The sequence below is a fragment of the Ilumatobacter sp. genome, from assembly GCF_030065885.1.
GTDB lineage: Bacteria > Actinomycetota > Acidimicrobiia > Acidimicrobiales > Ilumatobacteraceae > Ilumatobacter.
On the sequence record NZ_JASJCS010000003.1, the window covers coordinates 1 to 56,032 of the forward strand.

Below are 56,032 nucleotides of genomic sequence, written 5' to 3' on the forward strand. Positions count from 1 at the left end.
CACGGCCGGCCTCATCGACCTGACTTGAGTCGCGAGATGTGCCTGGCACATCTCGCGACGGGAGGAGACTCATGAGCGACCGCAAGCCCATCATCAGCGGCAACTGGAAGATGAACCTCAACCACTTCGAGGCCATCCAGACGGTGCAGAAGCTGCACTACTCGCTGCCGAAGGAGGTCTACGACTCGGTCGACGTGAGCGTGCACCCGCCGTTCACCGACATCCGCAGCGTGCAGACGGTCATCGAGGCCGACGACCTCGACATCCTGCTCGGCGCCCAGCACTGCCACTGGGAGGAGACGGGGGCGTTCACCGGCGAGGTGTCGCCGGCGTTCCTCGCCAAGCTCGACGTGCAACTCGTGGTGTGCGGGCACAGCGAGCGGCGTGACCTGTTCGGTGAGACCGACGAGATGGTCAACCAGAAGGTCCACGCCATCTTCAAGCACGCGATGACGCCGATCATGTGCTGCGGCGAGTCGCTGGACGAGCGTGAGGCCGGCGAGACCGAGGCCAAGGTGCTGTCCCAGGTCGCCGCAGGTCTCGATCGCCTGAAGGCCGACCAGGTGGCGTCGATGGTGATCGCCTACGAGCCGATCTGGGCGATCGGCACCGGCAAGACCGCCACCGCCGATGATGCACAGACGGTGTGCAACGCGATACGCAACGCGGTCGCAGCCCAGTTCGGTGCCGATGCGGCCGCCGCGGTGCGGATCCAGTACGGCGGTTCGGTCAAGGCCGGCACGACCGAGGAGCTGATGGCCCAGCCCGACGTCGACGGTGCGCTGGTCGGCGGGGCCAGCCTCGATCCGGACGAGTTCGCCCGGATCGTTCAGTTCGCGATCGCCTGAGCTCCGGAACATCCGCGCCGAGATTTTGCGGAGCCGTAACGGGGATGGCTACCGCACGGTAGGCGGACTTGGTATGGTTGCTGCGCTCGACATGATCGGGGAGGACCAGTCGGGCGCCCGGAATTCACAACTCAGCAGACGTGCAGCGTGAACAAGCGCTCTGGACGATCCCCCGAGTTGCCGGGTTTCTCCCACCCAAACCACGAGGAGGACCCACGTGACGAAGAAGAGGCGCACGACGCGTTTTCTTGCTGTCGCTGTCGGCCTGTCGCTGGTCGCCGCCGCTTGCGGTGACGATGACGACGACGACGCGACGACCGACACCGAAGCAGACGCCGACGCCGATGCCGATGCCGACGCCGACGCCGATGCCGACGCCGATGAGGGCGACGACATGGCCGAGGACGAAGGCGACGACATGGCCGAGGACGAAGGCGACGACATGGCCGAGGACGAAGGCGACGACATGGCCGAGGACGAAGGCCTCGACACGTCCGCCGCGGCCATGATCATCACGGTCGACCTGAACCCCGACGCGGTCTGGGACGACGGCACGCCGATCACGGTGACCGACCTCCAGTGCACCCTGGACGCCAACCTCAACACGCCGGGCTCGCTGAGCACCACCGGTTTCGATCAGATGATCGGCATCGAGGCGGGCGAGTCCGACAAGCAGGCGATCATGTACTTCTCGACGGTGTACGCGCCCTACAAGACGCTGTTCAACCCGATCCTGAAGGCCGATCGCCACGCCGACTGCAACGACGTGTCGCTCGACTTCGAGGACGCACCGCCGGACTCCGGCCGCCCGTTCAAGTTCCAGGACTGGACCACGGGTCAGTCGATCCTCGTCCCGAACGAGAACTACTGGGGCGACGCCCCGGCTGCGCCGCAGATCGTGATGGTGCCGTTCGCCGATCAGGACACCGAGAAGGCGGCCATCGCCTCCGGTGAGGTCGACTACATCTACCCGCAGTGGGACCCCGGCTTCCGTGAGGTCGGCGAGGACGCGGCGGTCGACATCGACCTCCAGTTCGGCGCCAACTACGAGGGCTTCTACTTCCAGCAGTCCGACGACCCGCAGCACATCGGTCCGTTCTCGGATCCGGTCTACCGCGAGGCGTTCTGGATGTCGATCGACCGTGCGTCGGTGTTCCAGCAGATCTACGTGCCGATCGGCGGCGAGACCGCCGAGCTGCTCAACTGCGGCCCGATCACGCCCGGCCCGTACTGCGAGGACAACGCGGCCGCTCCGTTCGCCGACAGCTACGACCCCGACGGCGCCGCGGCGCTGCTCGAGGAGGCCGGCTGGTCGCTGAACGGCGACGGCTTCTGGCAGAACCCCGACGGTGAGGTGCCCGAGGTCCGCTGGATCATCAACACCGGCAACACCCGTCGTGAGAGCACCCAGGCCTTCCTGATCCCGCTCCTCGCCGAGCAGGGCTTCAACGTCGTGCCGAGCAACTGCGACGCCGCCTGCTACTTCCAGCAGCGTCTGCCAGCGCTCGACTACGACATGGCCATGTACATCTCGACGGCTCCGCCGGACCCGGCGTACCTGACCTCGTCGTTCACCTGTGACCAGATCCCGGTCGAGGCCAACGACTACGTCGGTCAGAACTCGGGTGGTTGGTGCAACGAGGCGGCTTCGGACGCCCTGCTGCAGGCCGACCAGACGGTCGACGAGGCCGAGCGCGCCGACCTGATCGTCGGTGCCCTCGAGGCCATGGCTGCCGACCACCACATGCTGCCGCTGTTCCAGTTCCCGAACTCGGGTCTCTGGCGCAACGACAAGGTGGGCCCGCCCGAGGTCATGGGTGCCAACTCGAACAACTACATGGCATTCGCCCGCAGCCTCGACGCGATGGAGGACCTGGACGGTGACGGCCAGATCGTCATCGGTGCCGAGCAGTGGCCCGAGTGCCTCAACCCGATCACCGAGTGCGCGAACTCGTCCTGGTACGTGTGGACGGTTTCGTTCGCCGTGATGCCGGGTCTGTGGGACACCACGAACGATCAGCGTTTCGTGCCCACCGACCTGCTCGCGAGCGAGCCGGTGGTCGAGGTCCTCTGATCCGCAAGGATCGCGAGGGCGATACTCGAGACGTGGCGTCAGGTCGTGAGGCCTGACGCCACGCAACACCGACAAGGGGGGCCGACCGGCAATCGGTCGGCCCCCCTTTCGTTCATCTGTTCGACTAGGTTTGCGCCATGGGGCGCATCAGCGGGATGCTGGCCGCACACTTCGGCCGTCTGACTCGGGTTGTCTCGGGTGGTCGACGATCCGTTGACAACTCGAGGTCATCAGTCTGGGCCGACTCGATCCGGGCCATGGAGGAGGACGCATGACGCGTTTCATCTTGAGGCGATTGCTCTGGGCAATCCCGACGCTCTTACTCGTGACATTCATGGTCTATGTCGCGATCCGTCTCGGCACGAATCCGTCCGAGGCGTACCAACGTTCGAATCCGCGGGCCAACGCCGCGAAGATCCGTGAGTACGAAGAGCTCAACAACCTCACGGGCAACTACTTCCAGGGCTATTGGGGCTGGTTCAGCGGCTTCCTCGAGGGCCTCACCAACGGCGGCGAGTCCTGGCAGCGCAGCATCAAGGGTCGCCGCGAGGTGTGGCCCGAGCTGCGTGACGCGATGGCGAACTCGTTGCGGCTGGGTGCCGCCGCCTCGTTCGTCGGCATCACGATCGGTCTCTCGCTCGGCGTGTTCGCGGCGCTCCGCCCCGGCAGCCTGCGCGACGCCACCGTCAACACCGGCGCCTTCGTCGCCTTCAGCATCCCGCCGTACGTCTCGGCGGTGCTGCTGCAGCTGCTCTTCGCCGTGATGTGGAGCAAGTGGTTCGGCGAGACGCTGCTGCCGACGTCGGGTGTCTACCCGGCCGGCCAGCAGGGCTTCGACCTGTGGCTGATGCTCAAGCACATGATCCTGCCGGTCTCGGTGGTGGCCATCCAGATCATCGCCGTCTACGCCCGCTACATGCGTGCCTCGCTGCTCGAGGTGCTCAACAGCGACTACATGCGCACGGCACGGTCGAAGGGCATCAGCGAGCGCCGTGTGCTGGTGAGCCACGCCGTGCGCAACTCGATGATCCCGGTCGTCACGGTCGCCGCGATCGACATCGGCGGCATCCTCGGCGGGCTGATCATCACCGAGCGGGTGTTCTCCTACCCGGGCATGGGCGACTTCTTCCTCACGGCGTTCGACAACGGCGACTTCCCGCAGTTGATGCCGTTCATGGTGATCATCGTCACCGCCGTCATCATGTTCAACCTGCTGGCGGACGTGTCGTACGCCTGGCTCGACCCGAGGATCCGTCTTGACTGAGCTCGTCGAACCCACCACTCCGCACGAGTTGCCCGACGAGGCCGACGCGTTCATCGAAGGTTCCGCCGAGGGCCTGACCGACAAGTCGTTGTCGCCGCGCCAGATGGCGGTGCGCCGCTACTTCAAGCACAAGGGCGCCTTCATGGCCACCATCATCATGGCGATCATGGTGCTGTTCGTGTTGCTGTCGCCGCTGACGACGCGGTACGGCGTCAACGAGGCGATCTTCAAGGCCGAGCCCGGCCAACCGAACTCGTACCTGTCGCCGCGCGGCGACGCGTGGTTCGGCACCGACGACATCGGCCGCGACATCTACAGCCGCATGATCTACGGGCTCCGGGTGTCGCTGATCATCGGCATCTCGGCGGCGATCTTCGCCACGATCGTCGGCGTGACCGTCGGTTCGTTCGCCGGGCTGCACGGCGGCCGCTTCGACGACCTGCTGATGCGGGTGACCGACATCTTCCTGGCGTTCCCGTTCCTCGTGGCGCTGCTGGTGGTGCGCAACTTCCTCGGCGAGCTCGAGTGGTTGACGCCGATCGTCGGCGACCGAACATCGATCAGATTCATCATCCTGCTGTTCGTGATCTTCGGATGGATGGGAGTGGCGCGCCTCGTCAGAGGCTCGGTGCTCGCCTTGAAGGAGCGAGAATTCGTGGAGGCGGCGCGTGCGCTCGGCGCCTCCAACTTCCGGATCGTGTTCCGCCACCTGCTGCCCAACTCGATCGGGCCGATCCTGGTGGCGCTCACCAACACCGTGGTCGCCGCGATCATCGGCGAGGCGACGCTGTCGTTCTTCGGCTTCGGCCCCGACGCCGGCTCGGGCCAGACGTCGCTCGGCCTGCTGGTGTCCGCCGCCAAGGGCGGCGTGACCGCCGGCTTCTGGTGGATGGTGGTGTTCCCCTGTACGTTGCTCGTGCTCGTGGCACTGTGCATCAACTTCATCGGCGACGGCCTGCGTGACGCAACCGATCCCAAGCTGGTCCACGGAGGCTGAACATGAGTGAATCGGTACTGCAGCTGCGGGACTTCCGCGTCTCGTTCCCGACGATGAACGGCACGGTGCAGGCCGTGCGCGGCGTCGACCTCGACGTCGGCGAGGGCGAGATGGTCGGCGTGGTCGGCGAGTCGGGCTCCGGCAAGTCGGTGACGTTCCTCGGCCTGATGGGGCTGCTGCCGAAGACCACGGTCATCGAGGGCTCGGCCACGGTCGGCGGCGACGAGCTCGTCGGACGCACCTCCAAGCAGATGCGGTCGGTGCGCGGCAAGCGGATCGCGATGATCTTCCAGGACCCGCTGTCGGCGCTCAACCCGGTGCACAAGATCGGTCGCCAGATCGTCGAGATGCTGCAGGCGCACCAGACGATCTCCAAGCAGGACGCCCACAACCGGGCGGTCGAGCTGCTCGACATCGTCGGCATCCCGCAGCCCGACCAGCGGGCGATGCAGTACCCGCACGAGTTCTCGGGCGGCATGCGCCAGCGCGTGATGATCGCGATGGCGATCGCCAACGAGCCCGAGGTGCTGATCGCCGACGAGCCGACCACCGCGCTCGACGTGACGGTGCAGGCACAGATCCTCGAGGTGATGCAGCGGATCCAGCACGAGCTGCGCACGGCGATCGTGCTGATCACCCACGACCTCGGCGTGGTGGCGCGCGTCGTCGACCGGGTGCAGGTGATGTACGCAGGTCGCGCGGTCGAGCGCGGCTCGGTCGACGATCTGTTCTCCGAGCAGTCGCACCCGTATACGCGGGGTCTGCTCGAGTCGCTGCCGGCGCTCGGCAAGGATCGGCTGGTGCCGATCCCCGGGTCGCCGCCGAACATGCTGCAGCCGCCACCGGGGTGCGCGTTCGCGCCGCGGTGCCCGCACGCCCGGCCGGTGTGCACGTTGGAGATGCCCGAGCTGCGACCGTTCGGTAACGGCGAGACGGCATGTGTGCGGGCCGAGGAGCTCGTCGAGGAGGGCGTGGTCAGTGTCTGAGTCGGTGCTCGAGGTTCGCGACCTCGTCAAGACGTTCCAGGTTCGCCGCGCGCGTGGCATCCGGGTCGAGAAGGCCACGGTGCAGGCCGTGTCGGGGGTGTCGTTCGAGGTCGGTGCCGGCGACACGCTCGGTCTGGTGGGGGAGTCGGGGTCCGGCAAGACCACCGTCGGGCGCTGCGTGCTGCGGCTGCTCGAGCCGACCGACGGCTCGGTTCGGTTCAAGGGCCAGGAGCTGATCGGTATGGAGCGTCACGAGCTGCGCAGCCTCCGCAAGCACATGCAGATCGTGTTCCAGGACCCGTACGCGTCGCTCGACCCGAAGCGCACGGTCGGCGCGGCGATCGCCGAGCCGTTCGAGATCCAGGGCATCGACGGTGATCATCGCAAGATGGTCGGCGACCTGCTCGAGCTCGTCGGTCTGGCGCCCGACCACTCGCGGCGCTTCCCGCACGAGTTCTCCGGCGGTCAGCGGCAGCGCATCGGCATCGCCCGTGCGCTCGCGCTCAACCCCGAGCTGATCGTGCTCGACGAGCCGGTGTCGGCGCTCGACGTGTCGATCCAGGCCGGTGTCGTCAACCTGCTCGAGGACCTCCAGAAGGAGCTCGGGGTGGCGTACATCTTCATCGCCCATGACCTGTCGGTGGTGCGCCACATCTCGGACACGGTGGCGGTGATGTACCTCGGCAAGCTGGTCGAGATGGCGTCGGCGACGGCGATCTACGAGCGGCCGGCGCACCCGTACACGCAGGCGTTGCTGTCGGCCGTGCCCGAGCCCGACCCAGAGGGCGAGCGTCATCGTCGCCGGATCGTGCTCGAGGGTGACGTGCCGTCGCCGATCGACCCGCCGTCGGGCTGCCGGTTCCGCACCCGCTGCCCGAAGGCCGAGGAGATCTGCGCGGTGGAGGAGCCGGCGCTGATCGACCGCGGCCAGGGTCACCCGGTGGCATGCCACTTCGCCGATGCGGTGCCGGTGACGGTGTGGCAGGACGGCTCGTCGTTCGAGCGCCCCGAGGCCGCCCCGGCCGAGAGCTGACCGAGCTGACCTCCTGGCGTGCGGGCCGTTCGCCCGGTCGCGCCGATAGGATCGTTGCCCGTGCGTGACGTGATGTTGTACATCGTGCTGGTCATCAACGTGGTGTCCATGTTCGCCCTGATCGCCGGGATCCTGCTGCACAGCGGGCGCGGCGGCGGCCTGTCGGACATGTTCGGCGGTGGTGGCGGCGCGGCCCTCGGTTCCACTGCGGCCGAGCGCAACCTGAACCGCATCACGTTCGTGTTCGCCCTGGTCTGGATCCTCACGGTCGTCGCCCTGAGTTTCCTGTTCGTGCGAACCTGATTCGGGCGGTAGCCTGGTCACCCGCACAAGTCACGTCGGAGTGGCGGAATTGGCAGACGCGCTAGCTTGAGGTGCTAGTGCCCTACTTAATGGGCGTGGGGGTTCAAGTCCCCCCTCCGACACCACACTTCCCGTACCAGCCGGCCGCAAGCCCACCTCATCGAGGGTGACGAGGAGCGGAGGTGCCCCGGTCACGGTGACTTCCAGCCTGTCGGCGTAGATCACCACGGTTTCGATCAGCTCTTCAACGAGGACCCGTCGCTCCCGGTCGTTGGCGTGCTCCCAGATGGCGTCGAAGTAGAAGGCAGGATCGCGGAGGAGTGCAGCAGCTTCCTCGAACGCTTCCGCCAGTGCGTTCGGGACTGCCGCGCGATGAGGTGACATCTGAGCTGGCTTGCTCTGGCAGGTCTAGGCGACGAGCACGATCGATCGAGATCGCAGGGCAGTGTCAGTTGGTTGCTGGACGACCTGCTGCGACCCACTTGCGCATGGCGTCGAGCAGTTCAGGGGTGCGGCGTTCGCGGATGTCGGTCTCGTCCCAGCCCTTGCCCAGGAGGCGTTCGTAGTCCCACTCCTGGAATCCGATGTAGTGCCCGATGATGGTCGAAGCCGACGGAGTCGAGGTGTGATGGCTCGCGAGCCAGGTTCGAACACATCGGATCGCCTTGTCGTACGCGCCGCCGTGGGAATCGATGTCCCACCCGGCGATGTCGGACAGTGCGATCCGATGCTTGTGCCGGTCTTCGGCGACAACAAGCAGACGCTTGGAGCGGAGCCTCGCGTCCCCTCCTTGGGCGAGTCCATGGTCGATGCCGAGCTCGAAGGGCATGTTGAGCCGGGCGTACTCACCTCGCGCCGATGCTTGGACGCGGCTGAGATCGTGGATCGAGTATCGACTCGCCGTCATCAACTCAACGATCTTGGCGAGTCTGGCCTCGCCGCTGTCGAGCCGTTCAGTGGAGACCCGAGGAGCGAGTCCACAGTCGACGACGCAGAAGGCGATTGCCTCGAGTATTGGCCGGTAGTCGTCGTCGAACGGGCAGTTGATGAAGACGCTTGCGTCGAAGTCGCCGGCGGGGTGTTCTTGCACTCAGCCCTTCGGTGGGTGAGGATCGTTGCCGTACGAGTCGCGCTCTCGAATCTTGCCGTCGCGGCCGTGGATGTACAGCTCGGTCTTCTGCTTCTTGGCGATGCTGCGGGCGTGGTTGATCGCATCGCGCTGTGTCGAGAACGTCTTCGAGGCCCGTGACGAGCCGGACTTCCGCGTCGCCCATTTCTCCCCGGCGGGCACTACGTGTTGTCCTGGCTTCCCCATCGATATTGCCTTTCGTGAGGTTCGGCCTGTCATCGTACCAGGCCGGCTCTCGTCCACGCCGGGCCTCGAGCCACCCGGACGGAATCTGCGCCTCCCTACTGCGACGACCGGCGAGCCCACTCCAACCGCCGGCGATCGGCTGGTGGAAGCAATCGCTCGGCGTGACCGACGCTAGCTGGCGCTCACGAACTGGTCGGCGAGCAACTCGCCCTTCGTCACTGGCTCGCCGTCGGCGACGTAGTTCGAGAAGGCAATCGGGATGCCGATCGCGCCCGCTCCGAACGTCGGCTGATCCTGCACGTGGATGTGGATGTGCGGCTCGGTCGTATTGCCGGAGTTGCCGACCAGGCCGATCAGCTGACCGCTGGTGACCGCGTCGCCTTCGGCCACGGCGATGCTGCCGGGCTGCATGTGGGCGATCAGCACGTACTCACCGTTCGCCACCTCGATGACCACGTGATTCCCAGCCGGATTCGACGGGTCGCGCTCGATCTGCGGCGTCTGGTCGGGCAGGCCGTCGACAACGGTCACCACGGTGCCGTCCGCGGGGGCAATAACCGTTTGGCCGTAGGCCCAGTAATCCTCGTTGGCCGTCCCGTCGCCGGTGTGGGTTGCTCCGTCCTTCCAGATGAGAAGGTCGACTGCATGCCGCTGGTCGGGAGCGGGCACGTGGTAGTTCTGGAGCTCTGTCCTGCCACCCCAGGCGACGAACCACACGCCTTCGAACGGCACCCGGTACTCGATCGAGCTCGCGTGATCGCCATATGGATCCTCCGGAAGCGGCGTTCGCGGCTTGAGGAAGAATCCGGCGATCAGCCCGGCGTCGTCGAACGACGTCGAGGCCGAGACGATTCCGTCTCCCCACGCGAGATCCGCCTGGTAGACGCGCTGTCCGGCGACGAGCACGGAGACACGTTCGGTGATCGGGGCGCCAAGCGGGGCCTGGGCGTCGAGGTCGCTCCAACCAGCTTGGAGGTCCTCGACCGAGACAGCCGCCGTCATCGTCTCGTCGAACTGGTCGACGACCGACTGGAAGTCGCCGGCGAGCATGTCGTCGGCGACCGCTCGGCCCGCCGCCAGAATCCCTGCGGTCGAGGCCTCGAAGTCAGCCTGAACCTCGGAGTACGACGCCGGCGGGGGTTCCGAAGCCGCACTGGCGATGGGGGCGAGCGCCGTAGTCGTAGTCGTCGTCGTGGTCGGAGGCTCAGGCGCGCTGGTCTGCGGCGACGGAGTCACTGGAACGGTCGTGGAACCATCCCCACTCCCGACGTCGGTGGCCACCGGCGTCGTGGACGCGGTGTCGCCGTCACCGTCACCGCAGGACGCTGCGAGCAGCACGACCGAGGCGATCACCACCGCGCGTGCTGCCACGTTGACGGTCTTCGTCGTGTGCGTGTTCTGCATTCGGTGTACCTCCTGAGGTGCGCCGCTCGTCGACGTCGCGTGACCGCCCGCACACGTCACTCGCCCGATTCGATCGACTCCGGCAACGCTGGAGTCGAGAAGCCCGGTCGGAGCCACAGACTGATTGCTCCATGAGACACCCTGTTCCGATTGAAACCCGTCAACGGGCGATTGGTCCAGCCCCTCAGCTCGGAGCAGCAGTGCTCGGGCTGCTCGGGAGCTGGCTTCCGGTCCGATCGGCCGGCGGGGCTCAGGCCTCGTCGGCCGCTGCGAGCTCGAGGCCGTCGAGGACGAGGTTCAGGCCGAAGTCGAACTCCTTGCCGAAGTCGTAGCCCGGCTGGAGGACGTGGTCGGCGGTGAACTCGGTCAGGTGCGGGTAGAGGTCGGCCGGCATCTGATCGGCGATCGAGCCGGCGAGCTCGGCCATCTCGTCGCCGCCGGTCGCGGGGAGCGTCGTCTCCTGCAGGGCGAAGCCGTACATGAACGCATCGATCATGGCGTAGGCATGGCCGGTCAGCTCGAGCGAGAAGCCGGCACGCCGGAAGCAGCCGAGCACGGCGTCGTGGTGGCGGAGCGTGGCCGGGCCGGGGGAGGTGCGGCTCTCCATGAGCGCTGCGGCCCACGGGTGCGCGACGAGCACCCGTCGCATCGAGTCGCACCGCACCAGGATCGCCGTCCGCCAGTCGGTGTCGGTCGGGGGGAGCTCGATCTCGCCGAAGACGCGGTCCACCATCCCGTCGATGATCGCCTCCTTCCTCGGCACGTGGTGGTAGATGGTCATCGGCTTGGCGTCGATGGCCTCGGCCAGCTTGCGGATGGTGAACGCCTCGGTCCCGATCCGATCGGCCAGCGCGACGGCTCCGTCGATCACGACGTCGGCCGTGAGGCGCCGCGTCTCGGCACGGGTCGCCGGTGCCTGCTCGGTGGGGGATGTCGTGGGGGCCATCGGTCGCTCCTTCGTCGATCGGGTTGACATCGTACTAAGTACGACTATAGTGCGTTCGTACTAAGTACGAAAGTGATCATCACCGAAGGAGCACCGTCATGTTCACCACGACCGATCCGCAGACACCACCCGCGACACCACCCACGACGCCACCCGCGACACCACCCACGCCGGCGTCAACCGCCACGATGCGTGCCGTGACGCAGCGCCGCTACGGCGACAGCTCGGCGCTGACCGTCAACCAGATCGACCGACCGCAGCCCGGCCCGGACCAGGTCCTCATCGAGGTGCACGCCGCCGCCCTCGATCGCGGCACCGAGCACCTCATGACAGGGCGACCGTGGCTGGTGCGCCTGGCCGGCTACGGCCTGCTCCGTCCGAAGCAGCCGGTGCCCGGCCTCGACGTCGCCGGCATCGTGACGGCCGTCGGCGCCGACGTCACGCGCTTCGAGGTCGGCGACGAGGTGTTCGGCATCGCCGATGGTTCGTTCGCCGAGTTCGCCGTCGCCTCCGAGTCGAAGCTGGCGAGCAAGCCGGCGGGCCTCTCCTTCGAGCAGGCCGCCGCGTCCGCCGTGTCGGGCATCGCTGCGCTGCAGGCGCTCACCGACGTCGGTGGTCTCGAGCCTGGTCAGCGGGTGCTCGTGATCGGCGCGTCCGGCGGCGTCGGCACGTTCGCGGTGCAGCTCGCCCGGGCGCTCGGCGGTGTCGTCGACGGCGTCGCAGGAACTCAGAACCTCGAGCTCGTGTCGTCGCTCGGTGCCGACGTGGTGCACGACCACCGCACCACCGACATCGCCGACATCGACCAGCGCTACGACCTGATCCTCGACATCGGGGGCCGCAACCCGGTCCGCAAGCTGCGCCGCCTCCTCACGCCGACGGGCACCCTGGTCATCGTCGGCGGCGAGCACGGCAATCGCATCACGGGTGGCATCGGCCGGCAGCTGCGAGCCGTCGCGCTCTCACCCTTCGTCGGCCAACGGCTCGCCATGTTCGTCAGCACCGAACACCACTCGTTCATCGATCGCCTGGCGGTCCACCTCGACTCGGGCGACGTCGTCCCCGTCATCGGCAGCCGCTTCCCGCTCGACCAGGCCGCCGACGCCATGCTCCAGATGGAAGCCGGCCGGGCCAAGGGCAAGACTGTCATCGAGGTCACGGGAGCCCGCTCATGACCCCGGCGGCAGACGACACCGAGCGCGAGGAGCAGCACGGGAACGAACGCAACATCGGAGACGAGAGCCGCTTGCTGCAGCAGCGGTGGCACGGATGGGGGTCACCGGTCGGTCTGGGAGTCGGCCTGCTCAGCGTCGGCGGCTTCTTCGTGCTGTTGGCCGAGGGGCTCTCGATCCTCGCGTCGATCGACTAGCGAAACACCGACATGACGTTGTCGCTGAGCATCACGAGAGTGCTCCCATGTACACAGCTCAGGTCAAGGGAGAGGAAGCTTCGATGAGGAACGTCAAGGTCGAACGGATGGTGGCCGCACCGCGGTCCAGCGTGTGGGCCGTGTTGGCCGACTACCCCAACATCGTCGACTGGAACGACGGCATCGCGAACAGCTACGCCATCGGCGACGCCACCGAGGGCGTCGGTGCTCAACGGCAGTGCGAGCTGGCCCCGAACGGATCGATGCGAATGCGCGAGACCGTCGCCGAGTGGGTGCCGGAGGAGCGGATGGTGATCGACATCGACCAGATCGAGAAGATGCCCGTCAAGGCGGCCACCATGACGTTCACCATGTCCGACAGCGGTGACACCACGCCGTTCACGATGAGCTACGCCTACGAACCCAAGGGTGGACCGCTGGCCTTCATCTTCGGGCCCCTGCTCGACCGGCAGATGACGAAGGGCTTCAACGGGTTCGTCGACAGCCTCGAACCCGCGGCGCAGGCTCGCACCTCCGCCTGACGAGCGAGCGCCGTGGGCGACCGTCGTCGTCGTTGATCGACACGGTCCGCGCTCGTACACCGGCATCGGCCCAGCGTGGGCCGTGTCCGTCGCCCGGTCGATGCCGGGACCATCGCCTCTGGATGCTGGACCTGCGCCGACCTTGGATGGAGACGAAGGCAGACCGGAGACGCGCTCTCCGGACGGAGGTTTGCATGGCAGCGCACCGGATCGGCCCGGCGGTCGTCGTGTTCCGCGCCGCACGTGACGCGGCGGCGAGCATGATCGTGGTCGGGCAGTCGGCACATGTCGCCCACGAGGTCTGAGAGGCCTCGGCGGGCTGTGTGGGAGGCGTGACGGTGGGCATGGGGCCCCGAGCGCCGTGGTCGACACCGACCGACCACGTCACCGACGCCGTCGCCGCCGACCTCGCGCAGGGCCTGACCAGCGAGGAGGCCGCCGAGCGCCTCGAGCGCGACGGTCCGAACGAGATCGCGGCCGCACCCCCGACGCCGTGGTGGATCCGACTGGGTCGCCAGTTCACCGACCCGCTGGTGGTCCTGCTGCTGATCGCGATCGCGATCTCATTCGTGGCGTGGTGGAGTGAAGGTGCCGACGGGACCCCGCTCGAAGTGGTCGTCATCGCCGCGATCGTGATCCTCAACGCCGGCATCGGCTACTGGCAAGAAGCGAAGGCGATCGAGGCGGTCGCCGCCCTCCGCCGCCTCAGCGCCACCCACGCCACCGTGCTGCGCGACGGACAGGTGATGCACATCCCCACCGCCGACCTCGTCGTCGGCGATGTGGTCGCGCTCGCCGAAGGCGACGCCGTCGGCGCCGATTGCCGCCTGACGTCGGCGGCCTCGCTCCACATCGCCGAGGCGTCGCTCACCGGTGAGAGCACGCCCGTCGTGAAGGACACGGCGACGGTCGACACCGATGCCCCGCTCGCCGACCGCACCAACATGGCGTTCAGCGGCACCGCCGTCGTGCGTGGTCGCGGCGAGGCCCTTGTCGTCGCGACCGGCATGGACACCGAGATCGGCCGCATCGCGACCCTGATCGGCGAGCAGGAGGAAGGGGAGACGCCGCTCCAGCGACAGGTGTCCTGGCTCGGCCGCCAGCTCGGCATCACCGTCGTCGTGCTGTCCGCGATCGTCGTCGGCGCCGTGGTCATCACCGCCGAGTCGCGCACGTTCGACAGCATCGTCGACGCCGCCCTCGTCGGGGTCTCACTCGCCGTCGCCGCCGTGCCCGAGGGGCTCCCCGCCATCCTCTCGGTCGTGTTGGCGCTCGGCGTCCAGCGCATGGCCCGCGAGCGCGCGATCGTGAAACGCCTGTCCTCGGTCGAGACGCTCGGCTCCGCGTCGGTGATCTGCACCGACAAGACCGGCACACTGACCCGCAACGAGATGACCATCGTCCGCGTCGCCACCGGCGGCGGTCATGTCGACGTGACGGGGGTCGGCTACGAACCGGTCGGGCACGCGGCCGTCGACGGCAGTCCGGTGGAGCCCGGTGTGCTGCTCGACGACGTGGTCGCCCTGCTCACCGCCGGCAGCCTCGCCAACGATGCCTCGCTCCAGGAGGAGTCACCCGGGCGATGGACGGTGCATGGCGACCCCACCGAGGCGGCATTCCTCGTCGCCGAGGAGAAGATCGGTGACGGACACCGCCGAGCCGGCTACGAGCGCGTCATCGAGATCCCCTTCACCTCGGAGCGGCGACGGATGTCGACGGTCCACCGTGGCATCGCCGACGACGGGACGATCGAGTACGTGCTCTCCGCCAAGGGGGCGCCCGACGTCATCCTCGAGCGGTGCACCCACGAGCGCCGCAACGGCCACACCCTCCCACTCGACGCCGGCCGGCGCAACGAGCTGGAACAGGAGGCCGAGCTGCTGGCGGCCGACGCCCTCCGCACGATCGCGGTCGGTCACCGATGCCTCGACGAGCCACCCCGACTCGACGCACCGCTCGACGATGACGAGGAGCGCGATCTGGTGCACCTCGGCATCGTCGGCATCCTCGACCCGCCGCGTCCCGAGGTCGCCCACTCGATCGCCGAGGCCCACAACGCCGGGATCCGGATCATCATGATCACCGGCGACCATCCCACCACCGCGGCGCGGATCGGGGGCTCGCTCGGCATCGTGGCCGACGACGGGAGCGAGCGAGGAGTCACGGGCCGTGAGCTCGGCGAGTGTGACGACGACGCCCTGCAGGAGACGATTCGGGAGCGCGCGGTGTTCGCACGGGTCGAACCCGAGCACAAGCTCAAGATCGTCGAGGCGCTCCAGGCCGACGGCGAGATCGTCGCGATGACCGGCGACGGGGTGAACGACGCGCCCGCCCTGCGGCGGGCCGACATCGGTGTGGCGATGGGGATCACCGGCACCGAGGTCTCGAAGGAGGCGTCGGACATGATCCTCGCCGACGACAACTTCGCCACCATCCTGAGTGCCGTCCGCGAGGGTCGCGAGATCTTCGCCGACATCCGCAAGGTGCTGCGCTACCTCCTGGCGTCGAACGGCGGTGAGGTGCTGGTCATGTTCGTGGGCGTGCTGGCGGCCGGCCTGCTCGGACTCCGTGCGGCCGGTGCCGAGCAGGCGGTGCCGCTGCTCGCCACCCAGATCCTGTGGATCAACCTGCTGACGGACGGGGCGCTGGCGCTCGCGCTCGGCGTCGACCCCGCCGTCGACGACGCGATGACCCGGCCCCCGCGGCGGGTCGGCGATCGGATCATCGACCGCGACATGCTGAACCGCATCTTCCTGTTGGCGGTGGTGTCGGCGATCTCGGCCCTGGCTGCGCTCGATCTCGGCCTCGACGGAGGGCTGATCGGAGGCAGCGGCGACATCGACACGGCGCGCACGATGGCGTTCTCGACCCTCGTGCTCGGGCAGGTCTGCGATGCGTTCAACTCGCGCTCGCCCTGGTCGAGTGCGTTCGTGCGGCCGTTCGACAACCGGCTCCTGTGGGCCTCGGCGGTGGTCACGATCCTGCTCCAGGTCGCCGTCGTGCACCTGCCGTTCATGCAGACGGCCTTCGACACCGCCCCGCTCGGCTTCGGCGAGTGGGCGATCGTCATCGCGCTCGCGAGCACCGTGCTGTGGGCGGACGAGATCCGGAAGCTCGTGGTGCGCCGTCAGTCCCGCCGCACGAGCCCCACGATCTCGTCGGCGACGACCTCCGGCGCACTCCCGTCGGTGTCGACCTGACGCGACCGCCCTGAGAGAATGGCCGCCGACTGAGCAACGCCGGAGGGGCCCGCTCCCCGTGTTTCGCCGTTCGGCACAGCCAGTCGATACGGTCCGAACCAGCCGGCACGACGGTCTCGACGAGCTGTCGTGGACGAGCCGTACCGGCTCGGCAGCCTGGCGCACCGGCATCGACACGACACGAGAGGCGACGCATCATGAAGGGCGACATCATCGTTCTCGAAGAGCACCACAAGCGGGCAGCGCACCTCATCGTGCCCAACATCGTGGACGCGATCCGGGCCAAGGCGGGGCGATACACGATCACGGTCGCCGGCGAGTCGGGGAGCGGGAAGTCGGAGACGGGCAAGGCGATCGCCGACGAGCTCGCCGCGCACGACATCGCCGCGGTCCTGCTCGGGCAGGACGACTACTTCGTGCTCCCGCCGAAGTCCAACGACGCCAAGCGCCGCGAGGACGACAGCTGGCTCGGCCCCCACGTCGAAGTGCACCTCGACGTCCTCGAACGGAACCTGATCGACGCCATCGACGGCGCCGACGAGATCGAGAAGCCGCTGATCGACTACGACGCGAACTCCGTCGAGGCCGAGACGATCGACCTCCGCGGCATCGACGTGGTGGTCGCGGAGGGCACGTACACCTCGCTGCTCAAGCACGTCGACACCAAGGTGTTCATCGCCCGCAACCGGCTGGACACCCTCGAGCACCGCCAGAAGCGGAACCGGGGCGACGAGGTCGGCGACCCGTTCATCGAGAACGTGTTGAAGATCGAGCACAAGATCATCGCCGGCCATCGCCAGCTCGCCGACTTCGTGATCACCCGCGACTACGACGTGATCGACGTCCGATGAAGGGCGGCCTCCCCAACGGCGTGATGCTCAACGCCTACCCCGACAGCTTGGGCGGCGATCTCGCCGCGACGGTGCGGATGCTGCAGCGCCCCGAGCTGGCCGACGTGTTCTCGCTGTTCTACGTGCTGCCCACCGTCTTCAACAGCGACCTCGACCGCGGCTTCTCGATCATCGACTACGACCTCAACGACGAGCTCGTGACCGCCGACGATCTCGCCGCGCTCGACCAGCTCGGGGTCGAGCTGAAGTTCGACCTCGTGCTCAACCACCTGTCGGTCGGATCGCCCCAGTTCCAGGACATGCTCGCCCGGGGCGACGAGTCCGAGTTCGCCGACTTCTTCATCGACTGGAACCGGTTCTGGGAGGGCGAGGGAGAGCTCCACGACGACGGCTACGTCGTCCCATCGCCCCACCATCTCGAGAAGCTGTTCATGAGGAAGCCCGGTCTGCCGATCCTCCGGGTGAGGTTCCCGGACGGCTCGGATCGCTTCTACTGGAACACCTTCTACCAGCAGGTCGACGTGGTCGACGGCGAGCGCACCTACCTCGGCCAGATGGACCTCAACGCCGAGTCCGAGCAGGTGTGGGAGTTCTACCGCGACACCGTGGCAAAGGTGCGCGACTTCGGCGCCACGATCCTGCGCCTCGACGCGTTCGCCTACCTCCACAAGGCGGTCGGCGAGCGCAACTTCTTCAACCGGCCCGGCACGTGGGACTACCTCGCACGGCTGCGAACCATCGCCGACGAGCACGGCCTGACGCTGCTGCCCGAGATCCACGCCGAGTACGGCGCGAAGCTCCACCTCGAGCTGTCGGAGCAGGGTTACCCGGTCTACGACTTCTTCCTCCCCGGCCTGGTGATCGACGCGATCGACAGCGGGAACAACCGCAACCTCCTGCGCTGGATCGGCGAGCTCCTCGAACACGAGATCGCCACCGTGAACATGCTGGGCTGCCACGACGGCATTCCCGTGCTCGACCTCCGGGGTGGCGGAGACGCCGACGGGTTGCTGCCCGACGCCGAGATCGAGGCGATCATCGAGCGGCTGCTCGAACGGGGTGGCCGGGTCAAGAACCTCTACGGTCCCGACGGCACGAAGATCTCGTACTACCAGGTGAACGCCACCTTCTTCAGCGCGCTCGGCGAGAGCGAGAACCGGCTGCGCCTCGCCCGTGCCATCCAGCTGTTCGTGCCGGGGACACCGCAGGTCTGGTACCTCGATCTCTTCGCCGGCGCCAACGACGACGAAGCGGCCGACCGGGGCGGTCCCGGCGGCCACAAGGAGATCAACCGCACGAACCTGACCGCAGCGGACATCGAGGCCGGGTTGACCCGCGCCGTCGTGTTGGACCAGCTCGAGATGATGCGACTCCGCAACACCTCGGATGCCTTCGACGGCCGGCTCGAGGTCCTCGCGACCGAACCGCACCGCCTCGCGCTGCGATGGACCAACGGCGCGACGCACGCCACGCTCGACGCCGACCTCGCCGCCGAGACCTTCACGATCACGCACGTCTCGGGCGGTAGCCAGACCGTCTACGACTACGGCTGACGTCAATCGACGAGATCAGCGGATCGTCGGGAGCGAGCGTCGCTCAGCTCTCGTTCGGCGTTGGCTCGTCGCGGACGAAGATCCTCGGGCCGCGCTCCTGGTTGCCGCGGTAGGCGGGCCAGCCGCCGACGACCACTGCGACGTACATCATCTTGCGCTTGAACCAGCCGGCGCCCTCGGCCACCAGGACCGCACGGAAGACGTTGTCTGCGTGCAACTTCCCGACACCCGGTTGGGCGTACAGCCAGTCGTGCACGATCCCGGCCCATCGCTGCGGGTCCTCCCAGGGTTCCCACCCGGTGATCCGCTGCGCCCATGCCGGGACCGACGCCCCGTCGGTGGTGAACCCGGTCGGGATCTCGATGCGTTCGTCGCGGGCCTGGACGACGAGCGGCTCGCCGAGGATCCAGAACCTCTCGTCGCCCGGCAGGACCTCCTCGCCGACGACTTCCTTGACGCGGTCGACCCGATCGAACCGTTCGGGCCTGACGGTGATGGTGGCGGTCAGCATCTCGGCTGCTCCCTTCGGGTGCCCACTTCGATGATGCACCCCGATGGAGGCACGGGTCCAGCGGTATTCCGCGCCATCGATGGCGTCGCGGGCCGGTGCTACCGTTCCGGCGATCACGACCTGGAGTGAGCCGATGACGACGACACCGATCGACCGCGAGTTCGCAGAGAAGTTCATGAAGTCGGTCGACGAACCGTTCAAGTACGGCGTGTACTGGCTCTTCCACGAGTGGTGGGACGAGGCGCCCGACCCGGCGATCGATGCGTACCGGGCCGAGCTGGGGTTGATCGAGGGCTCCGATTCGTTCCTCGCCGAGCGCTTCCTGCCCGAGCCGACGACGCTCGACCGGCTGGCGGAGTGCCCGCCCGAGTCGCTCGGCGCCTACTTCCGTCAGTTCGTCGTCGAGAACAACCTCGAGGCCGACCTCGCCCGCAACTACCGCGAGTACAACGAGGAGCTCACGCAGTCGGGCAAGCTCGATCGCCTGCCCGACGACCTCAGCTACATGATGCTGCGCGGCTTCCAGATCCACGACATCTTGCACGTGCTCACCGGCTACACGTCGCGCCCGATGGGCGAGCTCGGGCTGGCGGCGTTCTACCTCGCACAGCTCCGCTTCCCGTACCACGCGATGCGCATGGCGGTGACCGCCGCCCACGTCGCGTTCGTGAGCCCGGCGGGCATCACCAAGGCGATGGATGCGATCGCCGAGGGATGGCTGTACGGCCGGCGCACGCCGAACCTGAGCTTCCACCGCTGGGAGGACGAGCTCGACGCGCCCCTCCACGAGCTGCGCGAGCGGTTCGGCATCGAGACCGAGGCAATGGCCGTCTGAACCTGGCGCCGCTCAGTCGCGGCCGTTCAGGCCGAGCACGTCGATCGCGTTCTGCTTCATGATCAGCGGGCGGACCTCCGGCTTGATCTCGAGGTCGTCGAAGCTCGCGATCCACCGGTCGGGTGAGATCACCGGGTAGTCCGATCCGAACAGCACCTTCCGGCGCAGCGGACCGTTCGCGGCGCGGACGAGCTGCGCCGGGAAGTACTTGGGCAGCCAGCCGGACAGATCGATGTAGACGTTCGCCTTGTGGGTCGCCATCGAGATCGCAGCGTCCTGCCACGGCACCGACGGGTGGGCGAGGATGACGGTGAGCGTGGGGAAGTCGGCGGCGACGTCGTCGAGGAGCATCGGGTCGCTGTAGCGCAGCTTGATGCCCCGGCCGCCCGGCAGGCCGGCGCCGATGCCGGTCTGGCCGGTGTGGAACACGGTCGGCGCACCGGCCTCGGCGATCGCTTCGTAGATGGGGTAGTAGCGCTCGTCGTTCGGCTCGAACGCCTGCAGGCTCGGGTGGAACTTGAAGCCCTTCGCACCGTGTGCGACGAGTGATCGCACCCGGGCCGCAGCGTCGTCGGCGAGCGGGTCGACCGAGCCGAACGGGATGAGGATGTCGTCGTGCCGGGCCACGAGATCGATGATCTCCTCGCTCGACAGGGCGGGATGCCCCAGCGCCGTGGTGGCGTCGACGGTGAAGACGACGGCGCCGATCTGCCGCTCGCGGTAGTACGCGGCGAGGTCGGCGACGGTCGGCGTCCGGTTGTCGTCGCCCTTGAAGTACTTCGCCGACGCGTCGAGCAGCTCCTGATCGAGCGCGCAACACCCCTGCGAGTCCTGCTCGACGTGCACGTGGGTGTCGATGGCGACCAGTGCGTCGGGGTCGAAGCTCATGGTTGCGCCTGCAGGTGCCGCTCGATCCGGTCGAGCACCTCGTAGCAGGGGAGCACCTTCGCGACGCTCGCGTTCGGCTCGCGGCCCTCGGTGATCGCGGCGACGAACTCGCGGTCCTGGAGCTCGATGCCGTTCATCGACACGTCGACGTCGGAGACGTCGATCGGCTGCTCCTTGCCGTCGACGAGGTCGTCGTAGCGGGCGACGTAGGTGCCGGTGTCGCCGATGTACCGGAAGAACGTGCCGAACGGGCCCTCGTTGTTGAACGACAGGGCGAGCGTGCAGAGCTGGCCGGCCTCGGTGCGGAGTTGGATCGACATGTCCATCGCGATGCCGAGCTCGGGGTGGACCGGGCCCTGCATCGCTTGCGCCGCCACCACGGGCGAGCCGGTTTGGTACTGGAACAGGTCGACGGTGTGGGCGGCGTGGTGCCAGAGCAGGTGATCGGTCCAGCTGCGCGGCTCGCCGAGGGCGTTGGTGTTCGTGCGGCGGAAGAAGAACGTCTGCACGTCCATGTGCTGGATCGTGTACTCGCCCGACTCGATGCGCCGGCGCACCCACTCGTGGCTCGGGTTGAAGCGGCGCGTGTGGCCGCACATCGCGACGAGCCCACTGGCCTCCTGGGCCGCGACGACGGCGCGTCCGTCGGCCAGGTTGTCGCACAGCGGGATCTCGACCTCGACGTGCTTGCCGGCTTCGAGGCAGGCGATCGCCTGTGAGGCATGCACCGGCGTCGGTGTGGCGAGGATGACGGCGTCGACGTCGTCACGCGCCAGCACTGCGTCGAGCTCGGTCGCCACGTGTGGGATGCCGCGCGCCTCGGCGACCTTCTGGGCGTTCGCCGCGACCGGGTCGGCGATCGCGACGACCTCCGCGTCGTCGATCGCGGCCAGCCCGTCGAGGTGCTTGTTGCCGAAGGCGCCAGCGCCGGCGACGGCGATCCGGACGGTCACGAGGCCTCCTCGAGGATCAGCTGCCCGACTGCCGTGTTGCTCGCGGGCACGTGGTAGAGGCGGTGCGCCTCGGTGGGCGCAGCGCCTCCCGCCAGGTCTCCCATCGCGCCGCGGGCGATCAGCCACATGACCAGCTCGATGCCCTCGGAGCCGGCCTCGCGCACGTAGTCGACGTGCGGCATCCGCGCGAGGTCGACCGGGTCGTCGATCATGCGCTCGAAGAACTCGTTGTCCCACGGTTGGTTGATGAGGCCGGCCCGCCGCCCCTGGAGCTGGTGGCTCATGCCGCCGGTGCCCCAGATCTGCACGTTCAGGTCGTCGTCGAACCCGTCGACGGCGCGCCGGATCGCCTGGCCGAGCGCCAGGCAGCGGTGTCCGGTGGGCACCGGGTACTGCACCACGTTGACCGCGAGCGGGATGACCTGGCACGGCCATGCGTCGGGTTGGCCGAACATCATCGACAGCGGCACGGTGCAGCCGTGGTCGACGGGCATCTTGTTGACGAGGGTGAGGTCGAACTCGTCGAGGATGACCGATTGTGCGATGTGCGCAGCCAGCTCGGGATGGCCGATCACGGTCGGAACGGGACGCGGGCCCCACCCCTCGTCGGCGGGCATGAAGCTCTCGCCGGTGCCGAAGGCGAAGGTGGGGATCAGGTCGAAGCTGAACGCGTTGCCGTGGTCGTTGTAGACGAGGATGACCACGTCGGGTGGGTGCTCGGCGATCCAGTCACGGGCGGGCTGGATCCCTTCGAACAGCGGCTTCCAGTACGGCTCGTCGGTGAGGCCCTCGTCGATCGCGGCGCCGATGGCGGGCACGTGCGACATGTAGAGGCTGGCGGTGATGCGGGCCATCAGCCGTCGCTTTCCTCGTCCTCCCCGCGACCCTCCCATTCGTGGAGGTAGCGGTTGCCGTCAGGCGAGCGTCCGCCCGCGAGCATCATCGCCTGGTGGCCGGCGGCATCGTTCTCGGTCATCGAGCTCACGATCTCGACGTAGGACAGGCCGTCGCACGCGCCGACCTTGGCGACGAAGTAGATGTTGCCGCCGAGCTCGAGGATGCGGTTGAAGTCGCGGTCGATCACCGCCTGCTTCTGATCGTCGGTCATGTCCCACTCGTCGAGGTAGGCGCGCTCGTCGGCCTTGAACCGCTCGCGGTTGCCGGCATCCATCAGCGACTTCGCGAACTGGTTGAGGTGGTACCCCTTCCGGGCCTGGTCGGCATCGAAGATCGTCGTGCCGGGGATGTCGAGATAGGGCTTGTCGAGCGGCATGCTGTCTCCTGGTCGGCGGGTCAGAGGTCGAGGCCGACGTACTGCTCGGCGACGTTGGTCTGGGACGCCTCCGAGGCGGCGAGGTGGGTGAGGTCCTCCTCCTGGATGCGCTGGTCGAACACCGTCTGGTCGGGGAAGCGGTGCAGCAGCGTTGTCATCCACCACGAGAACCGGACCGACGACCAGACGCGGTGCAGGGCGGTCGCCGAGTAGGCCGCGAGTGGCGCCGAATCGCCGGCGTAGTGCGCGGCGAGCGCCTCCGACAGGTAGTGCACGTCCGACACCGCGAGGTTGAGGCCCTTCGCGCCGGTCGGCGGGACGATGTGGGCTGCGTCGCCGGCGAGGAACAGCCGGCCGTGGCTCATCGGCTCGCAGACATAGCTGCGCAGCGGGGCGATCGACTTCTCGATCGATGGGCCGGTGACGAGCTGTTCGCCCTCGGAAACGGGTAGGCGGGCCAGCAGCTCGGTCCAGAAGCGATCGTCCGACCAGTCGTCGACCGTGTCGTCGAGCGGGCACTGCACGTAGTACCGGCTGAGCATCGGGTTGCGCTGCGAGCACAACGCGAAGCCGCGCTCGTGGTTGGCGTAGATCAGATGGGGGAGCGGTGGTGTCTCGGAGAGGATCCCGAGCCAGCCGAACGGGTACGCCTTCTCGTACTCGGTCTTGGCGTCGGCGGGAATCGTGGCGCGGCTGACGCCGTGGTAGCCGTCGCAGCCGGCGACGTAGTCGCAGTCGAGCCGGACCTGCTCGCCGTCGGCGGTGAACCTCACCCAGGGCTGGTCGGTCGTGACGTCGTGGATCTCGACGTCGGATGCGCCGAAGACGATGTTCGCGCCCTCGGCCTCGGCCGCCAGGTAGAGGTCCTCCTGGATCATCGTCTGGCCGTACGACATCATCGGCTTGCCGGTCAGGCGCTGGAAGTCGATCGAGAGGATCTCCTCGCCGCGCCACCCGATCTTCACGCTGTCGTGCACGTGCCCCTCGGCGTCGAGGCGATCGGCGAGGCCGGCTGCTCTCAGTAGCTCGACCGTCGTCCACTCGAGCACGCCGGCGCGGATGCGGCCGAGCACGTACTCCTTGGTCTGACGCTCGACGACGACCGACTCGATGCCGTGCCGGCGCAGCAGCAGCGACAGGAGCGATCCGGCCGGCCCGGCTCCGACGATCGCGACCTGGGTTCTCATCCGGCAGCCCCCTCGAGCACCTGCTCACTGTCGACAAGATTGTCGACAATCCGGTACCTTACTCGGGGCACCGACCCCTGCGTCAACGGGCGGTGCCGACGGAGGGACGTCACGTGCACCGGATCATCGATTGCCACGGCCACTACACCACCACACCGCCGGGCGTGGCTGCGTGGCGTGACGCACAGAAGGCCGCCGTGGCCGCCGACGCGGCGTTCGTGGGCGAGAAGGGCGCCCTGGCGGTCACCGACGACGAGATCCGCGAGAGCCTGGAGTCGGCACAGCTCGCGTTCCAGCGCGAACGAGGGTCCGACCTGACGATCTTCTCGCCGCGGGCGTCGTGGATGGCGCACCACATCGGCAACGAGCACACGTCCCGGTTCTGGACCGAGCACCAGAACGAACTGATCCGCCGCGTCTGCGACCTGTACCCGGACAACTTCGCACCCGCCTGCCAGCTGCCGCAGTCGCCCGGTGCGTCGATCGACGGGTCGGTCCATGAGCTCCGGCGCTGCATCGACGAGATGGGCTTCATCGGCTGCAACGTCAACCCCGACCCGAGTGGCGGCTTCTGGACCGGGCCGCCGCTGTTCGACCGATACTGGTGGCCGCTGTGGGAAGCGATGATCGAGCTCGACGTTCCTGCGATGATCCACGTGTCCGCGGCCTGCAACCGGAGCTTCCACACCACGGGTTCGCACTACCTCGGTGCCGACACGACCGCCTTCATGCAGGCGCTGGCGTCCGGGTTCATGGCCGACTTCCCGGGTCTCCGGTGGATCATTCCGCACGGCGGTGGTGCCGTGCCGTACCACTGGGGTCGCTTCACCGGCATGGCCGCCGACCAGGGATGGGACTTCGATGCGCTGCTCGACCACATCTGGTTCGACACGTGCGTGTACCACCAGCCCGGCATCGACCTGCTGCTCGACGTGGTGCCCACCGAGAACGTGCTGTTCGCCTCCGAGATGGTCGGCGCGGTGCGTGGCGTCAACCCCGACACGGGTCGACACTACGACGACACCAAGGTGTACCTCGACGCTTCGTCGCTCGACGACGACGGCCGACGGCTCGTCTTCGAAGAGAACGCCCGCAAGGTCTTCCCGAGATTGGAGCTGCCATGAACCAGCCTTCCCACGGCCGCCACGTGGTGGTCACCGAGATCGACCGGGCCGGCATCGCGACCGTCGACGGGCTTGCGTCGATGGGCACGGCGACGGTGCACGAGGCGATCGGGCGGCGCGGGTTCCTCGGCGCCGAGCTGCGCCCGATCCAGCAGGACGTGCGGGTCGGCGGCTCGGCGGTCACGGTGTCGAGCCACCCCGGCGACAACATGATGATCCACGCCGCGGTCGAGGTCTGCCGGCCGGGCGACGTCCTCGTCGTGACGACCACCGCACCGTCGACGCACGGCATGTTCGGCGAGCTGCTGGCGACGTCGCTGATGACGCGAGGCGTTCGAGGTCTCGTCATCGACGCCGGCGTGCGCGACACGTCCGAGCTGCGCGACATGGGCTTCCCGGTCTGGACGCGCCACGTGTCGTGCCAGGGGACGGTCAAGGCGACGCCGGGTTCGGTCAACGTGCCGGTATCGATCGGTGGGGTCGTCATCGAGCCGGGCGACGTGGTGTGCGCCGACGACGACGGCGTCGTGGTCGTGTCGCTCGGCGAGGCCGAGTGGGCGCTTGCGCAGTCGCAGGCCCGGCTCGACAAGGAGGCGGCAACCCGCGCCCGGCTCGATGCCGGTGAGCTGGGCCTCGACTTCTACGGCCTGCGCGACGAGCTCGCCGACCTCGGCGTCGAGTACGTCGACCGCCTCGACCCCTGACACGTCGCGAGTTGTGTCTGACGCAACTCGCGACTCAGGTGGGGCGGCGGGCGTCGCGCCAGCGGTGCAACACCTCGATCACCGACTGCAGGTGGTCGCGCATCGCAGCAGCTGCGGCGTGCTCGTCTCCGGCGACCACCGCTTCGACGATCGATGCGTGCTGCCCGAGCGACTCGCCGGGGCGCCCCGGCATCAGCGCGAGTCGATACTGATGATGTGCAGCGCGGTTGCGCAGGTTCGCGACGAGCTGACTCGCGATCGTGTGCCCACTCATCTCCCGCAGGCGGCGGTGGAGCAGGGCGTTGAGCTCGGAGTAGTCGCCGTCGCGATCCTCGGCGACCGCGGCGCGCATGTCGTCGACGATGCCGCGTAGCTCATCGCGCTCGTCGCTGGTGGCGTGATGCGCGGCCTGCGCTGCGATCAAGCCTTCGAGCGCGGCCCGGGCCTCGGTGATCTGGATCGCCTCCTCGATCGAGATCCGACGGACCGTTGCGCCCCGGTTCGCCTCCCGTTCGACCAGCCCCTCCGACGTCAGCTCGACGAGGGCCGACCGCACGGCGGCCCGCCCGCACCGGTACAGCTCGGCCAGTGGGACCTCGAGCAGCCGGTCGCCCGGCTCGAAGCGACCGGTGAGGATGTCCTGCCGGAGCTCGTCGGTCACGGAGCCTGTGGCCATGTCACGAGAAGTCATACAGCACCTGCGGGTTGTCGACCAGGATCCGATCCCTGCTGGCCTGATCGGGAGCGAACGCCGCGAGGAGGTCGAGCAGCCGGCCCTCGTCGGGCATGTCGACCAGGTTCGGGTGCGGCCAGTCGGTTCCCCAAAGCACACGATCCGGGGCGCACTCGACCAGGGCGCGCCCGAACGGCACCACGTCGTCGTACGGCGCGATGCGTCCTTCGGTCAGACGCTCGGCGCAGGAGACCTTCACCCAGCACCGCTCGTCGGACGCCAGCCGTTCGAGCAGGCGCTGGAACGGCTCCTGGTCGACGCCGTCGGCGGCGGGTACTCGCGCCATGTGGTCGATCACATAGGGCACGGGCATCGCGTCGAGCAGCCCCGAGTACGTGCCGAAGTCCCTCGCGTCGAGGTGGAGCACCACGTGCCAGCGCAGCGCCGCGACGCGATGGACGAGGTCCCGGAACTCGTCGAGGTCCGGGGCGCCGCCGAGATGGGCCACGAAGTTGAAGCGGATGCCGCGGACCTGATGCTCGTGCAGCTCGGCGAGGTCGTCGTCGGTGAACGACGGGTCGATCATGGCGACGCCCGCGTAGCGGCCGGCGCCGCGCTCGATCGCATCGAGCATCGCCGAGTTGTCGGCACCGTGGCAGCTGGCCTGCACGAACACCGCTCGCTCCAATCCGAGCCGGCGCTGCAGGCGCTCGAAGTCGTCGATCCCGGAGTCGGGCGGCGTGTACGTCCGGGTCGGCGAGAAGGGGAACCGCTCGGCGGGGCCGAAGATGTGGCAGTGGGCGTCGCACGCGAGAGCCGGCGGGCGGACCGCCGCGGGCGGCGAGGCTTCGGCAATCGGCCCGGGCACGGTCCGTTCGAGGGGGAAGTCGTGCGGCGGATTGCGAGGAGCCACCGCTCAACGCTCCGTGTCGACCCGCGGGAACACCGTGCCGTCCATCAGCTTGCGGGCGGTGCGGATGATCCCGGCTCGCGAGACCTGGACGCCGCCGTCGGCCAGCGCGTCGACCTCGACGACGGCGTCGAAACAGCCGGTCGGATGCTCGAGCCGCACGACGTCGCCCCCGGGCGCGGTCGCGCAGGCGTGGGCGGGTGAGCCCTCGAGGAGGGCCGCCGTCGCGACCGACACCGCGCCGAGCACGCCGATCGCGTCGTGGCATCGATGGGGGATGAACGTGCGGGTCGAGAGATGGCCGCCGGCGCTCGGCGGCGAGACGAGCGTCAGCTTGGGCACGGTGGTCTCGCGCACGTCGCCGAGACCCATCAGCTCGCCGGCCTTCAGCCGGATCGCCTCCAGCGCAGCGCGGAGGTCGGCGTCCTGTTCGAGCTCGGCGCACGTCTCGTCGCCCGACACGCCGAGCGAGTCGGCGCGCAGGACCGCGACGGGCATCCCGTTGTCGATCAGCGTGCACGCGGTGCCCTCGACCGTGTCGACGACGTTGCCGGTCGGCAGGAGCGCTCCCGTGCTCCCACCGGCGAGCCCCTCGAAGTCGAGGTGGATCGCGGCGGCCGTGCCCGGCACGCCGGAGATCGCGGTCGCGCCGCCGTAGACCGGCGCGCCGTCGAGCACGGCGAAGCGAGCGGTTGCGATCGAGTCGGTGTTCAGCATCCTGATCCGGACCGTGCACTCGCCGTGCTCGGGGCCCGTGAGCAGGCCGCGTTCGAGCGCGAACGGGCCCACGCCGGCCAGGACGTTGCCGCAGTTCTGGCGGTCGGACACGACGTCGTCGGCGACGCCGACCTGCAGGAAGAGGTAGTCGACGTCGGCGGCGTCGTCGCTCGCCGACGAGACGATGGCGACCTTGGAGGTGAGCGGGTGCGCCCCACCGATGCCGTCGATCTGACGGGCGTCGGGGGAGCCCATGACCCGCCGGAGGAGCGAGTCGCGAGCGTCGGGATCCCTCGGCAGGTCGTCGCGAAGGAAGTAGGCGCCCTTGGACGAGCCGCCACGGAGGATCATGCACGGGATGCCGTCGCTCACCGAAGGCAGTCTGCCAAATGTTGACAAGATTGTCGACAGAGCCGGGCTCGTCGATCAGACTGGTCGGGCATGGGACGACACGCCATCAAGACGCCGCCACACCACGCCCCGTGGGCCGACTTCCTCGACGTGTGGCGTGAGGCCGACGGCATCCCGATCTTCGAATCGGCGTGGACCTGGGATCACTTCTATCCGCTCGCCGAGCCGTTCGACGGCCCCAACCTCGAAGGCTGGACGATGCTCGGTGCGCTGGCGCAGGCGACGTCGCGGATCCGCATCGGCGCGATGGTCAACGGCATGCACCACCGGCACCCCGCCGTGACCGCCAACATGGCGGCGACGCTCGACCACATCTCCGGCGGGCGGTTCGAGCTCGGCATCGGCGCCGGCTGGAACGAGATGGAATCGAGCGCGTACGGCATCGAGCTCGGCACGCTCAAGCAGCGGTCGGACCGCTTCGAGGAGGGGGTCCAGGTCATCGAGTCGTTGCTCACGAGCCACACGACCACCTTCGAGGGGGAGTGGTACCGCCTGACCGACGCGTGGTGCGAGCCGAAGCCGGTCCAGGAGCGGATCCCCATCGTCGTCGGGGGCAAGGGTCGCCGCCGCACGCTCCGGACCGCAGCCCGGTTCGCGGATCAGTGGGACATGACCTTCCCGGCGAGCCCCGCCGAGTGGGTCGAGCTCGACGCCGTGCTCTGCGGTCACTGCGAGGCCGTCGGTCGCGACCCGGCGCAGATCACCCGATCGGTGCACCTGGCGTTCGACGAGGAGCGCTCGATGCAGGCGCACGCCGAGGAGGCGGCAGGCTTCTTCGAGGTCGGCGTCGACGTCGTCGTCTGGTCGATGCGCGGCGCCGTCGATCCGGCTCGCCTCGAGCCGCTTGCGATCGCAGTGGCGATGTAGCGGAGGGGCCGACCCGCTGACCTCGGCCGACTCGTGACGCCGGTGCGCCGGTGACCTCTGAGGCGGCGAGCTCGCGGGTGAGCGCGTAACGTTCGGTCCCGGACGTCGTCACGGATCGGGGGACCCATGACCGAGCTCGCCACCACGCCCACCACCGCGACCCATCCGCTCGACCCGTTGTCGGCGGACGAGATCACCGCCGCTATGGCCGTGTTGCGCGATGGTCGGGAGCTGCCGCCTCGGCTCCGTATCACGTCGATCGCCCTGGAGGAGCCGGCGAAGTCGATCGTCAGAGCCTTCAGGTCCGGCGACCCGATCGAGCGGGTCGCCCGCATCGTCTGCTACGACCGTGACACCCGGACGACAGCGGTTGCGCTGGTCTCGATCACGAACGGAGCGGTCACGTCCTGGGAGGAGATCGCCGGCGTGCAGCCGCACCTCATGCTCGAGGAGTTCTTCATGCTCGAGGACATCCTCAAGGCCGACGAGCGCTACGTCGCCGCGCTCGCCACACGAGGCGTCACCGATCTCGACAAGGTCCAGGCCGACCCGTGGCCGGCCGGCAACTTCGGGAGCGACGGCGAGTGGCAGGGCCGTCGTGTCTGTCGGGCCGTCAGCTACGTCCGCGATCGACCCGACGACAACGGCTACGCACACCCGATCGAGAACTTCGTCGCGATCGTCGACTTCGACGCCGGCGAGGTGCTCGAGCTGATCGAGGGCGACATCGTGCCGGTGCCCGAGCCGCACGGCCGCTACGACGTCGAGGCGGCGACCGAGGGCGGTGGGTCGCTGCGCACACCGGCGCCGCTCGACATCACGCAACCCGACGGGCCGGGCTTCACGCTCGACGGCCAGCTGCTGACGTGGGAGCGGTGGTCGATGCGAGTCTCGGTCGCCCCGATCGAGGGCCTCGTCCTCCACCAGATCACCTGGCACGACGACGACGGCCCGCGCCCGATCCTCTACCGCGCCGCGCTGGGCGACATGGTCGTCCCGTACGGGTCGACGGCGACCAACCACTGGTGGAAGAACGCGTTCGACGCCGGCGAGATCGGGCTCGGGCAGCTGCTCAACAGCCTCGAGCTCGGCTGCGACTGCCTCGGTGAGATCCGCTACCTCGACAGCGTCTCGGTCGACCAGGAGGGCCAACCGTTCGCGCAGCAGAACACGGTGTGCATCCACGAGGAGGACTTCGGGATGCTCTGGAAGCACTGGGACTTCGCCAGCGACTCCACCGAGGTCCGCCGGTCTCGCCGGCTGGTGGTGAGCTCGATCGCCACGGTCGGCAACTACGAGTACGCCTTCTACTGGCACTTCTACCTCGACGGGAACATCGAACTGCTGATCAAGATGACCGGCATCGTGCAGACCCAGGCGTTGGCAGACGGCGAGGAGCCGGTCGGCGCCACCCGCATCGGCCCGAACCTCGCCGCGCCCCATCACCAGCACATGTTCTGCGTCCGGCTCGACGTCGACGTCGACGGCGGGCCGAACACCGTCAGCGAGCTCGACGTCGTACCGGTCGAGGGCGACCACCCTCATGCGTTCGACACCGTCACGACCACGCTCACGACCGAGCAGCAGGCCCAGCGGATCTCCGACGCCGGGGCCAGCCGGACGTGGCTGATCGAGAACCACGGCAAGCTGAACGCCCACGGACAACCGGTCGCGTACAGACTGATGCCCGGGTACTCGCCGACGATGCTGGCGCAACCGGGCGCCGCGATCCGAGAGCGTGCCACGTTCGCCACGCAGAACCTGTGGGTCACCCCCTTCGACCCCGACGAACGTCATCCGGCCGGCGACTTCCCGGCGCGGCACCCCGGCGGCGACGGGTTGCCGAGGTGGACGGCAGCCGACCGCTCGATCGAGGACACCGACATCGTGGTGTGGCACACGTTCGGCGCCACCCACATCGTGCGGCCCGAGGACTACCCGGTGATGCCGGTCGAGATGCTGGGCTTCATGCTGAAGCCGAACGGCTTCTTCGACCGCAACCCGGCCCTCGACCTCGCACCGAGCCCGAAGCACTGCGACTGAAGGAGCGGTGGCGCGGCGACAACCCGACTCCTGGACGCCCCGTCGGCCATGAAGCTGTTCTCGCACAGGAAGCGCCCGGTGCACCTCGGGCCGTATCCGCTGGAGCGGCTGCCACGCCTCGACGATCCGACCGAGGAGCCCCGACACCTCGGCGGAACCCGACCCGTCGAGCAGCGGCCGGAGGGTCCGGACGGAGCGAGCCACGCATTCCGGCTCTACCTCGACCTGTTCGATGCGCAGCGCTCGGGCGAGGTCGCCGAGCCGGCACCGATTCCGGACGACCCGGTCGAGCGAGCGCACAACCTGAAGGCCGGCCTCTACTTCCTCGATGCCGACATGGTCGGCTGCGCGGTCGTCCCGGAGGACGCGTGGTCGAACCCCGAGGCTCGACGGCACGGCCACGCGGTCGTCGCGCTCGTCGCACACACCCGGACGGTCGGCCGCGGTCAACCCGGTGACGAGTGGATCGACGGCACCCGTCAGGTCAACGCCGATCTACGCGCAGCTGAGCTCGCCGTGCTCACCGCCGGCTACATCCGCCGCCTCGGATTCGACGCTGTCGCCCACACGCCGTCGGCGACCGACCTCGACCTGGAGCGTGTCGCACTCCAGTGCGGCCTGATCGAGTCGGTCGGCGGCGCACTGAAGGCGCCGTACCTGCGTGGCGGCTTCGCGCTGTCGGTCGTGTCGACCGAGATGGAGATCGCCGCCGATGCTCCGCTCGCACCCCGTGGTCTGGTCGGCTCGCTGCGGACGACCCGCTCGATCGGTTGGCTGCTGGGCCGGCGCGGCACCCGCGCCGGCATCGGCCGCCTGAACGGCGATCACCGGCCGCTGCACATGGGCCGCCAGCCGATGGAGCGGATCAAGCGCGTCGACGAGCCCACCACGCTGATCATCGCCGACGAGGTGCAGCGGGTACCCGTACGGGCCGGCGGGTTCCCGCGCGCCGCCCACGGTGACCTGGGCCCGAAGTTCCAGAACGACGTGAAGGTCTTCGCGTACAAGACGCCCCAGGCGCAGACCTACATCCAGCAGATCGACGCGATGGTGCCGCACCAGGACGGACCGGTTGCCGACGCGGTCGCCGCGGGCACCAAGGATCCCGACCGGAACGCCGACGCGGTCAAGGCCCTGGCGTACCACCTCGGCGGCGACATGGTCGGCGTCTGCGAGGTGCCCGAGTACGTCTGGTACTCCCACAACGGGAAGGGCGAGGTCATCGAGCCCCGGCACCGCAACGCCATCGTGATCCTGCTCGACCAGGGGTACGAGACGATGGAGGGCGCCAGTGGCGACGACTGGGTGTCGGGCGCACAGTCGATGCGGGCGTACATGCGCGGTGCCCAGATCGCCGGCATCATCGCCGAGCACCTCCGATCGCTCGGCCACGGCGCCCGCAGTCACACCAATCGCGACTCCGAGGTGCTGCACATCCCGCTCGTGCTCGAGGCCGGGCTCGGCGAGATGAGCCGGATCGGCGAGCTCGTGCTCAATCCGTTCGTCGGGCCGCGGTTCAAATCGGTCGTGGTCACCACCGACCTGCCGCTCACGCCCGACCGGAAGATCGACTTCGGGTTGCAGGACTTCTGCCAGAAGTGCACGAAGTGCGCCCGCGAGTGTCCGTGCGGGGCGATCCCGTTCGGCGACAAGATCATGTTCAACGGCTACGAGACGTGGAAGCCCGACGTCGAGAAGTGCACCAAGTACCGGCTCGGCAACCTGAAGGGGTCGGCGTGCGGGCGCTGCATGAAGACCTGCCCGTTCAACACCGAGGGCGTGCTGTCGGAGCGCTCCTTCCTCTGGGCGGCGATCAAGCTGCCGTTCGCCCGTTCGTGGATCGCCCGCCTCGACGACCAGGTCGGCAACGGCTCGATCAACCCGGTCAAGAAGTGGTGGTGGGACCTCCAGTGGAAGGACGGCCGCACGATCGTCCCGGAGAAGGGCACCAATGCCCGTGGTCTCGACCCCGACGGCGGCCGGATCGCCGACAAGCAGCGGATCGCGCTCTACGAGCCCGACATGCTGCCGCCGGGCGACAACCAGGGTGTCCCGGTGAAGCTCGACCGGAAGGAGGCCATCCGCCGCGGCGAGCGGGCCGAGACGCCAGCGAGTGCGAGGACCCGCCTCGCCCGGCGAGGCTGATGGTGATGCTCGCGTGAGCACGTCGATCACGATCACGGGCTGGCGAGGACGGTGACGTGGTCGTCGCCGACGATCAGTCCACCCAAGCAGCGGCCTCAGCCGCCGGCTCACCCGTCCCAGGTCACGTCGAGGCGGCTCGGTCCTCGGAACGTGATGTTGGGGAACCGCGTGACCTGCTGATCGTGCACGAGGCGCATGGAGGGGAGCTGCTGCGTGAGCGTCTCCATGATCGCGTTCGCCTCGAGGCGGGCGAACATCGCACCGAGGCAGTAGTGGTTGCCCTTCCCGAACGAGATGTTCTGGCGAGCGTTCGACCGCTCGAGGTCGTAGCGCTCGGGGTCCTCGAACACCGCCGGATCGTGGTTCGCCGCACCGAGGTTGAGGAAGACCTGCGTGCCGGCCGGGATGTCGACCCCGCCGAGGGTCGTGTCCTCCGTGGTCACCCGGCGCCAGCCGACCTGCGGTGAGTTCCACCGGATGACCTCCTCCATCGCGAGCGGCACGACGGCGGGGTCGGCGCACATCGCGTCCCACACCTCGCGCCGGGGGAGCAGCGTCAGCAGCGCGTTGCCGAGGTAGAGCGTGACCGGCTCGTGGCCCGCGAAGGACAGGCCGTAGAGGATCGACTCGACCTCGCGATAGGTGAGGTCGTCGGGGTTCGCCTCGTGGTCGGCCAGCAGCTCGGAGGCGAGGTCGTCGCCCGGTTGGTCGCGCTTGCGGGCCGTGAACTCGCGCACGTACTTCCAGTAGGCCACCATCTTGGTGGCGATCTCGACCTGCTCGTCGGGCGTCGGCCGACCCCACGAGAACGCCAGCCGATCGCCGCACCACTCCTTGAGCTGGGCGTCGTCCGACTCGGGGAACCCCATGAAGCGGAACACGACCTCACCCGGCAACGGGTTGGCGACGGCGGCCACGAAGTCGGCGGGTGGTCCGCCGGCGATCATCTCGTCGATCAGCTCACCGGCCCTGCGCCGGATGTACGGCTCGAGCACCTTGTTGCGGCGGTTGGAGAAGCCTTTCTTCGTGTACTGGCGGATGCGCCCGTGGTCGGGTTCCTGGCGGTTCGACATCACCGCGACGGGGTCGAACTCCGGGTCGGCGAGGATGGCCGCGGCCTCGTCGCAGAGCGGGAAGACCGGGTCCTGCACGTTCTCGGACGAGTAGACGTCGGGGTTCATGAACACCTCGGTGACGTCCGCCATCCGGGAGACGACGACGTAGCCGAGGTCCTCGGCGAACACCACGGGCGTCTCCTCGCGCAGGCGTGCAGCGGTGGGGTACGGGTCGGCGACGTACTCGGCCGAGAGCGGCCGGAACGACGAGTGGTCGACCGGGCAGCCGGGCGGCGGCCCACTCGGACCGGTTCGGATCTGGTGGTACGCGGCCTCGCTCATCGTGCCCCCTGGATGGGAACACTACGGTGCGGGCGGCCCCACTGTCCCGAGCGGGCGAACTCGCTGCTCGTCAGCGGGCGAACCCGCTGCTTGTCAGCGGGCGCCTTCGAGCGGGCTCGGTTCGGGGACCTGCCAGTCGGCGGGCATCTTCGAGAAGTCGAAGAACGGGGCCTCGTCGCCGGCCTCGACCGCGTTGGCCACCTGGTCGTAGAAGCCCTTGCCGGTCTCCTCGGCGAACGTGATGCTGACGTCCTCGCCGGTCTCGGCGTTGGGCCGCTCGACGTACTCGGGGAAGTTGGTCTCGTCGGCGGCGCCCTCGGTGTACCCGCGGGCGAACATCTGCTTGAGCACGCCGAACCCGTCGTTGCGCACGAGCACCTCGCCGCGCGGGCTGCCGCCGAGGCGCTTCATGTGGGCGATGAAGGCGTCGAGGTCGTAGGTGTCGTAGGCGACGTGCTGCACCGAGTGGTCGCCGTGCGCCTCGACGAACGCCGTCACCTGGCTCTTCTTGGCGCGGTCGATCCCCTCGATGAGGGCGACGCCGAACTCGCCGTAGTCGATGCACCAGATCTTCATGCTGTCGTTCGGGTCGTCGGGCCGCACGTCGTCGATGCGGTTGATCAGCCGGCCGCCCTCGACCTCGGTGTGGAACCAGGTCCACTTCTCGATCGTGCCCGTGGCGCAGGCGTAGCTGATGTGATCGACCCGCTTGAGGTGCGACATGTGATGACTCCGATCTCGACGACGCGTCGTGTTCGACGACGATGTCGCACCAGGCTGACCGAACGCGCCCTGAACCGCAAGAACGTTGTGCGAACTGATCACCCATCGGCAGTACGGTGGACAGAGTGAGCGACTCGACCTACCAGATCGACAACGCCGACCGCAGATTGATCGGCGCGCTGCGGCGCGGCGGTCGTCTGTCGAACAGCGACCTGGCCCGTTCGCTGGGCATGGCGCGCGGCACCGTGCAGTCGCGCCTCCATCGGTTGGTCGACACGGGGGTGATCACCGGGTGGGGCCCCGACCTCGATCCGCGCACGTCCGATCTCGCCGTGACGGCCTTCACCACGCTGACGATCGCCCAGGGCGCACACGACCGTGTCGTCGCAGCGCTCGAAGCGACGCCCGAGGTGATGGAGGTCCACGTGATCACCGGTGCCGGCGACCTGCTGTGCCGCCTCGCCGCCCGCAGCAACGACCACCTCCACGACGTGATCCAGGCGATCGTCGCCACCGAGGGCGTGCTGCGCTCGTCGAGCCAGCTCGCCCTGCACACGCCGCTGCGACGGACGCTCGCCGACCTCGTCGGCCGCTGAGCAGCCGTTCGCCCGATCGATGACCAGGTGAACACCTGATCGTTGATCAGGTGAAAGCCAGCTCGAAGCTGCCGAGGTCGCCGTAGTCGAAGCGGAACTCGTCGCCGGGACGGATGTCGATCGGGCGCGTGAACGAGCCGGCCAGGATCGTGTGGCCGGCCTCGAGCGTCAGCCCCTGCTCGGCGTAACGGCGCGCGAGCCACACGATGCCGGCGGCCGGATGGTCGAGCACGCCGGCCGCAAGGCCCGTCTCCTCGACGATGCCGGCGCGATACGCGAGCGCGCCGACCCATCGCAGGTCGATGTCGCGCGGCCCGACCCGGCGGCCGCCGCAGACGATGCCGGCGTCGGCGGCGTTGTCGGCGATCGTGTCGACGACCGTTCGGGTGCGACCGGTCTCCGGGTCGCGCCGGAACGAGCGAGCGGCGATCAACTCGACGGCGGGCACCACGTGGTCGGTCGCGTCGAGTACGTCGTCGATCGTCAGGTCGGCGCCGGCGAGATCGGTCGCCAGCACGAACGCCAGCTCGATCTCCAGCTTGGGGTCGCAGAACCGTGCGGCTTCGAGCGTGCTCCCCGGCTCGAACACCATGTCGCGGGTGAGGAACCCCGAGTCGGGCGTGGTGATGTTCATCGCTGCCTGCATGGCGCGCGATGTGAGCCCGATCTTGTGGCCGACGAGCTGCTCGCCGCGGGCGAGCTTCCGGTCGAGCCATGCGGCCTGCACGCGGTAGGCGTCGTCCATCGTCATGCCGGGATGGACCGACGTGGTCTGGCGGATCTGCGTCGCGGTGCTCTCGGCCTCGTCGAGCAGTGCCGCCTCGGCCTGCACCTCGACGTCACTCAAGCTCATCGCCGGGCTCCTCGTCGACGACCTCGTGAGCATCGGCGCCGAGGTCGAGGGTCGCGAGGTCGTAGAGCTCGTCGAGCAGCCGGCTCAGGCGCTCGGCGCCGAACGCCTCCTCGATCGCGGCGTAGCGCTGCTCCGACTCAGGGGCGATGAGGCGCACCTGTGCGAGACCGTGCTCGCTCAGCGCGATCAGCGACCGGCGCTGGTCGGTGGTGTCGACGGTGCGGACGATCAGATTGCGATCCTCGAGGTTGGTCAGGATGCGCGACAGGCTCGGCGGGAGGAGGAACGTGCGCTCGGCGAGGTCGCTCACGTCGACGGCGGCCGCCGTGGCCGTCAGCGCCCGGAGCACCCGCCACTGCTGCTCGGTCAGGCCGTGTTCTGCCAGCAGCGGCCGGAACAGCCGCATCGCGGCCTCCCGCGCCTGGAGGAGCGCCATCGGCAGCGACGCTGCGAACGGACGCATGGCCGGCGTGCTCATTGTGGCTCCGGTGCGGCGAACGAGGCCGCGAGCGTGCCCGGCGCGAACTCGTCGGCGACCGTGTTGCGGAGCGTGCCGATCTCGGGAACCGACACCTCGACCACGTCACCGGGCTGCAACCACACCGGCGGGTCGAACCGGGCCCCGGCGCCGGTCGGCGTGCCGGTGAAGATCAGGTCGCCGGGGCGGAGCTCGGTGAACGTCGAGAGGTAGTGGATCTGGTACTCGATCGAGTACTTCATCGTGGCCGGCGTGTCGTCCTGGCGGAGCGCGCCGTTGACCCGCGTCGTCAGGTGCAGCTGTTCGAGGTCGCCGAACTCGTCGATCGGGACGAGCCACGGGCCGATCGCGCCGCTCGCCGTCCAGTTCTTGCCCTGGGTGACGTTGAACTTCGCGTGGCGAACCCAGTCGCGGATCGTCCCTTCGTTGCCGAGCGTCAGCGCGGCGATGTGATCGCGGGCGTCGGCGACCTCGATGCGCCGGCCGCTACGGCCGATCACCACGACGATCTCTCCCTCGTAGTCGAGCTGCGGGCTCTCGGGTGGCCGGATCAAGCTGCGCCCGTGGCCGGTGAACGAGTCGGGGAAGCGGACGAAGACCGACGGGTACGCAGCATCGCCGGCGTCGGTGTACTCGGCGGCGCGACCCCCGTAGTTGACGCCGATGCAGAGGACCTTGCCCGGCCAGGGGAGCGGACGCTCGAACGTGATCCCGTCGAGTGCGTGGTCGGCGGGCTCGCGCTCGAACGTGCGAGCCTCGGTGAGTCGACCGGCGCCGACGAGTGCTCCGAGGTCGGGCACGCCGGGCATCCGGCGCCGGAGGTCGACCACGCCGGTGCCGCGGGCATCGACGTTGCCGAAGCTCGTCTCGCCCTCGACGGTGTAGGAGAGGAGTCGGGTCATCGCGAACTGGTTGCCGGGGCTTTCCGTGAACTGCTGAACATGTTAAACAGATTGCCGCCACGGGTACAGCGATGCCGCACATCACGATCGAACACTCGGCCAACGTCTCGGACCACCACGACGTCGACGCGCTCGTCGCCGCCGTCCACGCGGCAGCGCTCGCCAACGGCCTCCCCGAGGTCGCCGGCCTGCGCACGCGGGCCGCCGAGCGCCGTCACTACCGTGTCGCCACCGGTGATCCCGGCTTCGCGTTCGTCGCGATCCACTGCCGGATCGGGCCGGGCCGCGACGATGTGGCGAAGCGCTCGTTCGTCGCCGACGTGCTCGACGCCGCCGAGCAGGCGGTCACCGGCACACCGCTCGCGATCGCCTGGTCGATCGAGCTCACCGAGATCGACCCCGAGCTCCGCATCAATCGCAACCACGTCCGCACCGCCATGGAGGACATCTGATGGTCGCCGCCGGCTACACCTACGACGACAACCTCGCCGTCGCCGACGAGCATCTCGCCCGATTCGCCGCCGAGCCGCTGCCCCACCTGATCGCAGGCGAGGCCGTCCCGTCACCATCGGGCGAGACGTTCGAGAACACGTCGCCGATCGACGGCACCCGCCTCGGCGACGTCGCCGCCGGAGACGCCGCCGACGTCGATGCCGCCGCATGCGCCGCGGCCGAGGCGTTCGACGCATGGGGCAGCGCGCCGGGAACGGAACGCCGGCGCATCCTGCACCGCGTCGCCGACCTGATCGAGCATCGCGCCCACCAGATCGCCGTCACCGAGTGCGTCGACACCGGCCAGACCATGCGCTTCATGGCACAGGCCGCGCTCCGCGGCGCGCAGAACTTCCGCTTCTTCGCCGACCGGGCACCATCGGCCGCCGACGGCCTGTCGCTGCCGTCGCCCGACCACGTGAACTACACCACCCGCCATCCGATCGGTCCGGTCGGCGTGATCACGCCCTGGAACACGCCGTTCATGCTGTCGACGTGGAAGATCGCGCCGGCGCTCGCGGCCGGCTGCACGGTGGTCCACAAGCCGGCCGAGTGGAGCCCGCTGACCGCTCACCTGCTCGCCGAGATCGCACACGAGGCCGGGCTGCCGCCCGGCGTGCTCAACGTGGTGCACGGCACGGGTGAGACCGCCGGCAAGAGCCTCACCGAGCACCCGGCCATCAAGGCGATCGCCTTCGTCGGCGAGTCCGCCACCGGGTCGCGCATCCAGGCTCAGGGTGCCCCGACGCTGAAGCGCGTGCACTTCGAGCTCGGCGGCAAGAACCCGGTGATCGTCTTCGACGACGCCGACCTCGAGCGTGCCGTCGACGCGGTCGTGTTCATGATCTACAGCCTCAACGGCGAGCGCTGCACCAGTTCGTCACGGCTGCTCGTCCAGGACTCGATCCACGACGAGGTCACGGCAAGGGTGGCCGAGAAGATGCGCCACGTGCCGGTCGGCCATCCGCTCGACCCCGGCGCTGTGATCGGGCCGCTGATCCACCCGCGCCACCACGAGAAGGTCCGCAGCTACCTCGACGTCGCAGCCGACGACGGCGCGACGGTCGTCGAGGGCACCCCGTGGGACGACGCACCAGCGGGCGGCAACTGGATCGCTCCGGTGCTGTTCACCGGCGCCCGCTCGGACATGCGCATCGCGCAGGAGGAGATCTTCGGGCCCGTGCTGACGGCGATCCCGTTCGCCGACGAGGCCGACGCCGTGAAGATCGCCAACGACGTCGACTACGGGCTCGCCGGCTACGTGTGGACCCGCGACGTCGGACGTGCGCACCGGGTCGCCCATGCCCTCGAGGCGGGCATGGTCTGGGTGAACTCTCAGAACGTCCGCCACCTGCCGACCCCCTTCGGCGGCACGAAGGCGTCCGGCATCGGCCGCGACGGCGGCGACTGGAGCTTCGACTTCTACATGGAGACCAAGAACATCAGCGTGGCGCTCGACACCCACGCCGTCCCCGAGCTCGGAGGCTGAACATGCGTGACCAGATGCTCATCGATGGTGAGTGGCTCGATGGCACCGACGGCGAACGCATCGCAGTGATCGACCCTGCCAGCGGCGACGAGATCACCACCGTCGCCGGCGGCACGCCCGCCGACGCGACCGCCGCCGTCGATGCCGCGGCGGCGGCACAGGGGCCGTGGGCGGCGGCTGCTCCCAGGGAGCGGGCCGAGGTCCTGCGATCGTGCTGGGTGACGCTGCTCGACCATGCCGACGAGCTGGCCGGGCTGATCACCCGCGAGCACGGCAAGCCGCTCGCCGACGCACGCGGCGAGATCGCGTACGCGGCCGAGTTCTTCCGCTGGAACAGCGAGGAGACCGTCCGGATCCACGGCACGATCGGCACCGCGCCGGCCGGAACGAACAGGATCATCGTGCGCCACCCGCCGGTCGGCGTCGTCGTGATGGTGACGCCGTGGAACTTCCCCGCTGCGATGATCACCCGCAAGGTGGCGCCGGCGCTCGGCGCCGGCAACGCCGTCGTCATCAAGCCGCCCAAGGAGACGCCGCTCACGGCGCTCCGCGTCGCCGACCTGTTGCAGGAGGCCGGTGTTCCACCGGGTGTCGTCAACGTCGTGCCCACAGGGAACGCGGGCGCCTGGTTCGACGCGGCCACCGAGCACCGGGCAACCCGCATGGTCTCGTTCACCGGGTCGACCGAGGTCGGTCGGGTCCTGCTCCGGCGCTGCGCCGACCGCGTGCTCAAGGTGGCGATGGAGCTGGGCGGCAACGCGCCCTTCGTCGTGTTCGACGACGCCGACCTCGACGCGGCTGTCGAGGGCGCGATGGTCGCCAAGATGCGTCACTCCGCCGAGACGTGCACCGCCGCCAACCGCTTCTTCGCGGAGGCCGGCATCGCGCCTGCGTTCACCGAAGCGCTCGCCGCCGCCATGGCCGACGTGAAGGTGGGGAACGGCTTCGAGGAGGGTGTCACGTGCGGCCCCATGATCAACGCGGCGGCGATCGAGTCGATCGGTGGCCTCGTCGATGCGGCGGTCGGCGCAGGGGCGACGGTGGCGACCGGCGGCGCCGCCATCGACGGCCCCGGCTTCTTCTACGAGCCGACCGTGCTGGCCGACGTCGCCTCGACCGCAGCGATCACCCGGGAGGAGATCTTCGGGCCCGTGGCGCCCGTCATCCCCTTCACCGACCACGATGCGATGATCGCCGACGCCAACGACACCGAGATGGGCCTCACGGCCTACGTCTACACGGCCGACCTGGCCAAGGGGCTCGCCACCGCGGAGCGGCTCGAGTCGGGCATGGTCGGTGTCAACCGTGGGGCCGTGTCGGATCCCGCTGCACCGTTCGGCGGGATGAAGCAGTCCGGGCTCGGCCGCGAGGGCGCGAGCGAGGGCATCTACGAGTTCTGCGAGACTCAGTACATCGCCGCGAGCTGGTGATCGAGCGAGCATGAGCCTCTACTACGTCCAGAAGTTCCTCTACGAGCTCAACCGCGACGAGGCGATCCAAGAGCACTACCGGGCCGACCGGCACGCCGTGCTGGCGCCGTACGAGCTGACCGAGGAGGAGGTCGATGCGTTGGTGCAGCCCGACATCGGGCGGCTGTTCCACTTCGGCGTCAACGGCCAGATCCTCATGCACTTCGCCGCGTTCCACCAGATCGCGTGGGCCGACTACCTCCAGCTGATGCGCGACGGCATCGCCGAGCACGGTCCGGTTCGTGAGGGTGTCTACGCGATGACCGGGTACGAAGGGGTGGACGCACACGCCGCGAGCCTCGGCCAGGAGTCGCACGCCGCCGATGGTGGCGGGAACGACGGGGAGGTCTGATGGGGCTCGTGTACGCCGGCGTGTGCAGCCACGCGCCCGGGATCACCGGACGCGCCGACCAGGCCGACCCAGCGGTTCGCGACGCGTTCTACGCGGCGCTCGACGAGATGCGCGAGGCGATCGAGGCGAGCGGCGCCGACGCCGTCATCGTGATCGCAGCCGAGCACTTCGCCAACTTCTTCATGAACAACATGCCGAGCTTCGCGATCGGGATGGCCGACTTCTACGACGGCCCGATCGAGGACCCGGGGTGGCTCGGCATCGACCGCTTCCGTGCCCCCGGCGACCGTGACCTGTCGCAGCGGCTCATCGCCGAGGTGATGCAGACGGTCGACATCGCCTATGCGGAGGAATGGAAGTTCGACCACGGCATCGCCGTGCCGCTGCACTTCCTGACCCCGCGGTTCGACCTGCCCGTCGTCCCGGTCAACATCAACTGCCAGGGCCCGCCGCTCGCACCGCTCGGTCGCGCTTGGGCGCTGGGCGAGGCCCTCCGCCGCGCCGCCGACGCGGTGCCCGAGAAGATCGCGCTGGTCGGCACCGGCGGCATCTCGCACTGGCCGGCGACACCCGACTCCGGGAAGATCAACGAGGCCTGGGACCGCGACTTCCTCGGCCGCTGGTGCCGCAACGACCGCGACGCCCTGCTCGACTACGACGACCTCACCGTCTACGCCGACGCCGGCCAGGGCGGCTTCGAGATCAGGACGTTCATCGCCGTCAGCGCGGCGGCGGCTGGGGCGCCGGGCACGGTCCACTTCTGTGAGCCGATCCCGATCTTCGCGGTGAGCTGCACGGTGGCGAGCTACCAGCTCGAGGCGGCCGGCTCGACGCCGGGCTGACCGACGCCGCGCCGACCGATACCGGCGACGGCTACACCGCAGCCGGTGCCGCGCGGCCGCCGAGCTCGTTGTCGATCATCAGCAACCCGTAGCCGTCCTCGCCGACCAAGCGGAGCTTGGCGATGATCGCTCCGACGCTGGCCTCCTCCTCGACCTGCTCGTTGACGAACCACTGGAGCAGGTTGTAGGTGGCGTGGTCCTTCTCGCTCAGGGCCTGGTTGCTGAGATCGTTGAGCCGCGCGGTCATGTGCTGCTCGTGCTCGAGCGAGGCCTCGAACACCGCGAGCAGCGAGCCGAACTCGCCGGGCGGCTGCTCGATCGGACGGAGCGGCACCTCGACGCCTTGCTCGATCAGGTAGTCGTAGACCTTCGTCGCATGCATGTGCTCTTCCTCGTACTGCAGCCGGAACCAGTGCGCGGCGCCGTTGAAGTCGGCATGGCTGCAGTACGCCGACATCGCGAGGTACAGGTAGGCCGAGCTGAACTCGCGGTTGAGCTGCTCGGACAGGGCGGTGCGAATCGGTTCCGAAATCATCTGATGGATGCTCCTCGTCTCGGGCCGGATCGTAGTGCGACGCTCGGCCCGAGACGTCGAGTGCGACCCCGCCCGGAGCGCCGACAGGCCGGAGCCGCTCGGCTCACCGGTCGATCGCCCAGGTGGCCACCGTCGACCGGATGCCGTCGAGCATCGCTCGGGCGGCAGCGGCGCCGGCGTGCCGTGCGGACAGGTTGGCGCCGATGATCGCGCCGGTCGCGGTCTTGGCCATCGCCTCGACGTGCTCGGGGCGCACTTCGTTGCGATCGGCCGCGCGTTGCAGCGCGGCGAGCAGGCCGTCCTCGAGGCCCGTCAGGTACCGATTCGTCTGGTCGACGTCGCGGCCCGGGGAGCCGAGGTCGTTGACGATGAAGCAGCCTGCGGGATTCCGCTGCGAGGTGATCTGGTCGCTGAGGCGATCGACGAACTCGACGATGTCGGCCAGCCCGGCAGTGCCGTGGTCGAGTGGCTCGAACAGCATGCGCTCGACCTCGTCGACGTACAGCGCTGCGGCTGCTCGGTGGAGGCCGTCCTTGCCGTCGAAGCTGTTGTACAGCGTCGACCTGTCGGCGCCGGTGGCCGCCTCGAGGTCGCTCAGCGTCGTGTCGGTGACGCCTCGCTCCCAGAACGCGCGCATCGCACCGGCAACGACCGCATCTCGGTCGAACGTGGGAGGTCGACCACGCCGGCGAGGCCCCGAGGTTGATTTCTGTACCACGTCGTGCATAATAGCCGGAGACATTTGCACCACGTGGTGGAAAACGACCGAAAGGACCATCGATGGCACCGGCACCCTCCTCAGCGTTCCCGTACGAATCGCGGTTCGTCGACGTGCTCGGCTCGCGGATGCACTACGTCGAGGAGGGGCGGGGCGAGCCGATCCTCTTCGTCCACGGCAACCCGACGTCGTCGTACCTGTGGCGCAACGTCATCCCGTACGCGGCACCGCACGGCCGGGCGATCGCCCTCGACCTGATCGGGATGGGCAAGAGCGACAAGCCCGATCTCGACTACCGGTTCGTCGACCACCTCCGCTACGTGGAGGGGTTGATCGAGGCGCTCGACCTCCGGAACGTGACGCTGGTCCTGCACGACTGGGGCGGCGGACTCGGACTGTCGTACGCCAGGCGTCATCCCGACAACGTCCGCGGCATCGCCTTCATGGAGGCGGTCATCAAGCCGATCGACTGGTCGGACGCGAACGCCGTCGAGCGATTCATGTTCGGCCGCATGCGCGACCCGGTGAAGGGCGACCGCATGAACCTCCAGAGGGCCTTCTTCCTCAAGCGGGTCATGCCGATGATGATCCGTCGCCGACTCACCGCGGAGGAGAAGGCGGCCTACATGGCGCCCTACCCCACACCCGAGAGCCGCAAGCCGGTCGCGGTCTGGCCCCGCGAGATCCCCATCTCGGGCGAGCCCGAGGACATGCACCGCGAGATCGACGCCAACTACGAGTGGTTCCAGACCGTCGATCTGCCGAAGCTCTTCCTGCACGCGCGGCCAGGTGTCATCTTCAAGCCGTCGGAGGCGGCGAAGATCCGCGCGTCGGTCGAGCACCTCGAATCGGTCGACGTCGGCAAGGGCAAGCACTACCTCCAGGAGGACGTGCCCGACGCGATCGGGTCGGCGCTGAGCTCATGGCTCGAGACGACGGTCGGGTTGCGAGCAGGCACGACGTAGCGGTCGTGCGGGGCCGACTCAGCGCTGTGGCTGCGGCAGCCCCGGTCGGTCGACCACCACGGCAACGCCGTCTCGCCGCTCATCGCCGGCACCCGACAGCTCGCCGTCGACCGATCGACGAGCAGCGTGGACGCCTCCGAAGAAGAGGTCCGGTCGTGCCCAGCCCCGGTGATCCGGGAACGCCTCGGTCAGCCGCGTGCGCTGCTCGTCGTCGAACCGGTCCTCGAACTCGAGGCGACCGCGCTCGACGTGGAGCCGAGGTGCTGCGACGGCGTCGGCCAGGTCGGCGCGATCGACGCACAACCGGACCAGGAACTGCGCGATCGCCGAGCGGATGCGGTTGGAACCGCCCGAGCCGAGCACCGTCAGGCTGCCGTCGGCCCCCTCGACGATCGTCGGGCACATCATCGACGAGAGCCGCGTCGCGGTCGGCCAGTCGTCCGGGCCGTGAGCGTTGACGTCCTCCTCGCCGAGCACGTTGTTGAGCATGAAGCCGAACTCGCCCACGAGCGCACCGTTGCCCTCGCCGTTCGAGACCGTCACCGCACATGCGTGACCCGCGGCGTCGATCACCGAGACGTGCGTCGTGCCGCGCTGGCGCACGACCAAGCCGTTGAGGTCGTCGAGTGCGGCGCGACTGCGCGCCTCGCCGGTCGCCGCGATCGCGTTCGCCAGCGCGACCGGGTCGTGCGCGCGCAGCTGGTGGAGCGTGTGTGCCACCAGCGTGCCGCCCGCGGCCGGCAGCGGGTTGAGGTGGACGGTGTCGCCCGCGAGGTCGACGGTCAGGGGCGGCCGCTCGATCGCCTCGTAGGCGGCGAGGTCGTGCGCCGTCAGGTGGCCGGCGTCGGCCTGCGCGGCGACGCATGCATCGCCGACCCCGCTGCCGGCGAACCCGTCGGTCGCCATCAGCTCGAGGGCGTCGGCCAGTCCCGGGTTCCGGAACGAGTCGCCGGGCGCGAGCAACGACCCACCGGGTGCGAAGAGCTCCGCCGCAGCTGGCGTCGCCCGGAGGATCGGTTCGACCACGGTGGCGAGATGGTGCTGGAAGGGCGTGACCGTGACGCCGCCTCGGGCGGCGGCGGCCGCAGGTGCGAACAGGTCGGCGAGCGACCACGTCGCCCCGATGCGATGCAGGGCTTCGATGCCGGCGAACAGGCCCGGTGTCGCCGCCGTGGCGGGACCGATGTGGAACGCCTGCGTGGCGGTGCCGAAGTCGGCGAACACCTCGTGCACGCCGGCCCCGCTGGGCTGGCGCCGAGCGGCAGGGGTGTGCGAGAAGCAGTCGAGGAACGACACCGAGTCGCCGCGCCGGAAGGCGGCGAAGCCGCCGCCCCCCGGCGAGCACAGGATCGGCTCGCAGACGCACGCCATCGCGATCGCAGCGATCGCTGCATCGAACGCGGTGCCACCCGATCGGAGCACGTTGGCGGCAGCGCCCGCCGTGCGACGGTGACCCGCGGCGACGACACCCGGATGCGGACTCACGCCGACGCCCGCTCGCCGGGTTCGTAGATCTCGGCCGCGGCTCCGTCGACGGCGGTGACCGCCTCGCGAACGCGGTGCTCGACCACCTCGGCCGACGATCCGTGTCCCTCGTCGAGCAGGTCGAACTCGTCGTCGAGCGATGCGAGCCGCTCGACCAGCGGATGGCAGTCGTGGCCGAAGACGCGATGCACGTCGCCCGTCAGCGCCCGTGCCTGCTGCTCGCCGTTCCGGAACGGTGTCGTCATGGCCGCCGCGACGAGCACGTCGTGGCCGGGGTCGGTGACCTCGACGACGGGGACGCCGAGCTCCTCGAGCGCGGCTGGCAGCAGCTCGGCCAGCTCGACGTCGGCTTCGGTTCGCGTCAGCCCTGCGACACGGAGGAAGGTCGGCGACTCGACGCCGGCCACGAGCGCGTCGACGGCAGCGTCGACGACGGCGGCAGCCGACGACAGACCGCGACGCCAGAGTGCCACTGCGTCGAGCACGGATCGGAGTGCCGGATTCATGAGCGCCGACAGGCTGGCCGAGATCGTCCCCTCTCGCAACCGGGAGGTATGTGTCCGCAGCTCCTCACGACCCGGCGTGCGACCGCGGTAGCGTCGGAGCCGTGGCAGATCGTGCATCGTCGGATCGTTCCGGCCCGCCGATCACACTTCGCCAGGCGGGCATCGCACTGGCGGTGGCCTGGTTCGTCGTGGTCGTTGCGATCGGCGATGCCGGCGACCTGACCGGCGAGTCGAGTCGCATGCTGGCCGTGTTCGGCGCAGCCGTCATCTTGTGGATCACCGAGGCGATCCCGCTCGCGGCGACCTCGATCGGCGTGATCCTCGCCGAGATCCTCCTCATCTCCGACGAGGCCGTCGTGGGCCTCTCCGACGGTTACGACGCACCCGCCTACCAGAGCTTCTTCGCGACGTTGGCGCACCCGGTGTTGATGCTGTTCCTGGGGGGCTTCGTGCTCGCCGATGCGGCCGCCAAGTACCGGCTCGACCGCAACCTCGCAGGGGTCCTGCTGCGGCCGTTCGGCCGTTCCCCGCGGGCGCTCGTCGGTGGTCTGATGGCGATCACGGCGACGCTGTCGATGTTCATGTCGAACACCGCGACCACCGCTGCGATGATGGCGGTCGTGCTGCCCGTGGCCGCCGGGCTGGACGCCGCCGATCCGCTCCGGGTCAGCCTCGTGCTGTCGGTCCCCGTCGCGGCCAACGTCGGCGGCCTCGGCACGCCGGTCGGCTCGCCGCCGAATGCGATCGCGCTCGGCCGGCTGTCCGACGAGGGCATCGACGTCAATTTCCTCGAGTGGATGCTGCTCGGGGTGCCGGTCGCGATCGTCGCGCTGGCATCGGCCTGGGCGATCCTCGTGCGGCGGTACCCGGCCGGGATCGATCAGGTCGAGCTGTCGATCGGAGGCGCGTTCGATCGGAGCCGCGACGCGATGCTGCTGTACGTCGTGTTCGGCGCCACGGTGCTCGGCTGGATCACCGAGCCGTTCCACGGCATTCCGTCGTCGATCGTCGGATTCACACCCGTCGTGCTGTTGCTCGCCACCAAGGTCGTCGGCGTCGACGACCTCCGGCACATCAGCTGGCACGTGCTGTGGCTGGTCGGCGGTGGCATCGCGCTCGGCAACGGCGTCACCGCGACGGGACTCGACGACTGGCTCGTCGGACTGTTCGACTGGTCCTCGCTCAGTACGTTGTTGCTGCTGGCCGCGCTCGCGGCGCTGTCGATCGTGATGAGCACCCTGATCTCCAACTCGGCAACGGCCAACCTCGTGGTCCCGATCGGCGTCGGCCTGGCCACGTCGGCGGCGATCGATCTCGACCCGCTGCTCGCCGGCGTCGTGATCGCCATGTCGTGCTCGCTGGCGATGGCGCTTCCCGTGAGCACACCACCGAACGCGGTGGCCTACGCGACCGGCAACGTGGCGACCAGGGACCTGGCGATCGTCGGGCTGCTCGTCGGTGCGATCGGCCTCGTCCTGGTCGTGCTCGTGGCACCACCGATCTGGGAGGCGGTGGGCCTGCTGTGAGCGGCGACGTCGTCATGCTCGTCGGCGGGAGCGACCGCGAGGTCGTCGAGTCGATCGCGGACGACGTGCGCGACCTGCTCGAGGGGCTCGTCGTGGTGGAGATCGTGAGCGGCGTCGCCGAGGCGATGGCCACCGTCGAGGCGGTGCGGGCCGCAGGCGGCATCGTGCCCCTCGCATTCGTCGCCGTCGACGTCGACGACGACGAGGGCATCGACGTGGTGCTGGCACTGCACGCCGACGACGAGATCGAACGCACTCGCAAGGTGCTGATCACGTCACGAGCCTCACTGCAGCGCGTCGACATCGCGCTGCAACGGGGAGCCGTCCACGGCATGCTCACGAGGCCATGGACGCGGCATGGCCTGCACCGTCTGGTCGACGCGCACCTCGCGACGTTCCTGGTCGAGTACGCACCCGAGCGGCTCGACGACTTCGGCGCCGTCATCGACGATGCCGAGCTCGAGCGGGCACGGACCCGCGTCGAGCAAGAGCGCGCCGCACCGACCGCAGCGGCCGAGGCCGAACACCCTCTGCTCGACAGCGACGTCGACGACGCGGCGGTCGAGGCGCAGATGGTCCGGCTCCTCGATCGGGCGCTCGGGCACCCGCCGCGGTTGCGGGTCGCGCCCGGCACGATCCTCATCGAGTCGGGCGAGGACGTGGGCGGCATCTACGTCGTCCTCGAGGGCATCGTGCAGCTCACATCACTGACCGAGCAGGGGGAGCGGATCCTCCACGAGGACTCCACCGGCAGGATCCTCGGCCTCTTGTCGCTCGCCAGCCACCGGCGGGCGATGCTCCGCTGCAAGGCGGTCACCGACGTGCGGGCGATCCCCGTCAGCGTCGACCAGCTCGCCCGGGCGATCGACGCCGAGCCGGCGCTGGCCGGCCTGCTGACGCGCGTGCTGATCGGATCGCTGGCGCGTCGGCTGCGGCGCTCCGACGAGCTCCAGGTCGAGCTCGATCAGAGCCTGGCGGCGCTGTCCGAGGCGAGGGCGCAGCTGGTCGCCAGTGCCCGGTTCGCGACGCTCGGCGAGATGTCGGCCGGGATGGCGCACGAGCTGAACAACCCGACCGCCGCGCTGACCCGAGCGGTCGAGCACCTCGCCGACGACCTCGCGCTCGTCGTCGGCGACCCCGAGATCGTCGACCGGGTCCACCGGCAGCTCGACGCGCCATCGCAGTCGACGTCCGAGCAGCGTGCCCATCGACGCTCGCTCGCCGACCGGCTCGGCGACCGACGGTTGGCCGAGCGGCTCGTCGGCATGGGCGTCACCGAACCGCGCGAGGCCCAGGCGCTGGCCCGACTCGACGGGTCGACGCTGGACCGGCTCGAGGCCGCGGCTCGCCTCGGCAGGACGATCCGCAACACGACCAGCGCCGCCGAGCGGATCCGATCCCTGGTCGACAGCCTCCGTGCCTATGCCCGCGGCGACGACGGTCGCGGCCCGGTCGCGGCCGACGTCGACGTGGCCGAGGGTGTCGACAACGCACTGCGTCTGGTGTCGCACCGGCTCGACGACGTCGAGGTCGAGCGTCACGTCGACGACGTGCCGAGCATCTCCGCGCGGCCCGGCGCGCTGCAGCAGGTCTGGACCAACCTGATCACGAATGCCCTCGACGCCGTCGACGATCACGGCAGGATCGAACTGCGGGTCTCCCAGGCGGCGCCGCGCACGGTCCGGGTCGAGGTGATCGACGACGGCCCCGGCATTCCGACGCAGCTGCAGTCGAGGATCTTCGAGCCGAGATTCACCACGAAGAACGGTCGCGTCCAGTTCGGCCTCGGGCTCGGGCTGTCGATCGCTCGCCAGATCGTGGAGGAGCACCACGGCTCGATCACCGTCGAGAGTCGACCCGGCCGCACCCGTTTCGCCGTCGTCCTGCCCGTGGAGGGAAGCCCATGACCGAGCTCGTCATCCTCGTCGTCGAGGACGAACCCGAGGTCCGGGCGGCGATCGTCCGCGACCTCGCGCCGCTGTCCGGCACGATCCGCGTCGACGAGGCCGACACCGTCGACGATGCGTTGGCCGCCCTCGAGGAGTGCACGGCCGCCGGTGATCGCGTCGGGCTGATCCTGGCCGATCACCGTCTGCCCGGCCGGAGCGGTGTCGACCTGCTCGTGTCGCTGCACGCCGAGCCGGCCACGAGGCCGATCAGGAAGGTGCTCATCACCGGGCAGGCGGGCCATCAGGACACGATCCGGGCGATCAACGACGCCGGCCTCGCCCACTACATCGCCAAGCCGTGGGAGCCGGACGACCTCCGGGCAACCGCGATCGACCAGCTGACCGACTACGTCATCGACGAGGGCCTGGATCCGCTGGCGTTCGTCCAGGTGCTCGACGGACCGCGCCTGCTCGACGAGTACTCCAGGGCGAGTCGCTCGGACTGAACCGACCAGTTGGCCTCTCGGACCCCGCGCCGGCACCGTCGGCCGTCCAGACGGTCGTGTTAACTGGACACGCGATGTTCGACCGGATCAAGCAGATCGTCAGGCGCGAGGAGCCCGACTCAGACCAGTGCTTCGCCGACCTCTGTGCCGCCCTCTCGCCGGACCGGGTCAAGCGGGACGGTGCGCATCGCGCGCTGCTCGCGCACGACGCCTCGCTCTTCGGCGGCGGCGTGGCCGGTCCGCTCTGCTATCCCGAGAACGCCTTCGAGGTCGCCGCCGTCATGCGGATCGCGATCGAGCACGGGCGCGGCGTGGTGCCGCGCGGCGCAGGCACCGGCCTCGCCGGGGGAGCGATCCCGCTCGGCGCACCGATCGTGGTCGCGCTCACGCGCATGAACCGCGTGCTCGACGTCGACGTCGACGATCGCGTCGCGTGGGTCGAGCCCGGCGTGATCAACCTCGACCTCGACAAGCACCTCGGTCCACTCGGCTACCACTTCGCGCCCGATCCGTCGAGCCAGCAGGTGTGCACGATCGGCGGCAACGTCGCCAACAACTCGGGCGGTCCGCACTGCCTGCAGTACGGCGTCACCAACGCCCACATCCTGGCCCTGGAGGTCGTGTTGCCGTCGGGCGACATCGCGATGTTCGGTGGTCTCGACGCCGAGCCGGCCGGGCTCGATCTCCGGGGCGCCTTCGTCGGCAGCGAGGGCACGCTCGGCATCGTCACCCGAGTCGCCGTCCGCCTCACGAAGAACGCCCCGTCGGTTCGAACGCTCCTGCTGTCGTTCGGCTCGGTGCACGACGCCGCCAACACCGTGAGCGCTGTCATCGCTGCGGGTGTCGTGCCGGCCGCGATGGAGGTCATGGACCAGAAGATCACGGTTGCGGTCGAGAACTACGTCGGTGCGGGCTATCCCGTCGACGCGGCCGCCGTCCTCCTCGCCGAGGTCGAGGGGCTCCCGGGCGGCACCGAGGTCGACGCCGCGACCATCGAGCGGCTCGGCCGCGAACACGGCGCCACCGATGTCCGGCTGGCCGCGACCGACGAGGAGCGCGCCTTGCTCTGGAAGGGCCGCAAGACGGCGTTCGGCGCGATCGCGCAGATTGCGCCCGACTACTACCTGCACGACACGGTGGTGCCGCGTTCGAAGCTCGCCGAGGTGCTCGAGCAGGTCTACGAGATCGCCGACCGTCACGACGTCATCGTGATGAACGTCTTCCACGCCGGCGACGGCAACCTGCATCCGCTGCTGCTGTTCGACGCCCGCGAGCCCGGCGTGATCGACCGGGTCCACGCGGCGGGCGAGGAGATCCTGCGGGCGTCGCTCGACGCCGGCGGTGTGCTGTCGGGCGAGCACGGCATCGGTGTCGAGAAGCAGAAGTTCATGGCCGAGCAGTTCAGCGACGACGACCTCGACCACCAGGCGCGCCTCCGGAGGGCCTTCGATCCGGACTGCCGCGCCAACCCCGGCAAGGTGCTGCCGGCCAGCCACAGCTGCGCCGACATCCAGGCACTGCGCAGCGTGCCGACCGGGGTCTGGGGGTGAGCACGGCCCTCACGGCCTTCGCCGACGAGGTCGGCCCGGACGGCCCGGTGGCGGTCGAGGGCGGCCTCACCAGGTGGGACGCCGCCGGCCCGCTCGACGACGGCGTCCGCGTGTTGCGGGCCCCGGTCGGACTCGTCGAGTACCAGCCGGCCGAGATGACCGTCAGGGTGCTCGCCGGGACCACGGTCGCCGACCTGCACGACGAGCTGGCGAGCGCCGGCCAGCGAACCGCGCTGCCCGACCGCGGCGGCACGGTGGGCGGCGCCGTCGTCGTCGGCGAGAACGCCCCGACGATGCTCGGCGTCGGGCGCATCCGCGAAGCGGTGCTGCAGGTCACCTACGTCTCGGCCGACGGCCGGCTCGTCGTCGGCGGCGGGCCGACTGTGAAGAACGTCAGCGGGTTCGACCTGCCACGCCTGTTCGTCGGGTCGTTCGGCACGCTCGGCCTCGTCGGCGAGGTGATCCTCAGGACCAATCCCGTGCCCGCCGCTTCGGTCTGGCTGGCGGCCGACGACGCCGACCCGGCCGCGGTGTTCGACACCCTGCTGCGGCCCGGAGCGATCTTCCACGACGGCGCTCGGACGACGGTGCTGCTCGAGGGCCACGCCGTCGACGTCGAGCACCAGACCGAGCAGCTGCGCTCGATGGGCACGTTCCTGCCCGCCGACGGCCCGCCGGCGTTGCCCGAGCACCGCTGGTCGGTCGCGCCGTCCGAGCTCCGTCGCCTCGACACGTCGACGACGGGGGAGTACGTGGCCGCCATCGGGGTCGGGCTCCTGTGGGCCGCGCGGCGCCAGCCACGGCGAGCACCCGAGCCGTCGGCGTCCGAGGTCGCCCGCCGGATCAAGGCCGAGTTCGATCCCACGCGCCGCCTCAATCCCGGCAGGTTCGTCGCCGGCATGGAGCACTGATGGACCTGCAGATCGGCGCAGCCGACCTGAACACCTGCGTGCAGTGCGGCCTGTGCCTGCCCCACTGCCCGACGTTCCGCGTGACCGGCGACGAGGCGATGTCGCCGCGGGGTCGGATCGGGCTGATGCGAGCGGTGCAGAACGACGGCGCTCCCGTCACCGGCGACGTGCTCGACTCGTTGGAGACCTGCGTGCAGTGCCGGGGGTGCGAGCCCGCCTGCCCCAGCGGCGTCCCGTTCGGCCACATGATGGAACAGGCGAGGGAGACGTTGGCCGACCGTCGCCGCATGACGCCGCGCTGGCAGCGGTTGGCGTTCGCACCGCTGACGCGCCCTGCGGTGTTGCGGGCGGGGTCGACCGCGCTCGCCCTGGCGCAGCGCGCACGGCTCGTTCCGCGGCGATTCGCACTGCCGGCCGAGCTGCCGGTGCGCCGGAGGCCGCTGCCGGTCTCGGGCGACGACGTCTACCTGTTCACGGGGTGCGTGATGGATGCGTGGCAGCGCGACGTGCACGCGGCTGCGCAGCGCGTCGTCGAGGCCGCCGGCTTCGGTGTCACACCGACCGGTGACCGGGCACCGTGCTGCGGCGCCCTACATGCACATGCCGGGCTGACCGCCACGACGCGCCGACTCGCCACGACGATGATGCGCGAGCTCGGTGGTGGCGATCGCGACCGCCGGCCGATCCTGGTCGACTCGGCCGGATGCGGCGCGGCGATGAAGGAGTACGGCCACCTGCTCGGCACGCCCGAGGCAGCGGCGTTCTCGGCGCGGGTGTACGACATCCACGAATGGCTCGCCGAGCGCCTCGATCTGGTGCCGGCCGTCGCACCGCTCGATCTCAGCGTCGCCGTGCAGGACCCGTGCCACCTGCGGCACGTCCAGCGCGTGCACGCGGCGACCCGAACCGTGCTCCGTCCGTTCGTGCGCGAGCTGCGCGAGCTCGACGACGAGGGACTGTGTTGCGGCGCCGGCGGGGCCTACTCGCTGCTCCAGCCCGGACTCGCCGGCGACATCCGTGATCGCAAGCTGGCGGCCGTCGACCGCGCCGGCGCGGACGTCGTCGCATCGGCCAACCCGGGCTGCTCGATCCACCTCGGCGCCGCCGGCGCCGACGCGGTGCATCCGATGCAGCTCGTCGATCGTGCGCTCTCGCAGCGCTGAGCGACGGGGAGACGGCTTAGGAGGGCGGAGGACGGCGGGGTGGCGGCTACAGGGAGTCGTCGAGCTCGATCTCGACCATGAGCTCGTGTGCCAGCGCCTCGAGCGCATCGCGCAGTGCGTCGAGGTCGGTCGTCTCGCCGACCTCGAGCTCGGCGGTTGCCTCGAAGATCGTGCCGCCCGCCATCGGGGCGTCACGGGTGGCGGCGTCGAGCAGCTCGATGTTGACCGCGTGCGCGGTGAGCACCTCGGTGATCTCGTGCACGATGCCGGGCCGGTCGGTGCCCATGATCTCGAGCTCGAGGCGCCGCGTCATCCGGTCGTCGACGGTGTCGGGCGCCAGCTGGACGGTGATGTCGAGCAGGCCTTGGAGGGGCTCGAGCGACGCGACCAGCTCGTCGCGCCGGCCATCGGGCACGGTGACCATGACGATGCCGGCGAACTTCCCGCCCAGCTCGGCCATCTGGCTGCGTTCCCAGTTGCCGCCGTGGCTCGTGATCACGTCGGCCACGGCGTTGACGAGGCCGGCCCGATCGTCGCCGATCAGCGTGAGCACCAGAGTGGCCATGTCGGCACTGTAGGGCGCTCTCCGGATCAACACCGTTTCGAGGCCCACCGCACGAGGCCGACCGCACGGCGCCGGCGATCGGTGACACGATGTGCGTCCGAGGAGGCGAGCGATGTCATCTCGGAATGCCGACCGACACCCGCATGCGAAGCCACACGATCACGGCCACCGGTCGATGCTGCTCGCGCCGTCGT

At 69.2% G+C, this 56,032-nt stretch carries 56 protein-coding genes and 1 tRNA gene (1 of these 57 cut by a window edge); 34 read left to right on the top strand and 23 right to left on the bottom strand.

Features of this window, described 5'->3' with window-relative positions; all coding sequences use genetic code 11:
* The first annotated feature begins 71 nt into the window (after window positions 1-71).
* From tpiA to QNJ12_RS00995, 8 genes are all read left to right on the top strand, one after another.
* Window positions 72-848 (top strand): triose-phosphate isomerase, encoded by a 777-nt coding sequence (gene tpiA, locus QNJ12_RS00960; protein WP_300617692.1) that lies wholly within the window; start codon window positions 72-74, stop codon window positions 846-848.
* Window positions 849-1,065: 217 nt separating this feature from the next.
* Window positions 1,066-2,922, top strand: a complete 1,857-nt coding sequence (locus QNJ12_RS00965) for an ABC transporter substrate-binding protein (protein ID WP_300617695.1) — start codon at window positions 1,066-1,068, stop codon at window positions 2,920-2,922.
* Window positions 2,923-3,256: 334 nt separating this feature from the next.
* Window positions 3,257-4,186, top strand: a complete 930-nt coding sequence (locus tag QNJ12_RS00970) for an ABC transporter permease (protein ID WP_300617915.1) — start codon at window positions 3,257-3,259, stop codon at window positions 4,184-4,186.
* Window positions 4,179-5,183, top strand: coding sequence for an ABC transporter permease (locus QNJ12_RS00975; protein ID WP_300617698.1), 1,005 nt, complete (start codon window positions 4,179-4,181; stop codon window positions 5,181-5,183). Before QNJ12_RS00970 ends, QNJ12_RS00975 begins: the two co-directional genes overlap by 8 nt.
* Window positions 5,184-5,185: 2 nt before the next feature.
* Window positions 5,186-6,169: an ABC transporter ATP-binding protein gene (locus QNJ12_RS00980; RefSeq protein ID WP_300617701.1), complete on the top strand. Its 984-nt coding sequence runs from the start codon at window positions 5,186-5,188 to the stop codon at window positions 6,167-6,169.
* 4 nt (window positions 6,170-6,173) lie between these two features.
* Window positions 6,174-7,202, top strand: a complete 1,029-nt coding sequence (locus tag QNJ12_RS00985; RefSeq protein ID WP_300617704.1) for an ABC transporter ATP-binding protein — start codon at window positions 6,174-6,176, stop codon at window positions 7,200-7,202.
* Between the two features lie 72 nt (window positions 7,203-7,274).
* Entirely contained in the window at window positions 7,275-7,505 is a 231-nt protein-coding gene (gene secG / locus QNJ12_RS00990; RefSeq protein WP_367281737.1) for a preprotein translocase subunit SecG, read from the top strand.
* 34 nt (window positions 7,506-7,539) lie between these two features.
* Window positions 7,540-7,630 (top strand) — tRNA-Leu (locus QNJ12_RS00995).
* A 323-nt stretch (window positions 7,631-7,953) separates the two neighbouring features.
* Here QNJ12_RS00995 and QNJ12_RS01000 read toward each other — a convergent pair.
* The 4 genes from QNJ12_RS01000 to QNJ12_RS01015 form a co-directional block, all read right to left on the bottom strand.
* On the bottom strand, window positions 7,954-8,595 hold the full coding sequence (locus QNJ12_RS01000) for a hypothetical protein (protein ID WP_300617710.1): 642 nt from the start codon (window positions 8,593-8,595) through the stop codon (window positions 7,954-7,956).
* A complete protein-coding gene (locus QNJ12_RS01005) occupies window positions 8,596-8,820 on the bottom strand; it encodes a DUF2188 domain-containing protein (RefSeq protein WP_367281736.1) in 225 nt (74 codons plus the stop codon).
* 171 nt (window positions 8,821-8,991) lie between these two features.
* Complete coding sequence (locus tag QNJ12_RS01010) at window positions 8,992-10,224, bottom strand: M23 family metallopeptidase (protein ID WP_300617715.1); 1,233 nt, start codon at window positions 10,222-10,224, stop codon at window positions 8,992-8,994.
* A 250-nt stretch (window positions 10,225-10,474) separates the two neighbouring features.
* The gene (locus QNJ12_RS01015; protein WP_300617717.1) at window positions 10,475-11,170 is read right to left on the bottom strand and encodes a TetR/AcrR family transcriptional regulator C-terminal domain-containing protein; all 696 of its coding nucleotides are present in this window, start codon (window positions 11,168-11,170) and stop codon (window positions 10,475-10,477) included.
* A 188-nt stretch (window positions 11,171-11,358) separates the two neighbouring features.
* On the opposite strand from QNJ12_RS01015, the gene QNJ12_RS01020 reads away from it, so the two are divergent.
* The 6 genes from QNJ12_RS01020 (at window position 11,359) to QNJ12_RS01045 (ending at window position 18,685) form a co-directional block, all read left to right on the top strand.
* A complete protein-coding gene (locus QNJ12_RS01020; RefSeq protein WP_300617918.1) occupies window positions 11,359-12,345 on the top strand; it encodes an NAD(P)-dependent alcohol dehydrogenase in 987 nt (328 codons plus the stop codon).
* Window positions 12,342-12,539, top strand: coding sequence for a hypothetical protein (locus QNJ12_RS01025; protein WP_300617720.1), 198 nt, complete (start codon window positions 12,342-12,344; stop codon window positions 12,537-12,539). The genes QNJ12_RS01020 and QNJ12_RS01025 overlap by 4 nt, the downstream gene beginning before the upstream one ends.
* 83 nt (window positions 12,540-12,622) lie before the next feature.
* Window positions 12,623-13,081: an SRPBCC family protein gene (locus QNJ12_RS01030; protein ID WP_300617723.1), complete on the top strand. Its 459-nt coding sequence runs from the start codon at window positions 12,623-12,625 to the stop codon at window positions 13,079-13,081.
* 344 nt (window positions 13,082-13,425) lie between these two features.
* Window positions 13,426-16,281, top strand: a complete 2,856-nt coding sequence (locus QNJ12_RS01035) for a cation-translocating P-type ATPase (RefSeq protein WP_300617726.1) — start codon at window positions 13,426-13,428, stop codon at window positions 16,279-16,281.
* 197 nt (window positions 16,282-16,478) lie between these two features.
* Entirely contained in the window at window positions 16,479-17,132 is a 654-nt protein-coding gene (locus QNJ12_RS01040; protein WP_300617729.1) for a hypothetical protein, read from the top strand.
* Window positions 17,129-18,685 carry an alpha-amylase family glycosyl hydrolase gene (locus tag QNJ12_RS01045; protein WP_300617732.1) on the top strand — a complete coding sequence of 519 codons (1,557 nt, stop codon included), beginning with the start codon at window positions 17,129-17,131 and terminating at the stop codon, window positions 18,683-18,685. Before QNJ12_RS01040 ends, QNJ12_RS01045 begins: the two co-directional genes overlap by 4 nt.
* A 43-nt stretch (window positions 18,686-18,728) precedes the next feature.
* Here QNJ12_RS01045 and QNJ12_RS01050 read toward each other — a convergent pair whose 3' ends face one another.
* Window positions 18,729-19,196, bottom strand: a complete 468-nt coding sequence (locus QNJ12_RS01050) for a DUF1353 domain-containing protein (RefSeq protein WP_300617735.1) — start codon at window positions 19,194-19,196, stop codon at window positions 18,729-18,731.
* Between the two features lie 133 nt (window positions 19,197-19,329).
* Between QNJ12_RS01050 and QNJ12_RS01055 the strand changes: the two genes are divergently transcribed.
* Window positions 19,330-20,031, top strand: a complete 702-nt coding sequence (locus QNJ12_RS01055; protein ID WP_300617738.1) for a Coq4 family protein — start codon at window positions 19,330-19,332, stop codon at window positions 20,029-20,031.
* 12 nt (window positions 20,032-20,043) lie between these two features.
* Here QNJ12_RS01055 and QNJ12_RS01060 read toward each other — a convergent pair whose 3' ends face one another.
* From QNJ12_RS01060 to pobA, 5 genes are read right to left on the bottom strand one after another with little or no spacing between them, the layout of a single operon-like run.
* Window positions 20,044-20,919: an amidohydrolase family protein gene (locus tag QNJ12_RS01060; RefSeq protein ID WP_300617741.1), complete on the bottom strand. Its 876-nt coding sequence runs from the start codon at window positions 20,917-20,919 to the stop codon at window positions 20,044-20,046.
* Window positions 20,916-21,872: a Gfo/Idh/MocA family oxidoreductase gene (locus QNJ12_RS01065; protein ID WP_300617744.1), complete on the bottom strand. Its 957-nt coding sequence runs from the start codon at window positions 21,870-21,872 to the stop codon at window positions 20,916-20,918. The genes QNJ12_RS01060 and QNJ12_RS01065 overlap by 4 nt, the downstream gene beginning before the upstream one ends.
* On the bottom strand, window positions 21,869-22,726 hold the full coding sequence (locus QNJ12_RS01070) for a class III extradiol dioxygenase subunit beta (protein WP_300617747.1): 858 nt from the start codon (window positions 22,724-22,726) through the stop codon (window positions 21,869-21,871). Before QNJ12_RS01070 ends, QNJ12_RS01065 begins: the two co-directional genes overlap by 4 nt.
* A complete protein-coding gene (gene ligA, locus QNJ12_RS01075) occupies window positions 22,726-23,145 on the bottom strand; it encodes a protocatechuate 4,5-dioxygenase subunit alpha (RefSeq protein ID WP_300617750.1) in 420 nt (139 codons plus the stop codon). The genes QNJ12_RS01070 and ligA overlap by 1 nt, the downstream gene beginning before the upstream one ends.
* A gap of 20 nt (window positions 23,146-23,165) precedes the next feature.
* The gene (pobA, locus tag QNJ12_RS01080; protein WP_300617753.1) at window positions 23,166-24,332 is read right to left on the bottom strand and encodes a 4-hydroxybenzoate 3-monooxygenase; all 1,167 of its coding nucleotides are present in this window, start codon (window positions 24,330-24,332) and stop codon (window positions 23,166-23,168) included.
* A gap of 113 nt (window positions 24,333-24,445) precedes the next feature.
* Here pobA and QNJ12_RS01085 point away from each other — a divergent pair, with 113 nt between their 5' ends.
* Together QNJ12_RS01085 and QNJ12_RS01090 are read left to right on the top strand one after the other, a co-directional pair.
* Window positions 24,446-25,456 (top strand): amidohydrolase family protein, encoded by a 1,011-nt coding sequence (locus QNJ12_RS01085; protein ID WP_300617757.1) that lies wholly within the window; start codon window positions 24,446-24,448, stop codon window positions 25,454-25,456.
* Window positions 25,453-26,160 carry a 4-carboxy-4-hydroxy-2-oxoadipate aldolase/oxaloacetate decarboxylase gene (locus QNJ12_RS01090; protein ID WP_300617760.1) on the top strand — a complete coding sequence of 236 codons (708 nt, stop codon included), beginning with the start codon at window positions 25,453-25,455 and terminating at the stop codon, window positions 26,158-26,160. The genes QNJ12_RS01085 and QNJ12_RS01090 overlap by 4 nt, the downstream gene beginning before the upstream one ends.
* 34 nt (window positions 26,161-26,194) lie before the next feature.
* Here the strand turns inward: QNJ12_RS01090 and QNJ12_RS01095 are convergent, their stop codons facing one another.
* The 3 genes from QNJ12_RS01095 to QNJ12_RS01105 are packed head-to-tail and all read right to left on the bottom strand — an operon-like array spanning window position 26,195 to window position 28,832.
* Window positions 26,195-26,836, bottom strand: coding sequence for a GntR family transcriptional regulator (locus QNJ12_RS01095; protein WP_300617763.1), 642 nt, complete (start codon window positions 26,834-26,836; stop codon window positions 26,195-26,197).
* A 1-nt stretch (window position 26,837) separates the two neighbouring features.
* Window positions 26,838-27,746 (bottom strand): amidohydrolase, encoded by a 909-nt coding sequence (locus QNJ12_RS01100; protein WP_300617767.1) that lies wholly within the window; start codon window positions 27,744-27,746, stop codon window positions 26,838-26,840.
* A 3-nt stretch (window positions 27,747-27,749) separates the two neighbouring features.
* Entirely contained in the window at window positions 27,750-28,832 is a 1,083-nt protein-coding gene (locus QNJ12_RS01105; protein WP_300617770.1) for a 4-oxalomesaconate tautomerase, read from the bottom strand.
* Window positions 28,833-28,901: 69 nt separating this feature from the next.
* On the opposite strand from QNJ12_RS01105, the gene QNJ12_RS01110 reads away from it, so the two are divergent.
* From QNJ12_RS01110 to QNJ12_RS01120, 3 genes are all read left to right on the top strand, one after another.
* Window positions 28,902-29,738, top strand: coding sequence for a TIGR03560 family F420-dependent LLM class oxidoreductase (locus tag QNJ12_RS01110; RefSeq protein ID WP_300617773.1), 837 nt, complete (start codon window positions 28,902-28,904; stop codon window positions 29,736-29,738).
* Window positions 29,739-29,864: 126 nt separating this feature from the next.
* On the top strand, window positions 29,865-31,781 hold the full coding sequence (locus QNJ12_RS01115; protein WP_300617776.1) for a primary-amine oxidase: 1,917 nt from the start codon (window positions 29,865-29,867) through the stop codon (window positions 31,779-31,781).
* A 48-nt stretch (window positions 31,782-31,829) separates the two neighbouring features.
* On the top strand, window positions 31,830-33,926 hold the full coding sequence (locus QNJ12_RS01120) for a reductive dehalogenase domain-containing protein (RefSeq protein ID WP_300617779.1): 2,097 nt from the start codon (window positions 31,830-31,832) through the stop codon (window positions 33,924-33,926).
* 107 nt (window positions 33,927-34,033) lie between these two features.
* Here the strand turns inward: QNJ12_RS01120 and QNJ12_RS01125 are convergent, their stop codons facing one another.
* Window positions 34,034-35,323, bottom strand: coding sequence for a cytochrome P450 (locus tag QNJ12_RS01125; protein ID WP_300617782.1), 1,290 nt, complete (start codon window positions 35,321-35,323; stop codon window positions 34,034-34,036).
* 93 nt (window positions 35,324-35,416) lie between these two features.
* A complete protein-coding gene (locus tag QNJ12_RS01130; RefSeq protein WP_300617785.1) occupies window positions 35,417-36,046 on the bottom strand; it encodes a hypothetical protein in 630 nt (209 codons plus the stop codon).
* A gap of 125 nt (window positions 36,047-36,171) precedes the next feature.
* Here QNJ12_RS01130 and QNJ12_RS01135 point away from each other — a divergent pair, with 125 nt between their 5' ends.
* A complete protein-coding gene (locus tag QNJ12_RS01135) occupies window positions 36,172-36,642 on the top strand; it encodes an Lrp/AsnC family transcriptional regulator (RefSeq protein WP_300617788.1) in 471 nt (156 codons plus the stop codon).
* Window positions 36,643-36,688: 46 nt separating this feature from the next.
* Here QNJ12_RS01135 and hpaH read toward each other — a convergent pair whose 3' ends face one another.
* Genes hpaH through QNJ12_RS01150 form a run of 3 tightly spaced genes read right to left on the bottom strand, consistent with a single transcriptional unit; the run spans window position 36,689 to window position 38,875 of the window.
* Window positions 36,689-37,495 (bottom strand): 2-oxo-hept-4-ene-1,7-dioate hydratase, encoded by an 807-nt coding sequence (gene hpaH, locus QNJ12_RS01140; RefSeq protein WP_300617791.1) that lies wholly within the window; start codon window positions 37,493-37,495, stop codon window positions 36,689-36,691.
* Window positions 37,482-37,973 (bottom strand): homoprotocatechuate degradation operon regulator HpaR, encoded by a 492-nt coding sequence (gene hpaR, locus QNJ12_RS01145; protein WP_300617794.1) that lies wholly within the window; start codon window positions 37,971-37,973, stop codon window positions 37,482-37,484. Before hpaR ends, hpaH begins: the two co-directional genes overlap by 14 nt.
* Window positions 37,970-38,875 carry a fumarylacetoacetate hydrolase family protein gene (locus QNJ12_RS01150; protein WP_300617797.1) on the bottom strand — a complete coding sequence of 302 codons (906 nt, stop codon included), beginning with the start codon at window positions 38,873-38,875 and terminating at the stop codon, window positions 37,970-37,972. Before QNJ12_RS01150 ends, hpaR begins: the two co-directional genes overlap by 4 nt.
* 71 nt (window positions 38,876-38,946) lie before the next feature.
* Here QNJ12_RS01150 and QNJ12_RS01155 point away from each other — a divergent pair, with 71 nt between their 5' ends.
* Genes QNJ12_RS01155 through QNJ12_RS01175 form a run of 5 tightly spaced genes read left to right on the top strand, consistent with a single transcriptional unit; the run spans window position 38,947 to window position 43,519 of the window.
* Complete coding sequence (locus QNJ12_RS01155) at window positions 38,947-39,327, top strand: hypothetical protein (RefSeq protein ID WP_300617800.1); 381 nt, start codon at window positions 38,947-38,949, stop codon at window positions 39,325-39,327.
* The gene (gene hpaE / locus QNJ12_RS01160; protein WP_300617803.1) at window positions 39,327-40,856 is read left to right on the top strand and encodes a 5-carboxymethyl-2-hydroxymuconate semialdehyde dehydrogenase; all 1,530 of its coding nucleotides are present in this window, start codon (window positions 39,327-39,329) and stop codon (window positions 40,854-40,856) included. The genes QNJ12_RS01155 and hpaE overlap by 1 nt, the downstream gene beginning before the upstream one ends.
* Before the next feature lie 2 nt (window positions 40,857-40,858).
* Entirely contained in the window at window positions 40,859-42,286 is a 1,428-nt protein-coding gene (locus QNJ12_RS01165) for an aldehyde dehydrogenase family protein (RefSeq protein ID WP_300617805.1), read from the top strand.
* Window positions 42,287-42,296: 10 nt separating this feature from the next.
* Window positions 42,297-42,677 (top strand): hypothetical protein, encoded by a 381-nt coding sequence (locus QNJ12_RS01170; RefSeq protein WP_300617808.1) that lies wholly within the window; start codon window positions 42,297-42,299, stop codon window positions 42,675-42,677.
* Entirely contained in the window at window positions 42,677-43,519 is an 843-nt protein-coding gene (locus QNJ12_RS01175) for a hypothetical protein (RefSeq protein ID WP_300617811.1), read from the top strand. The genes QNJ12_RS01170 and QNJ12_RS01175 overlap by 1 nt, the downstream gene beginning before the upstream one ends.
* A gap of 31 nt (window positions 43,520-43,550) precedes the next feature.
* On the opposite strand, the gene QNJ12_RS01180 is transcribed toward QNJ12_RS01175, so the two are convergent.
* A complete protein-coding gene (locus tag QNJ12_RS01180; RefSeq protein WP_300617814.1) occupies window positions 43,551-44,054 on the bottom strand; it encodes a ferritin in 504 nt (167 codons plus the stop codon).
* Window positions 44,055-44,157: 103 nt separating this feature from the next.
* Entirely contained in the window at window positions 44,158-44,772 is a 615-nt protein-coding gene (locus QNJ12_RS01185; RefSeq protein WP_300617816.1) for a TetR/AcrR family transcriptional regulator, read from the bottom strand.
* A gap of 62 nt (window positions 44,773-44,834) precedes the next feature.
* On the opposite strand from QNJ12_RS01185, the gene QNJ12_RS01190 reads away from it, so the two are divergent.
* Window positions 44,835-45,737 (top strand): haloalkane dehalogenase, encoded by a 903-nt coding sequence (locus tag QNJ12_RS01190; RefSeq protein WP_300617819.1) that lies wholly within the window; start codon window positions 44,835-44,837, stop codon window positions 45,735-45,737.
* 18 nt (window positions 45,738-45,755) lie between these two features.
* Here QNJ12_RS01190 and QNJ12_RS01195 read toward each other — a convergent pair whose 3' ends face one another.
* Together QNJ12_RS01195 and QNJ12_RS01200 are read right to left on the bottom strand one after the other, a co-directional pair.
* On the bottom strand, window positions 45,756-47,222 hold the full coding sequence (locus QNJ12_RS01195; RefSeq protein ID WP_300617822.1) for a gamma-glutamyltransferase: 1,467 nt from the start codon (window positions 47,220-47,222) through the stop codon (window positions 45,756-45,758).
* Window positions 47,219-47,728, bottom strand: a complete 510-nt coding sequence (locus tag QNJ12_RS01200; protein ID WP_300617825.1) for a hypothetical protein — start codon at window positions 47,726-47,728, stop codon at window positions 47,219-47,221. Before QNJ12_RS01200 ends, QNJ12_RS01195 begins: the two co-directional genes overlap by 4 nt.
* Window positions 47,729-47,829: 101 nt before the next feature.
* Between QNJ12_RS01200 and QNJ12_RS01205 the strand changes: the two genes are divergently transcribed.
* The 6 genes from QNJ12_RS01205 to QNJ12_RS01230 all read left to right on the top strand — a co-directional run bounded on the left by QNJ12_RS01205 (window position 47,830) and on the right by QNJ12_RS01230 (window position 55,273).
* Window positions 47,830-49,254, top strand: a complete 1,425-nt coding sequence (locus QNJ12_RS01205) for a DASS family sodium-coupled anion symporter (RefSeq protein WP_300617827.1) — start codon at window positions 47,830-47,832, stop codon at window positions 49,252-49,254.
* Window positions 49,251-51,161 carry an ATP-binding protein gene (locus QNJ12_RS01210; protein ID WP_300617830.1) on the top strand — a complete coding sequence of 637 codons (1,911 nt, stop codon included), beginning with the start codon at window positions 49,251-49,253 and terminating at the stop codon, window positions 51,159-51,161. Before QNJ12_RS01205 ends, QNJ12_RS01210 begins: the two co-directional genes overlap by 4 nt.
* Window positions 51,158-51,649: a response regulator gene (locus QNJ12_RS01215; protein ID WP_300617833.1), complete on the top strand. Its 492-nt coding sequence runs from the start codon at window positions 51,158-51,160 to the stop codon at window positions 51,647-51,649. Before QNJ12_RS01210 ends, QNJ12_RS01215 begins: the two co-directional genes overlap by 4 nt.
* Before the next feature lie 74 nt (window positions 51,650-51,723).
* Complete coding sequence (locus QNJ12_RS01220; protein WP_300617836.1) at window positions 51,724-53,199, top strand: FAD-linked oxidase C-terminal domain-containing protein; 1,476 nt, start codon at window positions 51,724-51,726, stop codon at window positions 53,197-53,199.
* On the top strand, window positions 53,196-54,110 hold the full coding sequence (locus tag QNJ12_RS01225; protein WP_300617839.1) for an FAD-binding protein: 915 nt from the start codon (window positions 53,196-53,198) through the stop codon (window positions 54,108-54,110). The genes QNJ12_RS01220 and QNJ12_RS01225 overlap by 4 nt, the downstream gene beginning before the upstream one ends.
* Window positions 54,110-55,273 (top strand): heterodisulfide reductase-related iron-sulfur binding cluster, encoded by a 1,164-nt coding sequence (locus QNJ12_RS01230; RefSeq protein ID WP_300617842.1) that lies wholly within the window; start codon window positions 54,110-54,112, stop codon window positions 55,271-55,273. Before QNJ12_RS01225 ends, QNJ12_RS01230 begins: the two co-directional genes overlap by 1 nt.
* Window positions 55,274-55,319: 46 nt before the next feature.
* Here QNJ12_RS01230 and QNJ12_RS01235 read toward each other — a convergent pair whose 3' ends face one another.
* Window positions 55,320-55,838, bottom strand: coding sequence for an ACT domain-containing protein (locus QNJ12_RS01235; RefSeq protein ID WP_300617845.1), 519 nt, complete (start codon window positions 55,836-55,838; stop codon window positions 55,320-55,322).
* Window positions 55,839-55,950: 112 nt separating this feature from the next.
* Here QNJ12_RS01235 and QNJ12_RS01240 point away from each other — a divergent pair, with 112 nt between their 5' ends.
* A protein-coding gene (locus tag QNJ12_RS01240; protein ID WP_300617848.1) for an MBL fold metallo-hydrolase crosses the window boundary here: on the top strand, window positions 55,951-56,032 show its 5' portion. The gene runs 878 nt beyond the window's last position; 82 of the gene's 960 nt are visible here — the first part of the coding sequence; it begins with the start codon at window positions 55,951-55,953; the stop codon falls past the right edge of the window.

Bases quoted from the DNA above. Each gene is read 5' to 3' on its own strand.
- tpiA (WP_300617692.1), top strand. From the start codon at position 72: ATGAGCGACCGCAAGCCCATCATCAGCGGCAACTGGAAGATGAACCTC.
- QNJ12_RS01010 (WP_300617715.1), bottom strand. From the start codon at position 10,224: ATGCAGAACACGCACACGACGAAGACCGTCAACGTGGCAGCACGCGCG.
- QNJ12_RS01120 (WP_300617779.1), top strand. From the start codon at position 31,830: ATGAAGCTGTTCTCGCACAGGAAGCGCCCGGTGCACCTCGGGCCGTAT.
- QNJ12_RS01150 (WP_300617797.1), bottom strand. From the start codon at position 38,875: ATGACCCGACTCCTCTCCTACACCGTCGAGGGCGAGACGAGCTTCGGC.
- QNJ12_RS01125 (WP_300617782.1), bottom strand. From the start codon at position 35,323: ATGAGCGAGGCCGCGTACCACCAGATCCGAACCGGTCCGAGTGGGCCG.
- hpaH (WP_300617791.1), bottom strand. From the start codon at position 37,495: ATGAGCTTGAGTGACGTCGAGGTGCAGGCCGAGGCGGCACTGCTCGAC.
- QNJ12_RS01115 (WP_300617776.1), top strand. From the start codon at position 29,865: ATGACCGAGCTCGCCACCACGCCCACCACCGCGACCCATCCGCTCGAC.
- QNJ12_RS01235 (WP_300617845.1), bottom strand. From the start codon at position 55,838: ATGGCCACTCTGGTGCTCACGCTGATCGGCGACGATCGGGCCGGCCTC.
- QNJ12_RS01070 (WP_300617747.1), bottom strand. From the start codon at position 22,726: ATGGCCCGCATCACCGCCAGCCTCTACATGTCGCACGTGCCCGCCATC.
- QNJ12_RS01030 (WP_300617723.1), top strand. From the start codon at position 12,623: ATGAGGAACGTCAAGGTCGAACGGATGGTGGCCGCACCGCGGTCCAGC.
- hpaR (WP_300617794.1), bottom strand. From the start codon at position 37,973: ATGAGCACGCCGGCCATGCGTCCGTTCGCAGCGTCGCTGCCGATGGCG.
- QNJ12_RS00980 (WP_300617701.1), top strand. From the start codon at position 5,186: ATGAGTGAATCGGTACTGCAGCTGCGGGACTTCCGCGTCTCGTTCCCG.
- QNJ12_RS01015 (WP_300617717.1), bottom strand. From the start codon at position 11,170: ATGGCCCCCACGACATCCCCCACCGAGCAGGCACCGGCGACCCGTGCC.
- QNJ12_RS01175 (WP_300617811.1), top strand. From the start codon at position 42,677: ATGGGGCTCGTGTACGCCGGCGTGTGCAGCCACGCGCCCGGGATCACC.
- QNJ12_RS01215 (WP_300617833.1), top strand. From the start codon at position 51,158: ATGACCGAGCTCGTCATCCTCGTCGTCGAGGACGAACCCGAGGTCCGG.
- QNJ12_RS01220 (WP_300617836.1), top strand. From the start codon at position 51,724: ATGTTCGACCGGATCAAGCAGATCGTCAGGCGCGAGGAGCCCGACTCA.
- QNJ12_RS01165 (WP_300617805.1), top strand. From the start codon at position 40,859: ATGCGTGACCAGATGCTCATCGATGGTGAGTGGCTCGATGGCACCGAC.
- secG (WP_367281737.1), top strand. From the start codon at position 7,275: ATGTTGTACATCGTGCTGGTCATCAACGTGGTGTCCATGTTCGCCCTG.
- QNJ12_RS01110 (WP_300617773.1), top strand. From the start codon at position 28,902: ATGGGACGACACGCCATCAAGACGCCGCCACACCACGCCCCGTGGGCC.
- QNJ12_RS01035 (WP_300617726.1), top strand. From the start codon at position 13,426: ATGGGGCCCCGAGCGCCGTGGTCGACACCGACCGACCACGTCACCGAC.
- pobA (WP_300617753.1), bottom strand. From the start codon at position 24,332: ATGAGAACCCAGGTCGCGATCGTCGGAGCCGGGCCGGCCGGATCGCTC.
- QNJ12_RS00970 (WP_300617915.1), top strand. From the start codon at position 3,257: ATGGTCTATGTCGCGATCCGTCTCGGCACGAATCCGTCCGAGGCGTAC.
- QNJ12_RS01155 (WP_300617800.1), top strand. From the start codon at position 38,947: ATGCCGCACATCACGATCGAACACTCGGCCAACGTCTCGGACCACCAC.
- QNJ12_RS01090 (WP_300617760.1), top strand. From the start codon at position 25,453: ATGAACCAGCCTTCCCACGGCCGCCACGTGGTGGTCACCGAGATCGAC.
- QNJ12_RS01095 (WP_300617763.1), bottom strand. From the start codon at position 26,836: ATGGCCACAGGCTCCGTGACCGACGAGCTCCGGCAGGACATCCTCACC.
- QNJ12_RS01170 (WP_300617808.1), top strand. From the start codon at position 42,297: ATGAGCCTCTACTACGTCCAGAAGTTCCTCTACGAGCTCAACCGCGAC.
- QNJ12_RS01040 (WP_300617729.1), top strand. From the start codon at position 16,479: ATGAAGGGCGACATCATCGTTCTCGAAGAGCACCACAAGCGGGCAGCG.
- QNJ12_RS01060 (WP_300617741.1), bottom strand. From the start codon at position 20,919: ATGAGCTTCGACCCCGACGCACTGGTCGCCATCGACACCCACGTGCAC.
- QNJ12_RS01005 (WP_367281736.1), bottom strand. From the start codon at position 8,820: ATGGGGAAGCCAGGACAACACGTAGTGCCCGCCGGGGAGAAATGGGCG.
- QNJ12_RS01130 (WP_300617785.1), bottom strand. From the start codon at position 36,046: ATGTCGCACCTCAAGCGGGTCGATCACATCAGCTACGCCTGCGCCACG.
- hpaE (WP_300617803.1), top strand. From the start codon at position 39,327: ATGGTCGCCGCCGGCTACACCTACGACGACAACCTCGCCGTCGCCGAC.
- QNJ12_RS01055 (WP_300617738.1), top strand. From the start codon at position 19,330: ATGACGACGACACCGATCGACCGCGAGTTCGCAGAGAAGTTCATGAAG.
- QNJ12_RS01230 (WP_300617842.1), top strand. From the start codon at position 54,110: ATGGACCTGCAGATCGGCGCAGCCGACCTGAACACCTGCGTGCAGTGC.
- ligA (WP_300617750.1), bottom strand. From the start codon at position 23,145: ATGCCGCTCGACAAGCCCTATCTCGACATCCCCGGCACGACGATCTTC.
- QNJ12_RS01190 (WP_300617819.1), top strand. From the start codon at position 44,835: ATGGCACCGGCACCCTCCTCAGCGTTCCCGTACGAATCGCGGTTCGTC.
- QNJ12_RS01045 (WP_300617732.1), top strand. From the start codon at position 17,129: ATGAAGGGCGGCCTCCCCAACGGCGTGATGCTCAACGCCTACCCCGAC.
- QNJ12_RS01180 (WP_300617814.1), bottom strand. From the start codon at position 44,054: ATGATTTCGGAACCGATTCGCACCGCCCTGTCCGAGCAGCTCAACCGC.
- QNJ12_RS01025 (WP_300617720.1), top strand. From the start codon at position 12,342: ATGACCCCGGCGGCAGACGACACCGAGCGCGAGGAGCAGCACGGGAAC.
- QNJ12_RS01200 (WP_300617825.1), bottom strand. From the start codon at position 47,728: ATGAATCCGGCACTCCGATCCGTGCTCGACGCAGTGGCACTCTGGCGT.
- QNJ12_RS01050 (WP_300617735.1), bottom strand. From the start codon at position 19,196: ATGCTGACCGCCACCATCACCGTCAGGCCCGAACGGTTCGATCGGGTC.
- QNJ12_RS01020 (WP_300617918.1), top strand. From the start codon at position 11,359: ATGCGTGCCGTGACGCAGCGCCGCTACGGCGACAGCTCGGCGCTGACC.